The sequence below is a fragment of the Polaromonas sp. genome, assembly GCF_016185115.1.
GTDB lineage: Bacteria > Pseudomonadota > Gammaproteobacteria > Burkholderiales > Burkholderiaceae_C > Polaromonas.
Genome location: NZ_JACPOF010000001.1, coordinates 1 through 54,262, shown reverse-complemented (window position 1 = coordinate 54,262; position 54,262 = coordinate 1). Strand labels below are relative to the sequence as shown.

Annotated in this window: 66 protein-coding genes and 1 tRNA gene (1 of these 67 cut by a window edge); 18 read left to right on the top strand and 49 right to left on the bottom strand. The window is 59.6% G+C overall.

Annotation, left to right across the window (positions count from 1 at the left end; all coding sequences use genetic code 11):
* On the top strand, positions 1-524 hold the 3' end of the coding sequence (locus HYX42_RS00335; protein WP_293398617.1) for an aldehyde dehydrogenase family protein. Its footprint begins 901 nt before the window's first position; only the last 524 of its 1,425 coding nucleotides appear in the window; its start codon lies off the left edge, out of view; the stop codon is at positions 522-524.
* Between the two features lie 26 nt (positions 525-550).
* Here the strand turns inward: HYX42_RS00335 and HYX42_RS00330 are convergent, their stop codons facing one another.
* From HYX42_RS00330 to HYX42_RS00305, 6 genes are all read right to left on the bottom strand, one after another.
* Positions 551-778 (bottom strand): helix-turn-helix transcriptional regulator, encoded by a 228-nt coding sequence (locus HYX42_RS00330; RefSeq protein WP_293398616.1) that lies wholly within the window; start codon positions 776-778, stop codon positions 551-553.
* 249 nt (positions 779-1,027) lie between these two features.
* Positions 1,028-1,507, bottom strand: coding sequence for a DUF4124 domain-containing protein (locus tag HYX42_RS00325; RefSeq protein WP_293398615.1), 480 nt, complete (start codon positions 1,505-1,507; stop codon positions 1,028-1,030).
* 71 nt (positions 1,508-1,578) lie between these two features.
* A complete protein-coding gene (locus tag HYX42_RS00320; protein WP_293398614.1) occupies positions 1,579-2,418 on the bottom strand; it encodes a shikimate dehydrogenase in 840 nt (279 codons plus the stop codon).
* 34 nt (positions 2,419-2,452) lie between these two features.
* On the bottom strand, positions 2,453-3,601 hold the full coding sequence (locus HYX42_RS00315; protein WP_293398613.1) for an ABC transporter substrate-binding protein: 1,149 nt from the start codon (positions 3,599-3,601) through the stop codon (positions 2,453-2,455).
* Positions 3,602-3,705: 104 nt separating this feature from the next.
* A complete protein-coding gene (locus HYX42_RS00310) occupies positions 3,706-4,710 on the bottom strand; it encodes a tripartite tricarboxylate transporter substrate binding protein (RefSeq protein ID WP_293398612.1) in 1,005 nt (334 codons plus the stop codon).
* A gap of 123 nt (positions 4,711-4,833) precedes the next feature.
* Positions 4,834-5,778: a LysR substrate-binding domain-containing protein gene (locus HYX42_RS00305; protein ID WP_293398611.1), complete on the bottom strand. Its 945-nt coding sequence runs from the start codon at positions 5,776-5,778 to the stop codon at positions 4,834-4,836.
* Positions 5,779-6,149: 371 nt separating this feature from the next.
* On the opposite strand from HYX42_RS00305, the gene HYX42_RS00300 reads away from it, so the two are divergent.
* From HYX42_RS00300 to HYX42_RS00255, 10 genes are all read left to right on the top strand, one after another.
* On the top strand, positions 6,150-6,884 hold the full coding sequence (locus tag HYX42_RS00300) for an alpha/beta hydrolase (protein WP_293398610.1): 735 nt from the start codon (positions 6,150-6,152) through the stop codon (positions 6,882-6,884).
* Between the two features lie 20 nt (positions 6,885-6,904).
* Complete coding sequence (locus HYX42_RS00295; RefSeq protein WP_293398609.1) at positions 6,905-7,585, top strand: substrate-binding domain-containing protein; 681 nt, start codon at positions 6,905-6,907, stop codon at positions 7,583-7,585.
* A gap of 46 nt (positions 7,586-7,631) precedes the next feature.
* Positions 7,632-8,660, top strand: a complete 1,029-nt coding sequence (locus tag HYX42_RS00290; RefSeq protein ID WP_293398679.1) for an amidohydrolase family protein — start codon at positions 7,632-7,634, stop codon at positions 8,658-8,660.
* A gap of 33 nt (positions 8,661-8,693) precedes the next feature.
* Positions 8,694-9,377 (top strand): 4-carboxy-4-hydroxy-2-oxoadipate aldolase/oxaloacetate decarboxylase, encoded by a 684-nt coding sequence (gene ligK / locus HYX42_RS00285; protein WP_293398608.1) that lies wholly within the window; start codon positions 8,694-8,696, stop codon positions 9,375-9,377.
* Positions 9,378-9,500: 123 nt separating this feature from the next.
* Positions 9,501-10,436, top strand: a complete 936-nt coding sequence (locus HYX42_RS00280) for an amidohydrolase family protein (RefSeq protein WP_293398607.1) — start codon at positions 9,501-9,503, stop codon at positions 10,434-10,436.
* Between the two features lie 2 nt (positions 10,437-10,438).
* Complete coding sequence (gene ligA / locus HYX42_RS00275; RefSeq protein WP_293398606.1) at positions 10,439-10,894, top strand: protocatechuate 4,5-dioxygenase subunit alpha; 456 nt, start codon at positions 10,439-10,441, stop codon at positions 10,892-10,894.
* Positions 10,895-10,896: 2 nt separating this feature from the next.
* On the top strand, positions 10,897-11,751 hold the full coding sequence (locus HYX42_RS00270) for a class III extradiol dioxygenase subunit beta (RefSeq protein ID WP_293398605.1): 855 nt from the start codon (positions 10,897-10,899) through the stop codon (positions 11,749-11,751).
* A 12-nt stretch (positions 11,752-11,763) separates the two neighbouring features.
* Complete coding sequence (locus HYX42_RS00265) at positions 11,764-12,723, top strand: Gfo/Idh/MocA family oxidoreductase (RefSeq protein WP_293398604.1); 960 nt, start codon at positions 11,764-11,766, stop codon at positions 12,721-12,723.
* A 148-nt stretch (positions 12,724-12,871) separates the two neighbouring features.
* Positions 12,872-13,879, top strand: coding sequence for an aldo/keto reductase (locus HYX42_RS00260; protein WP_293398603.1), 1,008 nt, complete (start codon positions 12,872-12,874; stop codon positions 13,877-13,879).
* Positions 13,880-13,896: 17 nt separating this feature from the next.
* The gene (locus HYX42_RS00255) at positions 13,897-14,652 is read left to right on the top strand and encodes a glutathione S-transferase (RefSeq protein WP_293398602.1); all 756 of its coding nucleotides are present in this window, start codon (positions 13,897-13,899) and stop codon (positions 14,650-14,652) included.
* A gap of 335 nt (positions 14,653-14,987) precedes the next feature.
* Here the strand turns inward: HYX42_RS00255 and HYX42_RS00250 are convergent, their stop codons facing one another.
* Complete coding sequence (locus HYX42_RS00250; RefSeq protein ID WP_293398601.1) at positions 14,988-15,305, bottom strand: hypothetical protein; 318 nt, start codon at positions 15,303-15,305, stop codon at positions 14,988-14,990.
* A complete protein-coding gene (locus HYX42_RS00245; protein ID WP_293398600.1) occupies positions 15,302-15,472 on the bottom strand; it encodes a hypothetical protein in 171 nt (56 codons plus the stop codon). The genes HYX42_RS00250 and HYX42_RS00245 overlap by 4 nt, the downstream gene beginning before the upstream one ends.
* Before the next feature lie 221 nt (positions 15,473-15,693).
* Between HYX42_RS00245 and HYX42_RS00240 the strand changes: the two genes are divergently transcribed.
* Positions 15,694-16,161 (top strand): CHRD domain-containing protein, encoded by a 468-nt coding sequence (locus HYX42_RS00240; RefSeq protein ID WP_293398599.1) that lies wholly within the window; start codon positions 15,694-15,696, stop codon positions 16,159-16,161.
* Between the two features lie 74 nt (positions 16,162-16,235).
* Here the strand turns inward: HYX42_RS00240 and HYX42_RS00235 are convergent, their stop codons facing one another.
* Positions 16,236-16,649: a DUF2784 domain-containing protein gene (locus HYX42_RS00235; protein WP_293398598.1), complete on the bottom strand. Its 414-nt coding sequence runs from the start codon at positions 16,647-16,649 to the stop codon at positions 16,236-16,238.
* Between the two features lie 172 nt (positions 16,650-16,821).
* Here HYX42_RS00235 and HYX42_RS00230 point away from each other — a divergent pair, with 172 nt between their 5' ends.
* A complete protein-coding gene (locus HYX42_RS00230) occupies positions 16,822-19,206 on the top strand; it encodes a YgiQ family radical SAM protein (protein ID WP_293398597.1) in 2,385 nt (794 codons plus the stop codon).
* Between the two features lie 200 nt (positions 19,207-19,406).
* On the opposite strand, the gene HYX42_RS00225 is transcribed toward HYX42_RS00230, so the two are convergent.
* From HYX42_RS00225 to pobA, 3 genes are all read right to left on the bottom strand, one after another.
* On the bottom strand, positions 19,407-19,949 hold the full coding sequence (locus HYX42_RS00225) for a hypothetical protein (protein WP_293398596.1): 543 nt from the start codon (positions 19,947-19,949) through the stop codon (positions 19,407-19,409).
* Positions 19,950-20,046: 97 nt separating this feature from the next.
* Positions 20,047-20,955, bottom strand: a complete 909-nt coding sequence (locus HYX42_RS00220; RefSeq protein ID WP_293398595.1) for a CoA transferase — start codon at positions 20,953-20,955, stop codon at positions 20,047-20,049.
* Positions 20,956-20,996: 41 nt separating this feature from the next.
* Entirely contained in the window at positions 20,997-22,172 is a 1,176-nt protein-coding gene (gene pobA, locus HYX42_RS00215; protein ID WP_293398594.1) for a 4-hydroxybenzoate 3-monooxygenase, read from the bottom strand.
* 128 nt (positions 22,173-22,300) lie between these two features.
* Here pobA and HYX42_RS00210 point away from each other — a divergent pair, with 128 nt between their 5' ends.
* The gene (locus tag HYX42_RS00210; protein WP_293398593.1) at positions 22,301-23,098 is read left to right on the top strand and encodes an IclR family transcriptional regulator C-terminal domain-containing protein; all 798 of its coding nucleotides are present in this window, start codon (positions 22,301-22,303) and stop codon (positions 23,096-23,098) included.
* 20 nt (positions 23,099-23,118) lie between these two features.
* Here the strand turns inward: HYX42_RS00210 and HYX42_RS00205 are convergent, their stop codons facing one another.
* The 8 genes from HYX42_RS00205 to HYX42_RS00170 form a co-directional block, all read right to left on the bottom strand.
* Positions 23,119-26,373, bottom strand: a complete 3,255-nt coding sequence (locus HYX42_RS00205; RefSeq protein WP_293398592.1) for a PAS domain-containing protein — start codon at positions 26,371-26,373, stop codon at positions 23,119-23,121.
* A gap of 123 nt (positions 26,374-26,496) precedes the next feature.
* Positions 26,497-27,210 (bottom strand): ABC transporter ATP-binding protein, encoded by a 714-nt coding sequence (locus HYX42_RS00200; RefSeq protein WP_293398591.1) that lies wholly within the window; start codon positions 27,208-27,210, stop codon positions 26,497-26,499.
* 112 nt (positions 27,211-27,322) lie between these two features.
* Positions 27,323-28,072 carry an ABC transporter ATP-binding protein gene (locus tag HYX42_RS00195; protein WP_293398590.1) on the bottom strand — a complete coding sequence of 250 codons (750 nt, stop codon included), beginning with the start codon at positions 28,070-28,072 and terminating at the stop codon, positions 27,323-27,325.
* Positions 28,065-29,087 (bottom strand): branched-chain amino acid ABC transporter permease, encoded by a 1,023-nt coding sequence (locus HYX42_RS00190; protein ID WP_293398589.1) that lies wholly within the window; start codon positions 29,085-29,087, stop codon positions 28,065-28,067. The genes HYX42_RS00195 and HYX42_RS00190 overlap by 8 nt, the downstream gene beginning before the upstream one ends.
* A gap of 115 nt (positions 29,088-29,202) precedes the next feature.
* Positions 29,203-30,066: a branched-chain amino acid ABC transporter permease gene (locus HYX42_RS00185; protein WP_293398588.1), complete on the bottom strand. Its 864-nt coding sequence runs from the start codon at positions 30,064-30,066 to the stop codon at positions 29,203-29,205.
* 201 nt (positions 30,067-30,267) lie between these two features.
* Positions 30,268-31,455: an ABC transporter substrate-binding protein gene (locus HYX42_RS00180; RefSeq protein ID WP_293398587.1), complete on the bottom strand. Its 1,188-nt coding sequence runs from the start codon at positions 31,453-31,455 to the stop codon at positions 30,268-30,270.
* A 174-nt stretch (positions 31,456-31,629) separates the two neighbouring features.
* Positions 31,630-33,219, bottom strand: a complete 1,590-nt coding sequence (locus tag HYX42_RS00175) for a benzoate-CoA ligase family protein (protein WP_293398586.1) — start codon at positions 33,217-33,219, stop codon at positions 31,630-31,632.
* Between the two features lie 197 nt (positions 33,220-33,416).
* A complete protein-coding gene (locus HYX42_RS00170; protein WP_293398585.1) occupies positions 33,417-33,902 on the bottom strand; it encodes a flavodoxin domain-containing protein in 486 nt (161 codons plus the stop codon).
* 137 nt (positions 33,903-34,039) lie between these two features.
* Between HYX42_RS00170 and HYX42_RS00165 the strand changes: the two genes are divergently transcribed.
* The 3 genes from HYX42_RS00165 (at position 34,040) to boxB (ending at position 38,192) form a co-directional block, all read left to right on the top strand.
* Positions 34,040-34,951 (top strand): helix-turn-helix transcriptional regulator, encoded by a 912-nt coding sequence (locus tag HYX42_RS00165; protein ID WP_293398678.1) that lies wholly within the window; start codon positions 34,040-34,042, stop codon positions 34,949-34,951.
* A 56-nt stretch (positions 34,952-35,007) separates the two neighbouring features.
* Positions 35,008-36,648 (top strand): 2,3-epoxybenzoyl-CoA dihydrolase, encoded by a 1,641-nt coding sequence (gene boxC, locus HYX42_RS00160; RefSeq protein ID WP_293398677.1) that lies wholly within the window; start codon positions 35,008-35,010, stop codon positions 36,646-36,648.
* 119 nt (positions 36,649-36,767) lie between these two features.
* Entirely contained in the window at positions 36,768-38,192 is a 1,425-nt protein-coding gene (gene boxB, locus HYX42_RS00155; protein WP_293398584.1) for a benzoyl-CoA 2,3-epoxidase subunit BoxB, read from the top strand.
* Between the two features lie 266 nt (positions 38,193-38,458).
* On the opposite strand, the gene HYX42_RS00150 is transcribed toward boxB, so the two are convergent.
* From HYX42_RS00150 to uraD, 5 genes are all read right to left on the bottom strand, one after another.
* Positions 38,459-38,845: a DUF488 domain-containing protein gene (locus HYX42_RS00150; RefSeq protein WP_293398583.1), complete on the bottom strand. Its 387-nt coding sequence runs from the start codon at positions 38,843-38,845 to the stop codon at positions 38,459-38,461.
* 12 nt (positions 38,846-38,857) lie between these two features.
* Positions 38,858-40,003, bottom strand: a complete 1,146-nt coding sequence (locus HYX42_RS00145) for an amidohydrolase family protein (protein WP_293398582.1) — start codon at positions 40,001-40,003, stop codon at positions 38,858-38,860.
* A 197-nt stretch (positions 40,004-40,200) separates the two neighbouring features.
* Complete coding sequence (locus HYX42_RS00140; protein ID WP_293398581.1) at positions 40,201-40,512, bottom strand: hypothetical protein; 312 nt, start codon at positions 40,510-40,512, stop codon at positions 40,201-40,203.
* A 245-nt stretch (positions 40,513-40,757) separates the two neighbouring features.
* Positions 40,758-41,735, bottom strand: a complete 978-nt coding sequence (locus HYX42_RS00135) for a tripartite tricarboxylate transporter substrate binding protein (protein WP_293398580.1) — start codon at positions 41,733-41,735, stop codon at positions 40,758-40,760.
* A gap of 33 nt (positions 41,736-41,768) precedes the next feature.
* A complete protein-coding gene (uraD, locus tag HYX42_RS00130; protein ID WP_293398579.1) occupies positions 41,769-42,335 on the bottom strand; it encodes a 2-oxo-4-hydroxy-4-carboxy-5-ureidoimidazoline decarboxylase in 567 nt (188 codons plus the stop codon).
* A 100-nt stretch (positions 42,336-42,435) separates the two neighbouring features.
* On the opposite strand from uraD, the gene HYX42_RS00125 reads away from it, so the two are divergent.
* The gene (locus tag HYX42_RS00125) at positions 42,436-43,377 is read left to right on the top strand and encodes a LysR family transcriptional regulator (protein WP_293398578.1); all 942 of its coding nucleotides are present in this window, start codon (positions 42,436-42,438) and stop codon (positions 43,375-43,377) included.
* Positions 43,378-43,495: 118 nt separating this feature from the next.
* On the opposite strand, the gene HYX42_RS00120 is transcribed toward HYX42_RS00125, so the two are convergent.
* The 24 genes from HYX42_RS00120 to HYX42_RS00005 all read right to left on the bottom strand — a co-directional run.
* Positions 43,496-43,572 (bottom strand) — tRNA-Arg (locus HYX42_RS00120).
* An 80-nt stretch (positions 43,573-43,652) separates the two neighbouring features.
* Positions 43,653-44,690, bottom strand: a complete 1,038-nt coding sequence (locus HYX42_RS00115; RefSeq protein WP_293398577.1) for a tyrosine-type recombinase/integrase — start codon at positions 44,688-44,690, stop codon at positions 43,653-43,655.
* Positions 44,683-44,922, bottom strand: coding sequence for a DUF4224 domain-containing protein (locus tag HYX42_RS00110; protein WP_293398576.1), 240 nt, complete (start codon positions 44,920-44,922; stop codon positions 44,683-44,685). Before HYX42_RS00110 ends, HYX42_RS00115 begins: the two co-directional genes overlap by 8 nt.
* Positions 44,915-45,106 (bottom strand): hypothetical protein, encoded by a 192-nt coding sequence (locus tag HYX42_RS00105; RefSeq protein ID WP_293398575.1) that lies wholly within the window; start codon positions 45,104-45,106, stop codon positions 44,915-44,917. The genes HYX42_RS00110 and HYX42_RS00105 overlap by 8 nt, the downstream gene beginning before the upstream one ends.
* Positions 45,107-45,243: 137 nt before the next feature.
* Positions 45,244-45,657, bottom strand: coding sequence for a hypothetical protein (locus HYX42_RS00100; RefSeq protein WP_293398574.1), 414 nt, complete (start codon positions 45,655-45,657; stop codon positions 45,244-45,246).
* Positions 45,654-45,833 (bottom strand): hypothetical protein, encoded by a 180-nt coding sequence (locus tag HYX42_RS00095; protein WP_293398573.1) that lies wholly within the window; start codon positions 45,831-45,833, stop codon positions 45,654-45,656. Before HYX42_RS00095 ends, HYX42_RS00100 begins: the two co-directional genes overlap by 4 nt.
* Before the next feature lie 158 nt (positions 45,834-45,991).
* The gene (locus HYX42_RS00090; RefSeq protein ID WP_293398572.1) at positions 45,992-46,318 is read right to left on the bottom strand and encodes a hypothetical protein; all 327 of its coding nucleotides are present in this window, start codon (positions 46,316-46,318) and stop codon (positions 45,992-45,994) included.
* A gap of 1 nt (position 46,319) precedes the next feature.
* A complete protein-coding gene (locus tag HYX42_RS00085) occupies positions 46,320-46,583 on the bottom strand; it encodes a hypothetical protein (RefSeq protein WP_293398571.1) in 264 nt (87 codons plus the stop codon).
* Complete coding sequence (locus HYX42_RS00080) at positions 46,580-47,635, bottom strand: hypothetical protein (protein WP_293398570.1); 1,056 nt, start codon at positions 47,633-47,635, stop codon at positions 46,580-46,582. The genes HYX42_RS00085 and HYX42_RS00080 overlap by 4 nt, the downstream gene beginning before the upstream one ends.
* A complete protein-coding gene (locus tag HYX42_RS00075; protein ID WP_293398569.1) occupies positions 47,632-47,979 on the bottom strand; it encodes a hypothetical protein in 348 nt (115 codons plus the stop codon). Before HYX42_RS00075 ends, HYX42_RS00080 begins: the two co-directional genes overlap by 4 nt.
* Positions 47,976-48,176, bottom strand: a complete 201-nt coding sequence (locus HYX42_RS00070) for a hypothetical protein (protein WP_293398567.1) — start codon at positions 48,174-48,176, stop codon at positions 47,976-47,978. The genes HYX42_RS00075 and HYX42_RS00070 overlap by 4 nt, the downstream gene beginning before the upstream one ends.
* Complete coding sequence (locus HYX42_RS00065; protein ID WP_293398565.1) at positions 48,173-48,721, bottom strand: hypothetical protein; 549 nt, start codon at positions 48,719-48,721, stop codon at positions 48,173-48,175. The genes HYX42_RS00070 and HYX42_RS00065 overlap by 4 nt, the downstream gene beginning before the upstream one ends.
* A 46-nt stretch (positions 48,722-48,767) precedes the next feature.
* Positions 48,768-49,001, bottom strand: a complete 234-nt coding sequence (locus HYX42_RS00060; protein WP_293398563.1) for a hypothetical protein — start codon at positions 48,999-49,001, stop codon at positions 48,768-48,770.
* 4 nt (positions 49,002-49,005) lie between these two features.
* Positions 49,006-49,686 (bottom strand): HNH endonuclease, encoded by a 681-nt coding sequence (locus HYX42_RS00055; RefSeq protein ID WP_293398561.1) that lies wholly within the window; start codon positions 49,684-49,686, stop codon positions 49,006-49,008.
* Between the two features lies 1 nt (position 49,687).
* Complete coding sequence (locus HYX42_RS00050; RefSeq protein ID WP_293398559.1) at positions 49,688-50,374, bottom strand: hypothetical protein; 687 nt, start codon at positions 50,372-50,374, stop codon at positions 49,688-49,690.
* Positions 50,375-50,402: 28 nt separating this feature from the next.
* Positions 50,403-50,936, bottom strand: coding sequence for a hypothetical protein (locus tag HYX42_RS00045; protein ID WP_293398557.1), 534 nt, complete (start codon positions 50,934-50,936; stop codon positions 50,403-50,405).
* A 16-nt stretch (positions 50,937-50,952) separates the two neighbouring features.
* Positions 50,953-51,192: a hypothetical protein gene (locus HYX42_RS00040; protein ID WP_293398555.1), complete on the bottom strand. Its 240-nt coding sequence runs from the start codon at positions 51,190-51,192 to the stop codon at positions 50,953-50,955.
* Positions 51,189-51,533 carry a hypothetical protein gene (locus tag HYX42_RS00035; RefSeq protein WP_293398553.1) on the bottom strand — a complete coding sequence of 115 codons (345 nt, stop codon included), beginning with the start codon at positions 51,531-51,533 and terminating at the stop codon, positions 51,189-51,191. The genes HYX42_RS00040 and HYX42_RS00035 overlap by 4 nt, the downstream gene beginning before the upstream one ends.
* 70 nt (positions 51,534-51,603) lie before the next feature.
* On the bottom strand, positions 51,604-51,885 hold the full coding sequence (locus HYX42_RS00030) for a hypothetical protein (protein WP_293398551.1): 282 nt from the start codon (positions 51,883-51,885) through the stop codon (positions 51,604-51,606).
* A complete protein-coding gene (locus HYX42_RS00025) occupies positions 51,882-52,136 on the bottom strand; it encodes a hypothetical protein (protein WP_293398549.1) in 255 nt (84 codons plus the stop codon). Before HYX42_RS00025 ends, HYX42_RS00030 begins: the two co-directional genes overlap by 4 nt.
* The gene (locus tag HYX42_RS00020; RefSeq protein ID WP_293398547.1) at positions 52,133-52,624 is read right to left on the bottom strand and encodes a hypothetical protein; all 492 of its coding nucleotides are present in this window, start codon (positions 52,622-52,624) and stop codon (positions 52,133-52,135) included. Before HYX42_RS00020 ends, HYX42_RS00025 begins: the two co-directional genes overlap by 4 nt.
* Positions 52,621-52,905, bottom strand: a complete 285-nt coding sequence (locus HYX42_RS00015) for a hypothetical protein (RefSeq protein WP_293398545.1) — start codon at positions 52,903-52,905, stop codon at positions 52,621-52,623. The genes HYX42_RS00020 and HYX42_RS00015 overlap by 4 nt, the downstream gene beginning before the upstream one ends.
* A 94-nt stretch (positions 52,906-52,999) precedes the next feature.
* Positions 53,000-53,593, bottom strand: coding sequence for a hypothetical protein (locus HYX42_RS00010; RefSeq protein ID WP_293398543.1), 594 nt, complete (start codon positions 53,591-53,593; stop codon positions 53,000-53,002).
* A gap of 36 nt (positions 53,594-53,629) precedes the next feature.
* Positions 53,630-54,262: pentapeptide repeat-containing protein (locus HYX42_RS00005; protein ID WP_293398541.1), on the bottom strand; the 633-nt coding region annotated here is incomplete at its 5' end.

Sequence of the window (54,262 nt, the reverse complement as noted above, 5' to 3'; positions counted from 1 at the left end):
CGGTGGCAGCCATCCGGCTGGGCGACCCGCTGGACCCGGCATCCACCATGGGGCCGCTGGTCAGCCAGGCACAGTTCGACAAGGTTCAGGGCCTGATACAGGCCGGCGTGGATGAGGGCGCGACGCTGGTGGCAGGCGGCACCGGCAGGCCCGAGCATGTGGGTAGCGGTTACTACGTGCGGCCCACGGTGTTTGGCGATGTCACGCGCGACATGCGCATCGCGCGTGAGGAGGTCTTCGGCCCCGTACTCTCCATCATGAGTTATGACTCGGAAGACGAAGCGATTTCGATTGCAAACGATACGCTCTTCGGCCTGGCCGGTTTTGTGCAGTCCAGGGACCTCAAGCACGCCCGCAAGGTGGCCAACCGCATCAGGGCAGGGCGTGTTTACATCAATGGCGCCACGTTTGACCGCAGCCTGCCTTTCGGCGGCTACAAGCAGTCCGGCAACGGGCGCGAGTTCGGTGTTTTCGGATTCGAGGAATACCTTGAGGTGAAGGCCATCCTGGGCTCGCAGGAGTAGCCCTTGGGGGAGGCGTTGCCGAGGCTTTAAAGCGCGTCGGCTTCGCCGCTACCGTCGATGATGTCCAGTCCCATGCCCAATACGGCCAGCACGGCCAGCAGTTTGCGGGTGCCGAATTCTTCAACATGGCCGCGTTCGAAACGTGAGAGTGTCTGGCTGGCGATGCCGGCCTTGGCGGCGACCTCACCCTGGCGCAAACCCAAAGACCTGCGGTGGAGTGCAACTGCGGTGCCGATTTCCTGGAGTGACTGCATTTTTTTGCCTTTTGCGGTTTACGTTAAAAATTTGCTGTACACATCAAATTATTAACGTAGATGTCAATTTTTGCAAGCAGCCAGGCGGCAGGGCGCCAAAAAAACCGAAAAAGGCTTCAATGAGATCCGAAAATGGCATTTTCAGGCATTAAATCGGCCTGCAGGCCAATGAATACGCACGTGAGCAGCTATGAAATTAATAGTGATCGGCCGTCTTCGTGCCAGCCGATACCGTTTATGCCGGCTGTGTCAACGCACCAGTATGCGGTTGTTGATCGTTGTGTTTGTGCGGTTCGGCTCCTGCATGCCGCAGGTGCCGTACATCATGGATCGTTTTGCCTCAATGATTTCGGGGCTGTTGAATTTGGAACTGGCGGTCACTTCGTAGTCGCGCCTGGCTCTTTCGCAAGCCACTTGATCGATGCGCTCAGCCTGCAGGTCCGCCTGGGTTCGCTGGGGCGCAGACGGCGCCGCCGCTTTTTCACGCTCGTTGAGCTGTTCTTTCAGGCGCTCGTTTTCCTGCCGCAGTATGAGTTCCCGGTTTCCCGAAGAGTCGAGGGAATTTGCCCTTGCCCTGACTTTTCCGTGGGAAAGGTCAGCGCTGCACGGGGTGTCTGAAAACTCAACTTTCCCCGAAGAGTTCTGGCATTTGTAGTGCGTCTGCGCCTGGGCGCCTGAGATGCAGGCAAGGGCAAGCGCCAGAGAGACGGCCATCTGTTGAGAGGTCATTGTCGAGTCCTTTGACGTTGGTACAGCCAGATTTAACACCATCTGGCGTGTACCGGCGGCCGTCCACAGGGTCAGAAGGTGGCGATCAGCGCCTGCTTGAGCTCTTCGGTGATCTCGGGCATGACGCCAAACCATGCATGGAAGGCCGGCCGCGCCTGATTGAGCAACATGCCCAGGCCATTGACGGTGGGGTTGCCGCGTTTTCGGGCGGCTGCCAGAAGCGGCGTCTCCAGCGGTACATAAATCACATCGGAGACCAGCGCGTGTTTTGGCAGCGCATCAAGATTCAGGTCGAGGTCTGGCTGGCCGTGCATGCCCTGGCTGGTGGTGTTGACCAGCAGCGCCACATCGGCCAGAGCCGCGTGGCGTTCTTCCCAGGGCAGGGCTTTGACCGGCACGCCGAATTCGTTCGCCAGGGCCTCTGCCTTGTCGAAGGTGCGATTGAGCAGGCGTATTTCCTTTGCGCCGCGGTCGGCCAGGCTGAGCACCACGGCACGCGCCGCGCCGCCAGCGCCCAGCACGGTGATGGGGCCTGCATCGGCGCGCCAGTCAGGCTGGGCGTCGATGAGGCTCTGGATGTAGCCGAAACCGTCGTTGTTGAAACCCTTCAATGAGCCGTCGGGCTGGACCACGATGGTGTTCATCGCGCCCATGCGTTTGGCCATGATGTCCACCTCGTCGACCAGTTGCATGGCATCGACCTTGTGCGGAATGGTGATGTTGCAACCCCTGAAACCCAGTGCAGCCAGGCCGGGCACAGCCAGCGCCAGCTTGCCGGGGGCTACCGGCAACTGCACATAGGCGCCATTCAGGCCGTACTTCCTGATCCAGTGGTTATGGATGGCGGGTGAGCGTGAATGCGCCACGGGCCAGCCCATGATGCCGGCCAGGCCAAAAGGTAAAGAACTCATTGAAACGGGTTTCCTGTCGAGGTTTGTATTGCGTTTATTTTTTGCCAACAGCTGGCAGGATGGCACTGACCACCTGCCTGCCATTTTCGACCCTGGTCATGTAGCTCTCGCGGTCCAGGTCGCCGTTGGCGTCAAAACTCACATCCAGCAGGATGCCGGGGTGATCCTTGACCTGCAGCGAGATGCCCTTCATGGCAGCGGCAAAAGCCTTTGAGTCGAACCTGCCCAGCTTTTCCGTCACCGCCTTGACGATGTACATGCCGCTGTAGCCTTTCAGGCCATTGTGATCGGACTTGACCTTGTATTCGGCCACAAAGGCATCGCTGAATTTCTTGACCAGCGGTTGCGGCGCGTCTGCCGTCAGGCCGACGTGGGCCACCGCGCCGTTGGCGGCTTCGCCTGCCAGCTCAATGACTTTCTGGCTGGTCAGCACGGTTTCGCCGATCAGGGGCTTGGTATAGCCCTGCTTGCGGAACTCGCGCAGCGCGCGGGCGGATTCTTCTTCATTGCTGTAGACAAATACCGCATCGCTGCCGGACTGTTTCGATTTCAGCACCGCAGCGCTGAAGTCGACCTGGCCGGGTTCGGTCGAGATGCTGTTGGGCACCTTGATGCCGCGCGCTTCGAGCTCTTTTTTGATCAGGTCCAGGCCGCCCTTGCCGAAGTCGTTGTTGACGTAAATCACATCAACGGTTTTGGCCTTGACGGTGTCGCGTATGTAGTTGGCAATCTTGGGCATGGCCGTCGATTGGGTGAACGAGGTGCGGAACACGTAGGGGTTGCCCTGCTGCGTGATGGCGGCTGCCTCGCCGCCCGTGAAGTTGGGGATCTCCGCACGTTTGGTCTCGGCCATGCTGACCATGATGGAGCCGGAAAAAACCGGGCCCATCACCACGTAGGCCCCCTGGTCAATCGCCTTCTGCGCCAGCGCCTTGGCCACGCCGGGGTTGGACTGGGTGTCCATGGAGACATAGTTGACGCGGCGTCCCAGGATGCCGCCGGCAGCGTTGATTTCCTTCACCGCAAGCTTCACGCCGTTGTCAAAGTTGCTGCCGGACGTGGCGCCGGTGCCGCTGAGTTCGACCAGGCCAAAGATGGGCACCGTTTGCTGCGCCGATACAAAGCCTGCGGCGGCGATGGCCAGTCCGCCAATCAATGACTTGATCCTGAAAGATGTCTGCATGTCTTGTCTCCGTTGTTGTATGTGAAATGGAAATGGGCAAGCGACTTTAGTCCCGTTTGCCCTCGCAGCCTCTGATGGTTTGCCCTGTCAGGGCTTGCCCAGATTCAGTCTGCCTTGACGCGGCCTGACTGGATCACCGGCTTCCAGCGCGCGATTTCGCGAACGATGAGCTGGCCAAAGGCTTCCGGTGTTGTTGGCATGGCAATCGCGCCTTCGCTGGTCATGCGGGCCTTGAGTTCGGCGCTGCCCAGCGACTGGTTGATCTGCGCGTTGAGTTTCATGACGATGTCTCGCGGCGTACCGGCCGGCGCGACAACACCGTACCACTGGTCGGCTTCAAAGTCCTTGTAGCCCAGTTCGGCCACGGTCGGCAGGTCGGGCAGGGCATCGAGCCGTTTGGGCGATGACACGGCCAGGGCCCGCAACTGGTTGTTTTTGATCTGGCCCAGCACGGCTGGCGCGCCTGTAAACAGCACCTGGATCTGCCCGCCCATCAAGTCGGTGACGGCGGGCGCCGTGCCCCGGTAGGGAATATGCACGATGGACGCGCCGGTCTGCAGCTTGAAGTATTCGGTGGCCAGGTTGGCTGCGCTGCCGTTGCCGCCCGAGCCGTAGTTCAGCTTGCCCGGATTGGCCTTTGCATAGGCGACGAGTTCTTTCACCGACTTTGCAGGCACAGAGGGGTGCACCACCAGCACATTGGGCACGCGTGCCACCCAGGCCACAGGCGCAAAACTTTTCACCGCGTCGTAAGGCAGGTTGGGGTAGAGCGAGGGGTTCACGCCCAGCGTGCCGATGTGGCCCATCAGCAGCGTGTAGCCGTCAGCCGGCGCCTTGGCCACCTTGTCGGCGCCTACGCTGCCGCCCGCACCGGGTACGTTGTCAACGATGACAGGCTGGCCCCATGCTTTTGTCAGCTCCTGACCGATGGAGCGCGCCAGGATGTCGGTGCTGCCACCGGGTGTGAAGGGCACGACTATGCGGATCGGCCTGGATGGCCAGGTTGCAGGTTGGGCTTGCGCAAAACTACCGGATATGAAACCGGAAACGAAGATACTGGTGAGCAGGACGCCCGCCGCACTCAGGTAGTTTTTCCTGCACAGTCTCATGTTGTTATTCCTTCTGGTGAGCCGCAAAGTGTGCCCGGCGCAGGGCATAAAACGCCAGAGCAGTTTTGCTATATCAGCTATGGGAAATTGCCCGGTTGGCATGGCTGAGGTCGTCTTGCGGGCTCAGGAGTAAGGTTTCATGGCCTCGGCCAGCACGGTCTGCACAACTTCAACCGCCTTCTTTTGTGTCTCGGTGCTGGGCCGGCGCGCAGAGCGCACCAGCATGAGCTGGCTCATGATGCGCGGCGAGTGAATGCTGCGCAGCGTGAACTGGTCGGTGTCGTCATAGTTGCTGAGCGTGTAGCTGGGCAGTACGGCATGGCCCATACCTTCCTTGACCAGGCTCAGGATGGCGTTGAGGCCGTCAACCTCCAGTGAGATCTGCGGCTTGCGGCCAATGACCACCATTTCGCCTTCGATGAGGATGCGAAATGCATTCGGGCGGCTGGGCAATATCAGGGGCAGGGCGGCGACCTGCGCCAGGCTGATGGGTTCGCGCGTGCGCGGGACTTTCCTGCCGGGCGGTTTTTCCGGGCTCGCGGTGGGCGCATCTTCTTTTTTCGAGATCAGCACCAGCTCTTCGGAATGCAGCGTGGTCATCTCTACTTCAGGCGAATGCTCGGGGTTGTAGAGCACGGCCATGTCGAGGTTGCCGACGCGCAGGCCTTCATACATCACGACCGAGAAACCTTCGGTCAGCGTCAGGTGGGCTTGCGGCAATTGCTGGCGGAAAGCGCGCGTCAAAGGCACGGTGATCAGCCGCGACAGGCTGGGCGGCAGGCCTATGGATACCCGGCCCGCCAGCGCGCCACGCACGGCGCCCAGCTCTTCACGCGCCACATCCACCTGGTGCAATATGCCCCGCCCGTGCTTGAGCAGCAGGTTGCCGGCCTCGGTTGGCAGCGCGCCCCGGCCATTGCGGGTCAGCAGGCTTTGCCGCAGTTCCACTTCAAGCAGCCGGATCTGGCGGCTCAGGGCCGGCTGGGCGATGTCCAGCGCAATCGAGGCCCGGGTAAAGCTGCCCAGTTCGGCGACGCGTACGAAGTATTCCAGCTGCTTGAGATCCATTAGCGGGGCCTATGCACACTATTTTCAGGAGTGCGAACGCGGTGAAAACAGCGCCAATCAAGGCGCGCGACGACGGCAAGGCTCTTGCCTTGCCTAGGAGTGCAACGCTGAGTGGCGCTGTTTTCACCCCGTTCCCTGCGGGTTGTGATCAAAAGGGCCGTGCGCGGCGTTGCAAAGCCTTGATGGGGTCTACCCCATCTACGTTTTGCGCCTTGCGCACAGCCCTTTTGACTCACAACGCATCTCCTGAAAATAGTGTGCATAGGCCCCGATTTTATTGCTATAACATTTTGAGCGATATACGCGTTTGTTCTAACTGGTAGCTGCGGCAGCTGCTTTTCATTAGTTGCCTACGCATTCAAAATGGCCTGGTGACAAACAATACATCCGTGCCTGCTGACCGCACCCTGCTTTTGCTTCCCGGTCTGATGTGTGACCACGCCTTCTGGCAGCCCTTACTGGATGCGCCTGCACTTGGTGTGAGCTGCCTTGTGGTCGATTACGGCGATGCCGATACCCTCACTGCCATGGCGCAGGCGGTTCTGGCCGTCGCACCACCCGTTTTCTCGCTGGCCGGTCACTCCATGGGTGGCCGCGTGGCCCTGGAGGTTGTGCGACTGGCACCCGAACGTATAGAGCGCCTGATACTGATGGACACCGGCCACCTGGCCCGCGTGCCTGGCGAAAAAGGTGAGACCGAAAAAGCCGGCCGCATGGCGCTGCTCGCGATTGCAGAAAAAGACGGCGTCCGGGCCATGGCCGCCGAGTGGGTCAAGGGCATGGTGCACCCTGACCGTCTGGGTGACGCTGAACTGATTGAGGCCATCGTCACCATGTTTGAGCGCAAGACGGCCGCACGTTTTGCGCGTCAGCAGAATGCATTGCTGTCGCGGCCTGACGGCAGCCCGGTGCTGGTGGGGCTCAAGGTCCCCTGCATGGTGCTCTGCGGCAGGCAGGACGCCTGGGCCAATGTGGAACAACACCAGGCCATTCAGGCGCTTGCGCCGCATGCCAGCCTGGTTGTGATTGAAGACGCCGGTCATATGGTGCTGATGGAAAAACCTGAACCCACCATCCAGGCCATCAAAGAATTCATGAGCAAATAACGAGATTCCCGGAGACCCTGATGCTGAAATTGATTTCCTCGATGGCCACTCGCCAGGTGCTTGCGGAGCTTGCAGCAGCCTGGCAAAAGTCCTCCGGTGTGGAGGTGAACATCGAATCCGTCGGTGGCGTGGACGCTGCCAAACGTGTGCAGGCCGGTGAAGCGTTTGATGGCGTGGTGCTGGCATCGGATGCCATCGACAAACTCATCGCCAGTGGTCAGGCCGTGGCCGGCAGCCGTGTGGATCTTGTGCGCTCCAGCGTCGCCATTGCCGTCAAGGCCGGCACGCCAAGGCCAGACATCAGCACTGAAGCAGCCCTGCGCAGCGCCATTGAGGCCGCGCCTACGATTGGCTATTCGACCGGCCCCAGCGGAACGGCGCTGGTCAAACTGTTTGAGAAATGGGGCATTCTTGAAGCCCTCAAGCCGCGCATTGTTCAGGCACCGCCAGGCGTACCTGTGGGCACCCTGGTCGCGCGCGGTGAGGTGGCGCTGGGCTTTCAGCAACTGAGCGAGCTCATGCACCTTGAAGGCATTGATGTGATAGGTACCATGCCTGAGCCCGTCAGCATCACCACCATTTTTTCAGCAGCGACATGCGCAGCGTCTTCACAGGGCGGGACATTTGCCCAACTGGCAGCCTTTATGGCGTCAGCGCAGGCCGCCGACGTCAAGCGCAGCCAGGGCATGGACCCCGCTTGAGGCTTCAACCCACAAACACATCACTATTAGAGGAGCACCCATGTCATTGATCATCGATTGTCACGGTCACTACACCACCGCGCCCAAGGCGCTGGAGACCTGGCGCAACCAGCAGATTGCAGGCATCAAGGACCCGGCCACGATGCCAAAGGCCAGCGACCTGAAAATCAGCGATGACGAGTTGCGTGAATCAATCGAGACCAACCAGCTGCGTTTGATGAAAGAGCGCGGCAGCGACATCACGCTGTTCAGCCCCCGCGCCAGCTTCATGGCACACCACATCGGCGATTTCCATGTGTCGTCGACCTGGGCGGCCATCTGCAATGAACTCTGCTACCGCGTCAGCCAGCTGTTCCCCGACAACTTCGTGCCTGTGGCCATGCTGCCGCAATCGCCTGGCGTGGACCCCAAGACCTGCATCCCCGAGCTGGTCAAGTGCGTTGAGCAATACGGCAATGTCGGCATCAACCTGAACCCTGACCCATCCGGCGGCCACTGGACCTCGCCGCCGCTGTCCGACCGCCACTGGTATCCGATCTACGAGAAGATGGTCGAGTACGACATCCCGGCCATGATCCACGTCTCGACGAGCTGCAACCATGCATTTCACACCACAGGCGCGCATTACCTCAATGCCGACACCACGGCTTTCATGCAGTGCCTGACCAGCGATCTCTTCAAGGACTTCCCGACGCTGAAGTTCCTGATTCCCCATGGCGGCGGTGCCGTGCCTTACCACTGGGGCCGTTTCCGTGGCCTCGCGCAGGAGCTGAAAAAGCCGCTGCTCCAGGACCACCTGCTGAACAATATCTTCTTTGACACCTGCGTGTACCACCAGCCTGGCATCGACCTGCTCAATACCGTGATCCCGGTGAAGAACGTGTTGTTTGCTTCTGAAATGATTGGCGCCGTGCGCGGCATAGACCCGGAGACGGGCAACTATTACGACGACACCAAGCGTTATATCGAGGCGTCAAAAATCCTCAGTGCCGATGACCGCCACCAGATTTACGAAGGCAATGTACGTCGCGTCTTCCCGCGCCTCGATGCGCAACTGAAGGCCAAGGGCCGCTGAGTCCCGTATCCAATAAATCGCTGAAAGAAAAAAATGACAGAACTGGGCATCGTCAAACGCAATATCACCCGTGCCGACAAGGCAGCGGTCGACAAACTGGGCCGCTTCGGCTCCGCCACCGTGCATGAAGCCATGGGCCGCGTCGGCCTGATGAAACCTTACATGCGGCCTATCTACGCCGGTGCGCTGGTCTCGGGCACGGCCGTGACGGTGCTGCTGCATCCCGGCGACAACTGGATGATGCATGTCGCAGCAGAGATGATCCAGCCCGGCGACATCGTGGTGGCCGCCATCACTGCTGACAACTGCGACGGCTTTTTCGGCGACCTGCTGGCCACCTCGTTCATGGCGCGCGGCGCAAAGGCGCTGGTGATCGACGCCGGCGTGCGCGACGTGAAGGAACTGACCTCCATGGGCTTTCCGGTCTGGAGCAAGGGCATCAGTGCCAAGGGCACCATCAAGGCGACGCTGGGTTCCGTGAACATCCCTGTGGTGTGTGCAGGCGTCAATGTCAATGCGGGCGATGCCATCGTAGCAGATGACGATGGCGTGGTGGTGGTACCCGCAGAGTGGGCTCAAAAAGTGGCTGATGCCGCAGAGGCCCGTGAGGCCAACGAAGGCGAGAAACGCAAGAAGCTCGCCGCCGGCGTTCTCGGCCTGGACATGTACAACATGCGCGAGCCGCTGGCCAGGGCCGGACTGAAATACATCGACTAAAAACTGGCTACCCCCCGAAGCGCCTGCGGCGCCTCCCCCCAGGGGCAACACCTGTGGCCCGGCAAAGCCGGTTCCACTGTGTTACTGGTAAAGAAATTTGCAATTGAAAGTGATTGCCGAGAAATGACCCAACAAAACGACAAACCCACAAGTGGCGGCTACACAAAAACGCCGGGCTGGCTGGACTGGTACACCGGCCCCAGCAAACCAAAATTCAAATTGCCTGCAGGCGCTGTCGATGCGCATTGCCATGTGTTCGGCCCGGGCGAAGAATTTCCCTACGCGCCCGAGCGCAAGTACACACCGTGCGATGCGTCCAAACAGCAGCTGTTCGCCTTGCGCGATCATCTCGGCTTTGACAGGAATGTGATTGTTCAGGCGACCTGCAACGGCGCCGACAACCGCGCCATGGTCGATGCATTGAACGCCGCCAACGGCAGGGCGCGGGGCATTGCCACCGTCAAACGTTCCGTCAGCGATCAGGAGTTGCAGGACCTGCACGCTGCCGGGGTGCGTGGCGTACGCTTTAATTTCGTCAAGCGCCTGGTCGACTTCACGCCCAAGGACGAGTTGCTGGAGATCGCCAACCGCATCAAGCCGCTGGGCTGGCATGTGGTGATTTATTTTGAGGCAGTGGACCTGCCGGAACTGTGGGACTTCTTCACCGCCCTGCCGACGACAGTGGTGGTGGACCACATGGGCAGGCCTGACGTGACCAAGCCGGTTGACGGGCCGGAGTTCGAGCTTTTCGTGAAGTTCATGCGCCAGCACCCGAATGTCTGGAGCAAGGTGACCTGCCCTGAGCGCCTTACGGTCAGCGGCCCGCCCGCCCTGAATGGCGAGCAGAATGCATACCGGGATGTACTTCCCTTTGCAAAAAAGCTGGTGGAGGAATTCCCCGACCGCGTGCTCTGGGGCACCGACTGGCCGCACCCCAACCTGAAAGACCATATGCCCGATGACGGCTTGCTGGTTGACTTCATTCCGCACATTGCGACCACGCCAGAATTGCAGAAAAAGCTGCTGGTGGATAACCCGACCCGCCTCTATTGGAGCTGAAGATGTCACTGGAAAAACCTTACCTTGATGTGCCCGGCACGACCTTGTTCGACATGGACCAGTCGCGTGCCGGCTATTGGCTCAACCAGTTCTGCATGTCCTTGATGAAACCCGAGAACCGCGAGCGTTTCAAGGCCAACCAGCGCGCCTATGTGGACGAATGGCCGATGAGCGAAGAGCAAAAGCAGGCCGTTCTGGATCAGGACCTGAACAAGGCCATTTCCCTGGGCGGCAACATTTACTTCCTGGCCAAGCTGGGCTCCACGCACGGCAAGAGCTTTCAGCAGATGGCGGGCAGCATGACGGGCATGACCGAAGAGGAATACCGCGACATGATGGTTGCAGGCGGCCGCTCCATTGAGGGTAACCGTGTCATCGGCGAAGACGGGACTGCGCAGCCGCATCGCCAGCCGCAAGGCAAAGCAGGAACTCAAGCAAAAACTGAAGGGAAAGCCTGATCATGGCCAAAATCACTGCAAGCGTTTACACCTCGCACGTCCCCGCCATCGGGGCCGCTGTTGACCTGGGTAAAAGCAATGAGCCTTACTGGCAGCCGGTCTTCAAGGGTTATGAATACTCGAAACAATGGCTCAAGGACAACAAGCCTGACGTCATCATCCTGGTGTTCAACGACCACGCGACGGCTTTCAGTCTCGAAATGATTCCGACTTTTGCCATCGGCTGTGCTGCTGAATACGCAGTCGCTGACGAAGGCTGGGGCCCGCGCCCTGTGCCCAAGGTGATTGGTCATCCCGAACTGGCCTCACACATCGTGCAGTCGGTCATACAGGATGACTTTGACCTGACCATCGTCAACAAGATGGATGTGGACCACGGCCTGACCGTACCGCTGACGCTGATGTGCGGCCAGCCCGATGAGTGGCCATGCCCGGTGATCCCGGTCGCCATCAACGTGGTGCAGTACCCCGTGCCTTCCGGCAAGCGCTGCCTTAACCTGGGCAAGGCCATCCGCAAGGCGGTTGAGTCGTTCGACAAGGACCTCAATGTGCAGATCTGGGGCACCGGCGGCATGAGCCACCAGTTGCAGGGCGCGCGCGCGGGCCTGATCAACAAGGAGTTCGACAGCAAGTTCATGGACCTCCTGATCAAGGATCCCGAAGCGCAGGCTGCCGTGCCCCACATCAACTATGTGCGTGAAGCCGGCAGTGAGGGCATTGAGCTGGTCATGTGGCTGACAGCGCGCGGTGCGATGTCTGACCTCAACGGCGGCCCGCCACCGACGGTGAAGCACCGCTTCTATCATGTCCCCGCTTCCAACACGGCGGTAGGCAACCTGATTCTCGAGAACAACTAAGGCAAGAAAATAATGAGCAAAACCATCAAAGTAGCACTTGCCGGCGCTGGTGCCTTCGGCATCAAGCATCTGGACGGCATCAAAAACATCGACGGCGTTGAAGTGGTGTCGCTGGTCAGCCGCGAGCTTGAAAAGACAAAGGAAGTGGCCGCCAAATACAACATCGGCCATGTCACCACCGACCTCAACGAGAGCCTGGCGCTCAAGGAGGTCGATGCCGTCATCCTGTGCACGCCGACGCAAATGCACGCCGACCAGACCATCGCCTGCCTGAAGGCCGGCAAGCATGTGCAGGTCGAGATTCCTCTGGCCGATACGCTCAAGGGCGCGCAGGCTGTGGTGGACCTGGCCAAAACCAGCGGCCTGGTAGCGATGTGCGGCCACACCCGCCGCTTCAACCCCAGCCACCAGTATGTGCACAAGGAAATCACTGCGGGCAAGTTCAACATCCAGCAACTGGATGTGCAGACCTATTTCTTCCGCCGCACCAACATGAATGCCATGGGCCAGGCACGTTCATGGACGGACCATTTGCTGTGGCACCACGCTGCCCACACGGTTGATTTGTTCGCCTACCAGTGCGGTAGCCCCATCGTGAAGGCCAACGCCATCCAGGGGCCTATCCATCCGGTGCTGGGCATCGCCATGGACATGAGCATCCAGCTCAAGGCTGCGAATGGTGCGATCTGCACCCTGTCACTGAGCTTTAACAACGACGGCCCGCTGGGCACCTTTTTCCGCTACATCGGCGATACCGCCACCTACCTCGCACGTTACGACGATCTGTTCAACGGCAAGGACGAAAAGATCGATGTCAGCAAGGTTGATGTGAGCATGAACGGCATCGAGCTGCAGGACCGCGAGTTTTTTGCAGCCATCAAGGAAGGCCGTGAGCCCAACAGCAGCGTGGCCAAAGTGTTGCCGTGCTACCAGGTGCTGCATGACCTTGAAAAACAGCTGAACGCAGGCTGATCTTCAGGGTTCAGGCCATGGAAAATCACTGACAGAAAATTTCTCCAAAGCCAAGCAAAATAGGGCGGTTACCCAAAGCGCAATGCGATGGGGCCGCCCTTCGTTTTTTGCGGCACGCAACAACAGATTCAGATCATCAAGGATACAAATGAAAACCAGACAACTCGGCCCCTTCAACGTTGGTGAAATCGGCCTCGGCTGCATGAACCTGAGCCATGCCTACGGCGCGCCGGTGTCGGCAGAGCAGGGCGAGCGTGTGCTGCTGGCTGCACTTGACGCGGGCGTGACCCTGTTCGACACCGCCACCCTGTACGGTTTTGGGGCCAACGAGACGCTGGTCGGCCGGGTCATGAAGCCGCATCGCAGCAAGTTCACCCTTGCCAGCAAATGCGGTATGTCCGGCGTCGATATTGCCGGCGACGGCAAGCTTGTGCGGGTGATCGATGGGCGACCCGAAACCATTATCAAGAGTTGCGAGGCCAGCCTGCGGCGCCTGCAGACCGATGTGATTGATCTGTACTACCTTCACCGCTGGGACAAAAAAGTGCCGATTGAAGACAGTGTGGGTGCGCTGGCTGACCTGGTGCAAAAGGGGCATATCCGCAGCATCGGTCTGTCGGAAGTGTCAGCCACGACCCTGCGCAAGGCACATGCGGTGCACCCTATTGCAGCCGTGCAAACCGAGTATTCGCTGTGGACGCGCAACCCTGAAATTGCCGTGCTCGACGCCTGCCGCGAACTGGGTGCCGCCTTTGTGGCCTTCAGCCCTGTGGCGCGCGGTTACCTGTGCGGCGACCCGATTGATGTCAGTGCGCTGGACGCCAAGGACATCCGACGCGCCATGCCGCGTTTTTCTGCCGAGAACTACGCTGCCAATCTCCAGTTGTTGCCGGCTTACCATGCACTGGCCAAAGAGGCGGGTTGCAGCCCGGCTCAATTTGCGCTGGCATGGCTGCTTCAGAAAGCACCGCACATTATTCCCATCCCCGGCACGACCAGCGTTGACCACCTGCTTGATGACCTCGGTGCAGCACATGTCAAGCTTGAGCCGGCGCTGGTCGCCAAAGCCGAAAAACTCATCAACCAGCACACGGTGACCGGCCCGCGTTACAACCCGCAGGGCACCTCTGAGGTTGATACCGAAGTGTTTGCATAAACGCCGGCGGGTATTGCGTGGCAAACAGCACATACCAGTTGCACTACTGGCCGACCATACAGGGGCGTGGTGAGTTTGTGCGTCTGGCGCTGGAGGCTGCCGCTGCGGATTACGTCGATGTGGCGCGTGGCCGTACCAGCCAGGGTGAGGACCTGACAGATGCTGCCGGCATGGCGGCCATGATGCACATCATGAACAGCCCCTCGGTCGAACGCCCGCCGTTTGCACCGCCTTTTCTGGTGCATGGCAAGACGGTGGTGGCGCAGACCTCTGCCATCCTGCTTTACCTTGGCCCACGCCTGGGCCTGGTCGGGAAGAGTGAAACCCAGCGCCTCTGGACGCACCAGTTGCAGTTGACGATTGCCGACGCCGTGACTGAAGCGCACGACACCCATCACCCGGTAGCCACAAGCCTGTACTACGAAGACCAGAAGGCAGAGGCTGCCAAACGGGCCAAAGACTTCCGCACAAAACGCATACCCAAATACCTGCACTGGTTTGAGACCGTGCTGGAGCGCAATTCCGGGGGCAACAGCTTTCTTGTGGGTGGCCGCCTCAGTTATGCCGACCTGTCGCTTTTCCAGCTTGTCGATGGTTTGTTGTATGCGTTCCCGAAGGCGGCTCGCCGCGCCCTGAAAAAGACGCCGCTTGTCTCTGCGTTGCACCAGCATGTGGGTCAGCACCGGCGCCTGGCTGCTTATCTGGGCAGCGACAGGCGCATCGCCTTTAATGAGAGCGGCATCTTCCGGCGCTATCCGGAGCTTGATGCCTGAACGGCCCGAGTTTTCAACTCACGGCGCATTGATTTTGATGTATACGTTAAATTATTGACGTATACATTCAAAACCTCTTAAAAGTTAACGTCCATATTAACTTTTGCCGCTTCGGGGCGTTGGAGACGCTGAAAATGCGCCCCAGAAGACAGAAAAACGGCTATTTTGAGCATCAAATCAGGCTGCAGGCCAATAAATACGTACGTGAGCAGCTATTAAATACATAGCGTTTGATGCCTGCCCCCATCCACCCCGTTCGTTCAGGGCATCCACGCTGACCTGTGCAGCTGTCGCATGGGTACACAACAGGCTGGCTGATGCCTGCGACCGGAAATTCAGTTCCTGAGCCGGCTGTCGCAATCGACCTGTGCATCCAGCTGCATGCCCTGCCTTGAGTAGTCGCTGTCGGTGACCTTGCAGCGTGATGCCTGCTCTATGGCAGAAAGCAAAGCCGCCTTGCCCGGTGTGCTGCCACTGATGACCCGGGGGCTGCCCGCTGCCGTGGCTATCCATGTGCCCGCTGTGAGCTGGGCGATGACGTAAGAGGCCCCTGCAATGGTGACAGTGCTTGAAGTACTCTTTTCAAGGGACGTTGATGAGCAGGCTGCAAGCGCCAGGCACGTCATTGCAGCAAGTACCCGAAATGTCTTCATGCAGCGTTGCCGCCCGCTTTGGTCGCCATTGCATGCGTGGGGGTTTCGACAAGCACGGCAGCCTTGGGTTCAGGAATCTTGGGTGGCGCCTTGGGTATTTTTGTATCCGGGCAACCAGACAGAAGGCCGGATGCGATGACAAACGCTAGCGGCAACAGGGGTTTCATGGTGTCTCCTGAAGTGGTGGGCACTGGGGGGGCAATGTGTTTGTCATCATAGGGGCTCAGGGCAGGGCTTATTATGCAAACAACAAGTTCGCGCCTATCGCCTACAGGAAGGTGCGAAAGCGGCAGATATTCTCTTTTTGTCCAGCGCCGCGCCATCGGGTTTCTCCCGAAGACTTCCTGGCGGCAACGGACTAACAATGATTTTTTAACCGGGAGTTCAAATGCTTTACACACGCCGCCTCGCAACCCGCGCTTCTTTTTCCGCCCTCGCAGTCCTGACGCTTGCCGTCGTCACCGGGTGCGGCTCCATGAGCCCACCACCATCAAACATGGTGGCCCTGACCACCCAACTGCGCGGTGCCAATGAGGTGCCACCCAAACCGTCCAATGCCACCGGTACCGTTGACGCGGTGTTCAACAAGGACAACAACCTTCTGCGCTGGAAGGTCAGCTACACCGGGTTGTCCGGCCCAGCAACGGCAGGCCACTTTCATGGGCCGGCGCCCGTCGGTGCCAATGCGGGTGTGGCACTCGGCTGGCCTGGCGCCATCACCAGCCCCATGGAGGGCAGCGCCACCCTGACGGCTGCGCAGGCCGCCGACCTGCTGGCTGGCGGCTGGTACGCCAACATCCATACTGCTGCAAATCCAGCGGGCGAAATCCGCGGCCAGATGACGGTGCGCAACTAAAGCAAGGATCACAAACGGGCCTTCGTGGCCCTGGCTGACACAAAGGCTGGTGACTTTCAAGGCACCAGCCTTTTTTATGCACGTCTAAATCGGCGCGGTGGTATCCACCACCAGGTCAGCAGCACCAGCGCGCCAAACATGCTGTAAGCCATCACAAAAACCCAGGCAGGTGCGTTGAAGAAGATCAGGCGCGACAGCCAGTGTTCGATAAATGACTCGCCATAGGCGGTCTGGCCTGCCTCGCGCCGCAGCAGCTGTTCCCAGATGGTCAGCGGACAGGTCGCGCCCATCCAGCTTTGAACAATCACGAAGCCCAGCAGCAGAAGGTGGGCCAGCCTGATCCACAGCCTGTGCACCCATGCCCATTGCAGCATGCCGCCCAGTACAAACAGCAGTTGGCCCAACACGACAAACGCGACGATGCCGACGTGCGCAACCAGCACAAGGTCTGCAAGCATGGCGCTGGTTGATGTCGAAAAGGTGATCACAAGGCTTGGATGACCCCTGGCTATCAGGAGTTCACAGGGCAACGCACAGGCCAAGGTTAGTGCACTTAAATCACGCCGGCGGCGCTTTATATGCCCTTTGTAGGGCTTTAAGCCTTGATTTACAAGGGAAAAATCAGGGCAAACCTTACAATAGAAGGTTAACCCCTGAATCATGAACGCCCCCATAGACGTCTCCTTTTTCGCGCGTGCCGCAAAGCCACTGACCAGCTACAGAAAGTACTGGGCGGCGCGTTTCGGCACGGCCAAATTTCTGCCGACCAGCCGTGCGGAGATGGACGCGCTTGGCTGGGACAGCTGCGACGTCATCATCGTCACGGGTGACGCCTATGTAGACCACCCCAGCTTTGGCATGGCCGTGATAGGCCGCATGCTGGAAGCCCAGGGTTTCCGGGTCGGCATCATCGCGCAGCCGGACTGGCAAAGTGCAGATCCCTTCAAGGTGCTGGGCAAGCCCAACCTCTTCTGGGGCGTGACGGCCGGCAACATGGATTCGATGATCAACCGCTACACGGCTGACCACAAGATACGCAGCGACGACGCCTACACCCCCGGCGACATTGGCGGCAAACGCCCGGACCGCGCCGCCATCGTGTATTCACAGCGTTGCCGCGAAGCCTTCAAGGATGTGCCGATTGTGCTGGGCGGCATTGAAGGCTCGCTGCGCCGTATTGCGCACTACGACTACTGGTCTGACAAGGTGCGCCGCTCCATCGTGGTGGACGCCAAATGTGACCTGCTGCTGTATGGCAATGCCGAGCGGGCGATTGTTGAAATCGCGCACCGCCTCGCGGCCCGCGAACCCATTGCGACCATGACGGACATCCGCGGTACTGCGTTTATTCGCCGCAGCGGCGATGAAACCTCCCAAGGCTGGTTCGAAATCGATTCGACCAGCGTGGATGCACCGGGCAGGGTAGAGGCGCACGTCAATCCCTACATGATGATTTCCGACGTGGCGAAAGAGCAGGGCGCGACCTGTGCACGTGAAGACGAGGCTGCGGGTGTGGCCGTGCAGGCCGAGGCTGCCGGATCGCCGGCGATAACGGCAGTCAAGTCCGCCAACCCGGCCATCAAGCCACTGACCTTCGTGCCTAACCCCTCGTTGCCTTCGATGCAGGGCAAGATCCGCGTCCCGCCGCGTGACCGTTCCGTCATCCGCCTGCCGTCCTATGAACAGGTGAAAAGCGATGCGGTGCTGTACGCACACGCCAATCGCGTGCTGCATCTTGAGACCAACCCCGGCAATGCACGTGCCCTGGTTCAGGCGCACGGCGAAGGCGCGACTGCGCGCGATGTGTGGATCACGCCACCGCCCATCCCGCTGACCACGGCCGAGATGGACTACGTGTTTGATTTGCCCTATGCACGTGCACCGCACCCCAGCTATGCCGATGAAAACGGCAGCCACGACCACGCCACCAAAATACCCGCGTGGGAGATGATCCGCTTCAGCGTCAACATCATGCGCGGGTGTTTTGGGGGGTGTACCTTCTGCTCCATCACCGAGCATGAAGGCCGCATCATCCAGAGCCGCTCTGAAGACTCCGTGATCCGCGAGATTGAAGCCATACGCGACACGGTGAAGGGCTTTACCGGCGCGATTTCCGACCTTGGCGGGCCGACGGCCAATATGTACCGCATAGGCTGCAAGTCGCCCGAGATCGAGGCCGCCTGCCGCAAGCCTTCCTGCGTGTACCCGGGCATCTGCTCCAACCTGAACACCGACCACAACCCGCTCATCAAGATGTACCGCCGTGCGCGGGCGCTCAAGGGTGTGAAGAAAATCCTGATCAGCTCGGGCCTGCGTTATGACCTGGCCGTGCAAAGCCCCGAGTATGTGAAAGAGCTGGTCACCCATCACGTTGGCGGCTACCTGAAGATCGCGCCCGAGCATACCGAGCAGGGGCCTCTGACGAAGATGATGAAGCCCGGCATAGGCAGCTATGACAAATTCAAGCAGATGTTCGAGAAGTACACGCTCGAGGCCGGCAAGAAGCAGTTCTTGATTCCATACTTCATCGCGGCCCACCCGGGCACCAGTGATGACGACATGATGAACCTGGCGATCTGGCTGAAGAAAAACGGTTTTCGCGCCGACCAGGTCCAGACCTTTTACCCCAGCCCGATGGCCACCGCCACGGCGATGTACCACACCAACAAAAACCCGCTGCGCAAGATCACGCGCGACAGCGAGTCGGTAGACATCGTGCGCGGTGAGCGCCGCCGCAGGCTGCACAAGGCCTTCCTGCGTTACCACGACCCCAACAACTGGCCGTTGCTGCGCGAAGCCCTGAAGAACATGGGCCGCGCCGACCTGATAGGCAATGGCAAACACCACCTGATCCCGACCTTCCAGCCCATGGTTGACGGGAGTTATCAAAGTGCGCGGCGCAAAAATTCGACCACCGTCTCAAAGACGTCGCCTGCCGCGTCGCCGGTGAAAGGCCGCATCCTCACCCAACACACGGGCTTGCCGCCACGCGACAACGGATCACGCAAACCTGCGGGTAAGGCGGGCATACGCAGGCCGCGCTAGGGACATAGGGCCCCCACGCTTTCCACTTCGTGTGGTTCGCTGCCCCCCGAGGTGGCGCTGCGCCTGCGGCCCGGCGAAGCCGTTTCCGCGGCCCCTGCTTGCGAAGACACCGTTCTTTCCGATGCAACTGCTCAAATGCCGCCCACCCATAAAAAAACGGCCTTGAGGCCGTTTTTTAATTTCAGGATCGGGGCGCTGTCTTATTTTCCCGGTGCCGTAACACCCAGGCGTCGCGCTACAGTCTGGTCCAGTGCATTGATCTTGGGCTCGACCGTGCCCTTGGTATCTGCCAGCAACTTTTCAAGCAGCGCCTTTTGCATGTCGCCACCCAGTTGTTGGTACTTGTTGTAAACCGGTGACTCCAGAAAATCAGCGAGCTGCTTGAGCTCTGCTTCACTGAACTTGTCTTCAAGCACGGCGCCTATGGTGGTAGGGGCGAGTTTGACGGCGCGGTCACGTACAAATGGCACGGTTTCATCAAGGTATTTTTTGACATCGGCCTGTATGGCCTTACCAGTGGCTTCGCGCTTGTCCGCCGCGACGTTGCTGGCAAGCACCTGGTCGGCGCGGTCTATAACAGCCAGGGCAGGGCGCTCGGCCATTGCGCTGGCCATGGCGTCAATGCCGGGTTGTTGCAGTTTCAGTATGCGGGCAACCAGCGGTTTTTTGGCTGCAGAAGGCTGAGCATGCACAGGGAAGAAGGGAAGGCAAAGCGCCAGCGCGATGAGGGTTTTTCTATTCATGCCGCATCTTACCGCCCGCCATCGTCGACCTTGTTACACCTTGTACAGGGGCTGGCGTCTGCCCGGAGAGAGCCGCCGGCCCGATTTGTCATGAATGTCAGGGGGGAAGTGTATGCAGCGGAATGTCTTTTTCAAGAGCCAACTGCTCAAGTTGGGCGCGTGTCCGTCCCAGCGCCCAGGCCGCAATCAAATCACGGGTCTGTTCAGTGGCCATGCTGTCGGCGCTGGTATCGGCCACACCTGCAACTTTACAAAGTCGTAACGCAAAGTGCGGTTCCAGCGCGGCCACGGCGACCCGTCCGTCCCGGCATTTATAGACCTGGTAACCCGCATGACCACCGCCTACTGGTGCGCCAGGCTTAGTAAGGCCCCATGTACGCGGCAGCGCAAGAAATGCTGCAGCCTCCGACAAGGCCACTTCGATGTAGATGCCTTTTTCCCGGAGGCGCCGGTGCATCACCGCCTGCAATACCGCTTCGCTGGCCATCAGCGCGCCGCCCATGTCCGCATACAGCGTGGCGGGCAGCGTGAGACCTGATACCAGGTCCTGCTCAGCCACGTAGGTCAGGTCATGGCCGGCTTCTTCGGCACGTTCCCCGGGCGCTCCGACGATGGCGATCATGCCCAATTCAGGATACTTTTTGTGAAGTGTCTTCCATGCCAGGCCGAGCTTGACCAGCGCTGAAGGCCTGAACGATGTGATGAGCACGTCCGCTTTTTCCAGCTCTCGATGCAGCGCTTTTTGCCCCTGCTCGCTTTTGAGGTCAGCCTTCATGATGCGGACGCCATCGTGCATGGCGGCGTAGGCGGCGGGGTTGTACCGGCCCATGGGGTCACCCGATGCGCGTGGCGGCGCCGGGGGTTCCAGTTTGACGCAGGTCGCGCCCATCTTCCTGCAGCGCATCAATGCGGCGGGGCCGGGCATATTGAGCGCCAGACTCAGGACGCGAACACTTTTGAGGGACTTTTGCTGTGCGGGCGGCAAGGCAGTGTGTTTGTTGACCATCCCCTCTTTATAGCCGCTATCGATGGTGCTACCGGGTCGGTCTACAGCGGCAAGCCCACGTAATTCTCTGCCAGTGCAGTGGATGCTGCCTGTGAGGTCACAAGATAGTCTAGCTCCGCTTCCTGGATTTTCTGGCCAAAGCCACCGGTATCCGGGAAGCGATGCAGGAGGGACGTGAGCCACCACGAGAAGCGTTCGGCGCGCCAGATACGGCGCAGGCAGCGCTCGGAGTAGCTGTCAAGGCCAGCGTCTGTCTTCTCCTTGTAGTGCTCAATGAAAGCGCTGGAGAGGTATTTCACATCGGAGGCTGCCAGGTTCAGGCCCTTGGCGCCGGTGGGCGGCACGATGTGCGCTGCATCGCCTGCAAGAAACAGGCTGCCAAAACGCATGGGCTCAGCCACAAAGCTGCGCAGCGGCGCAATGCTTTTTTCAATGGACGGCCCGGTGATGATGCGGGAGGCGAGGTCGGGGTCCAGCCGGCGGCGGATCTCGTCCCAGAAGACGTCGTCAGTCCACTTCTCGATCTTGTCATCCAGCGGGCACTGTACGTAATAGCGGCTGCGTGTGAGGCTGCGCATGGAGCACAGCGCAAAACCACGCTCGCTGTTGGCGTAGACGATGGCATGCGGCGAAACGGGCGGCACTTCGGCCAGTATGCCCAGCCAGCCGAAGGGGTAGACGCGTTCAAATTCGGTGATGGCGTCTTTTGGCACACTGGCCCGGCATACCCCGTGAAAGCCATCGCAACCGGCGATGAAGTCGCACGCCAGTTCGTGGTGCTGGCCGTCCTTGACGTAACGTACCAACGGCTGTTTGCCGTCAAAGTCATGAATGCTGACTTCGCCAGCTTCGTAGATGGTGGTGAGGCCGGCGGCTTCGCGTGCTTCCATAAGATCGCGTGTGAGTTCGGTCTGGCCGTAGGCCGTCACGACCTTGCCGCCCGTCAGGCCATGCACGTCAATGCTGTGGCGCTGGTTTTTGAAGCCGATGTCAATGCTGTGGTGCACCGTGCCTTCAAGTTTCAGTCGTGCATCAGCACCGGCTTCCTTCAGCAGGTCAACGGTGATCTGCTCCAGGATGCCTGCGCGTATGCGACCCAGGACGTAATCGCCGCTCTGGCGCTCGATGATGATGTTGTCTATGCCTGCCTTGTGCAGCAGTGCTCCTAACAACAGTCCGGAAGGGCCGGCTCCGATGATGGCAACCTGGGTACGCATGTTTGTCTCCGCGATGTTGGGCGACTGTCGAGCGTATCGCCGGGCTCCGTCAATAACCATGCTGAAATCCAATGTCTGTGCGATAAAAGGATCGTTTGCGCGATAATCGCGCAACTGTGGAGTGTTGTATGGATATTGCGAAAGCAGACTTCATTGAGGGCATGGCCAAGGGCATGGCGGTGCTGGAGAGTTTTGACACCGAACGCCAGCGGCTCAATGCCACGCTTGCCGCGCAACGAGCCGGCATTACCCGCGCCGCCGCGCGCCGGCACCTTCTGACGCTCGCGTATCTGGGCTATCTGGAGAGCGAGGACGGCTACTACTGGCTGTCGCCCAAGGTGCTCCGTTTTTCAGGCAGCTACCTGGCCTCGGCGCGCTTGCCGCGCGTGCTGCAACCCACACTGAATCGCCTCGCCGCGCAGACGCAGCAGTCCTTTTCAGGCGTGGTGCTGGATGCCGACCAGGTGGTCATCGTCGCGCGCAGTGTGGGTTCGGGGTCGAGTTACCCGGACAAGCCGCAGCCTGCCGCACCCCGGGTGCTGGCCTACGGACTGCACCTGGGCGCCAGGCTGCCGGCGCATGCCACCTCCACGGGCCGCATGTTGCTGGCATGCCTGCCGCGAAAGGAATTCTCGGACTGGATCAAAACCCGTGCGTTGCCGCGCCTGACCCCCCACACCGTGACGGATGGCAAGACCTTGCGTGCGCTTGTAAGCGAGGCGCGCGCGCAGGACTGGTGCGTGGCGCGGCAGGAGCATGAACTGGGTGTGTTTGCATTGGCCGTGCCCTTGCGCAATATGCGCGGCATGACAGTGGCTGCACTGAATGTGGTCACGGCGGCCGAGCGGCTGGAACCAGCGTCCATGCGGCGTGACCTGCTGCCGCTGCTGCTGGATGCAGCCCGGGAACTGCGGCCCCTGCTGTAGGGGCGTTGTAGCCTCCCGCCCTAGACAACGGATTCAGCAAGGGTAAAGAAAAAGGTCGCGCCCTGATCCGGTGCGGATTCCGCGCGTATGCTGCCACCGTGTCTGGCGATGATGCGCGCCACGGTAGCCAGCCCGATGCCGGTACCCGCGAACTCTGTGGCGTCATGCAGGCGCTGGAAGGTGCCAAACAGTTTGCCAGCGTAGGCCATGTCAAAGCCGGCGCCCTTGTCCCGTACGAAAAACTCGCCGCCCAGTGCCTGCCGGCCTACCGTGATTTCAGTTTGTTCCTTGCGCGCGCTGAATTTCCAGGCATTGCCAAGCAGGTTGTCCATCAAGGCCCGTATGAGGCGGCTGTCTCCGTGCACCTTCAGGCCGGGCTGAACCTGCCAGCTCGCCGGCCGCTCCGGTTGTTTTGACCTGGCTGCTTCCAGAATCTCTTCGGCCATGGCGCTGAGGTCGATCTGCTCATGTCGCATGGGCAGGCGTGAGAGGGTGGCCAGGGACAGCATCCCCTCTATCAGTTGACTCATCTGTTCGATGCCCGAGCGTATGCGGGCCAGGTAAGCCTGGGCGCGTTCATTCGACTGACCCTCCAGCTGCTTGCCCAGGAGGCGGCTGAATCCGTCTATGGTGCCCAGCGGCGAACGCAGGTCATGGGAGACGGAATAGGAAAAAGTTTCAAGTTCCTGATTCGACAGCCGCAGGGCGGCTTCAATCGCCTTGGTCGCGGTGACGTCCACATCAATACCGACCCAGAATGTGACCTGGCCCTGTTCATTGAACACGGGCGACGCCTGGTAAGACATGGTGTGGTAACCGCCATCCTTTCCACGCATGCGCCTGAGTCCGGTGAACAGCCCCAGGGTCTTGCTGGCATGCGCCCAGTTCTGCACGACCCCGGCCCTGTCTTCGGGATGTACCAGTTCCAGCCAGGAAAGTCCGTGCCAGTCCGGTGGCGACCCGCCGGCCATTTGATACCAGGCCCGGCTGAAAAAGGTCACATGGCCGTTGGTGTCTACAGTCCAGATCGGGTGAGGTGCCTGTTCGGCCAGTGTGCGGAAAAGGGCTTCCTGGCGCGACAAGGCCAGCGTGCGCTGCGTTATCTTTTTCTCCAGCCCCGTGTTGAGTTCGCGCACCTCTGCAAGCAGCCTGAGGTTATCGAGTGCCGTTGATGCCAGTTGCGCCAGCGCCGTGACGACGTAAGTGTCTTCCTGGGTGAAGCTGCCGCCGCCTGCCTTGCCCGAAAGGACAAGCGTGCCTATGACGGCGCCATCGCGTGCCGTAAGGTGAACATCAAGGGCGCTGCCGCCATCGACGTTGGCAAGCCCGTCCCGGCTCGACGTCGCGACGATGTCTGTCTGGTCTGCCAGGCCTTCATGGAGGGTTGCCACGGCGCGGGAGGCGCCCACCATGCTTCGCGCCTGGGCCGCCAGCTCATGCAGCATCGCCTCCGGTGTCTGGCATCGGGTGATGACCTGTGCGGCCTGCGTGGCCTGCTGCAGGGTTGCGAGGTAGGCCTGCAGCTTCTGCCCGGTCACCACGCGCGTGGTGATGTCCTGTTGTGCCCCCTGCAGGCGGGTAATGTTGCCGCCTGCATCACGCACCGCCTGGCCGATGGAGCGTACCCATACAGTACGTCCAGACGACGTGAGCATCTTTACTTCGAGGTCAAAAGGCAGGCCGAGGCTTGCACAATCCTGCAGCGCACGCCGGGTCAGTTCACGGAATTCCGGGAAACACATGCTGATGATGGATTCCAGCGAGGGCGAGTTGCCAGGCGGGAGGTCGAGCATCCGGGAAGCCTCATCCGACCAGGTGATTTTTTGTTTGCCGGTGTCGACTATCCAGCCGCCCATCTGTGCAAGCTCCCCCGCCATGCGAAGCAGTTCAGCCTGGGCGGTCAGACTGGCTTGCGCCTGCTTCAGGTCGTCAATGTCGGTGGACGTTCCATACCAGGAGACGATCTTCCCCTGTTTGTTGCGATTGGGCACGGCGCGCAGCAGGCGCCACCGGTAGTTGCCATCTTTCGACCGCAGGCGGTGTTCATGTTCGATCGCCAGGCCCCGGGCCGAAAGCTGCTTCACGGTTTCAACAACATCATCGCGGTCTTCCGGGTGCACAAGCTCCATCCATTCACCTCTGATGGCCTTCTCCCTGGGATGCCCCGTCGTCTTGATCCATTCATCGTTGACGTACCGGATGTTGCCGTGCTCATCACTGATGTACACAATTTGCGGCATGGCATGGGCCAGCTGCCGAAACCGCGATTCGGTGCGCTGGCGACGATGCGCCTGCCGTAAAAGCTGCATGGAGAGCAGGGTGAGCGCGAGCATGGAAAGCGCCCATATTCCTGTCGACAGCTTTGCAAAACGTGTCCATGCCCCGAGCATGTGCGTTTCCAGTGACGCCACAGAAATGACAAGGTCGGGATGGGAGGCCAGCACCCGGTACGCAGCTGTACGTTCGCCGGAATCGAGAGTGCTGACATAGGAAAAAACACCCTGGGGACTTTTTGGCAGTCTTTCGGAAAACAGGGATAGACCTGCGAAGGACTTGCCCATGGCCTTGTCGTCAATGGGACTGCGCATCATCAGCGTGCCGTCTGTTCTGAAAAGAACGATGGAGCCGCCCTCGCCCAGATCCACCGATTGCCAGAGCCTGTCGAAATAGGAGGGCTGCAGGGCTGCCACCATGACGCCCAGCAACTCTCCCTGAGGGGAATACATCGGGCGTGACACGCTGATCAGCCATGTGCCTACAGATCTGCTGCGGACCGGAGCGCTCAGGTGGACCCCGGTGGGCGGGCTTTTTTGCTGGTAAACCCTGAAGTACTCGCGGTCTGACAGGTTGATGCCGATGTTGCCCACATCAGAGTCAAAACGGATGCGCCCGGTTTTGTCAAGTACCCACATGGCGCGAACAAACGGAAGTTCCTTCAACTGCTCGCGCAACATGGCGCGTACAGACTCTTCGTTGAGTTGCTGGCTCATCTCCTGCAACTTCATGCGGCTGATGGCCAGTTCCAGCCGCTGGTCAACAGCCTGGATTGTCCGGCTGGTCTCGTCTTCAATCACGTGGGCCAGCGAGCGGGTGATTTTCTCGCCGGTACGAAAGGCCTCACCGCGCAGGTAAAACAAGGCGGTTGCCAACCCGCAGCCTGATAGCAAAACCAGGCCTGCCACCAGCCAGATAAAGGGCATTTCCCTTCGGGGCGCGGAGGTCGCCGGGAATTGCGATTGGCCGGATTCCCCGTCAAGGTCAGAAAACCAGCGCATGTGGGCTACCTTTCAATTGCTGCAGCGACTTTTTGCCTGTAGAAGGCAAAAACGGGCTTCAGGGAAATTGATGATGCCACGCAGGGCGGGAATTGTCGATTGGCCCTGCCGCGCGGGCTGGGGTCAAACCCCCAGATACTGCTGAAGAAGTTCAGGCCTCGCGTGCAACTCTGGCGAGCTGCCTTCAAACACCACCTCGCCCTTGACCAGGATCACATTGCGGTCGGTGATCTGCGTGACGTGTTTCCAGTTCTTGTCGACGATCACGCTGCTGATGCCGGTCTCGCGTATCAGCGCGCAAATGCGCCAGATGTCCCTGGCGATCAGCGGCGCCAGGCCTTCGGTTGCTTCATCCAGAATCAGCACATCCGGGTTGGTCATCAGCGCCCGGCCAATGGTCAGCATCTGCTGCTCACCACCGCTCAGCTGCTGGCCACCGTGGCCCAGCCTTTCTTTCAGGCGTGGGAAGGTGTCAAGCACGCGGTCATAAGTCCAGTCACGCTGGCCCTTTGTACCGGCCCGTGCCGCCATCTTGAGGTTTTCAACGACGCTGAGATTGCCGAAGATGCCCCGGCCTTCGGGAACGTAAGCCACACCCAGCCGTGCAACCTCATAGGGCGCAGCGCCCATCATCGGTTTACCGGTGATGGTGATGGAGCCCGAGCGCGGCTTGACCAGGCCCATGATGCTTTTGAGCAGGGTGCTCTTGCCCATGCCGTTGCGGCCCATCAGGCCAATTGTTTCGCCGCGTGCTACATGGAAGTCAATGCCGCGCAGGATGTGGCTGGCGCCGTAGTAGGTGTTGACGCCTTTCGCGTCGATCATTAAGTCGTTCATGAACTTCTCTTCGCAAGCAGGGGCCGCGGAACTGGCTTTGCCAGGCCGCAGGCGCAGCGCCCCCCCGGGGGGCAGCGCATTACACGAAGTGAAAAGCGTGGGGGCCTCATTTCTAGTGTTCCTCCCCGAGGTAAGCGGCCTGCACACCCGCATCGGCTCTTATCTCAGCCGGCGTGCCGCTGGCAATTACCTGGCCATTGACCATCACGGTGAGTTTGTCGGCCAGGGTGAAGACCGCATCCATGTCGTGCTCGACCAGCAAAATGCCGTGGTCTTTCTTGATGTTCAGCAGCAGGGTGACCATGCGCTCTGCCTCGGCCACACCCATGCCGGCCAGGGGCTCATCAAGTAACACCACTTGCGGTTCTGTGGCCAGCGTCATGGCGATCTCGAGCTGGCGCTGCTCGCCGTGGCTGATGGTTCCGGCAATGCTGTTCTTGCGTGATGTCAGGCCGGCCAGTTCAAGCGCCTTTTCCGCGCGCTCGTTGATGGATGCAAATTTGCCGGCGCGTTTGAGCCAGTGCGCAGCGAAGGGCTGGCGTGACTGGGCAGCAAGGCGCACGTTTTCCCAGACACTGAAGGGCAGGAAGATATTGGTCTTCTGGTAGCTGCGGCCCAGGCCCTGGCCCGAAATCTTCTCGGGCGTCCAGCCGGTGATGTCGGCGCCACCCAGCGTCACCGAACCGGAGCTCAAGGGCAGGTCGCCCGACAGCAGGTTGGTCAGGGTTGATTTGCCTGCGCCGTTGGGGCCAATGACGGCATGGATGTGATTGCGCAGCAGATCCACCGACACATCGTTGACGGCGGCCAGGCCGCCGAAGCGCTTGACCAGGTTCCTGGCACTGAGGAGGACTTCACTCATGGCCGACCTCCGTCTTGTCTTTGCGTTTCATGAGTTTTTCAGCGATACCCAGGATGCCGCGCGGGGCAAAGGTGACCAGCAAAACAATGAAGAGGCCCATCCACAGCTGCCAGTGTTTGCCGAGGTTGACATTTCCGACTTGCGGCAGGTCCTTGAACACGTGCAGCAAATATTCAAACCCGAAGGCACCCACTATCGCGCCGGCAAAGTTGCCCATACCGCCCAGGATCACCATCATGATGACGTGCGCACTCATGTGAAAGCCCATCAGCTCCGGGTTGATGTAGCCAGTCTGCACGCCCCACAGGTAACCTGCCAGCCCGGCCAGCGCCCCCGCGAGGGTGAAGGCGGTGAGCTTGTAGCCGAAGCTGCCGTAGCCCATGGCGCGCATGCGGTGCTCGTTGACGCGTATGCCCGCCAGCGTGCGGCCGAACGGGCTCCACAGCAGGCGGCGCAGGAATGCGTAGACCAGCAGCAGGGCGGCCAGCGTGAAGTAATAAAGAGTGAGTTTGTTGTCGAGGTCAAACGGTACCCAGCCAAAGATGGCCGCACTGGGCTTGAAGTTGATGTACAGGCCGTCCGAGCCGCCCAGCACCTTGTTGTCAAAGAAAAGGTAGAACACCATTTGCGCAAAGGCCATGGTGACCATGATGAAGTAGATGCTGGTGGTGCGCACCACAAAAAAGCCAATGATGAGCGCAGCCAGACCAGCAGCCAGCACAGCCACAGGCAAGGTCCACCACAGGCTCACCGCCTGGTCTTGCGGCGTCAGGAAGGCCAGCGCATAACCTGCCAGGCCAAAGTAGGCTGCATGGCCCAGCGAGACCAGTCCGGTCACGCCCTGAAGCAGGTCAAGGCTCATGGCAAAGATGGCCATGATCATCATGCGCGTGACCATCTGGGTGTAGAAGTCGGTGCCGACAAAGGGGAAGGCGACGAGTGCGATGAGGCCCAGACCGAGTGCGACCTGCACGCCGCGCGGCAGGATTTCGAGGTTTGACTTGGCTGAACTCATAAGGCTTTGGCCGTTGACTGAATAAGATTTTCCGCCGGGCCGCCCCAAGGAAAATGCGCCCCCTCGGGGGGCAGGGCGCTACACGCAGTGAGCAACCGTGGGGGCTTCATTGCTTTCATTGTTTAAACAAGCCTTCCGGTTTCCACAAAAGCACAGCAGCCATGAGCATGTAGACGAGCATGCCGGCCACTGAAGGCAGCAACACCTTGCCGAAGGTGTCGACCAGGCCGACCAGCAGCGCGGAGATGAGCGCCCCGCGCACCGAGCCAATGCCGCCAATCACCACCACCACAAAACACATGATCAGCACCTGCGAGCCCATGTTGGGGTAGACGCTGGCAATCGGCGAGGCGATCATGCCGGCAATAGCTGCGAGGCCTACGCCGAGTGCAAACACCACGGCATGGATCAGCTTGATGTTGATGCCCAGCGATTCGGCCATATCGCGGTTGAAGGCGCCGGCGCGTATCTTCATGCCGAGGCGGGTTTTGGAGATCAGCAGATACAGCCCTATCGCAAGTGCCACGCACACCGCGGACATGAACAGGCGGTAGACCGGGTAGGACAGGTTGTCTGTCAGGGGAATGGAGGCACCGAGCAGGCTGGGGATGGTGACGCCATGAACATCGTCACCCCATAGGATGGATCGCAGCTCTTCAAAGATGTAGATCAGGCCGAATGTCAGCAGCACCTGGTCGAGGTGGTCACGGTGGTAGAAATGCCGAAACAGCAGCCACTCCAGCGCCAGGCCGAAGATCACTGACAGCACTGCACCGCCAATGATGGCCAGTGTGAGGCTGCCGAAGTAGCTGCTCAGTGACCAGGCGAGGTAGGCACCCAGCATGTAAAAGCTGCCGTGCGCAAGATTGACCACGCCCATGATGCCGAAGATCAGCGTCAGCCCGGCTGCCAGCATGAAGAGCAGCAGGCCGTACTGCACGCTGTTGAGCAACTGGATTAAAAAATTGGCTAAATCCATCGGGGTGCGGGATTGTGGTGGTGGTTAGGTTCCAAAGCACGGTGCGTACCAGCCATGCTGTTTCAAAAAAAGGGAGATCCGAAAACCTCCTGCACGATAGCGCTTTCAGCGATGGGCCTTCACCGAAGCCATGCCTTAGCAAGCAGGCGCAGCTGCCCCCTCGGGGGGCAGGGCGCTACACGCAGTGAGCAACCGTGGGGGCTATGCCATCTTGCAGCCGGCGCCGGAATCGGCCAGTGCTTTTGCGGCCACGCCTATGACCTTGTTTTCCTTGTTTTCGACCACGCGCAGGTAGATGTCCTGCACCGGGTTGTGTGACTTGCTCATGGTCCACTTGCCACGCGGGCTGTCGATGACGGCGCCTTCCATGGCCTTGTAAAGCGCTGGCTTGTTGTTCAGGTCACCCTTGACGGCGTTGGCGCCCTGGATGAGCAGCAGACCTGTGTCGTAGCCCTGAACGGCATACACATCGGGTTGCTGTTTAAAAGCCTTGGCGTAATTCAGGCGGAACTGGCCGTTGCGTTGTGTCGGCAGGGAATCGCTGTAATGCATGGTGGTCACGATGCCATCGGCAGCCGGGCCGGCTGCGTCCAGCACGCCTTCGGTCAGGAAGCCTGAACCGTAGAGCGGGATCTTGCCCTTGAGGCCGGCCGCTGCGTAGTCACGGATGAACTTGGCAGCGCCGCCGCCGGCAAAGAAGCAGGCCACTGCGTCGGGCTTGAGCGCCGCGATTTCGGTCAGCAGCGCCTGGAACTCCACGTTGGGGAAGGGCAGGCCCAGTTCCTTGATGATCTTGCCGCCGGCAGCAAGATAGCCTTCCTTGAAACCTTCAAAGGATTCGTCGCCTGCGGCGTATTTCCAGGTGATCCAGACGGCCGTCTTGGCGCCGCGGTCATACATGGCCTTGCCGAGTGCGCGGGTGGGCTGCGAGTTGCTGAAGGAGGTGCGGAACACATTCGGTGCGCAGAGCCCGCGTGTGGCGGCATGGACACCGGCGTTGGGGATCAGGCTCAGCACGCCGCTGTCGCGTGCAACTTTCTGGATGCCCATCTGCACGCCGGAGTGGACGGTGCCGACCAGTACATCAACCTTGTCGCGCTGTACGAGTTTGGTGGCGTTCTCTATGCCTTTGGATGGCTCGGATTCGTCGTCAACCTTGAAATATTCGATTTCACGGCCGCCCAGCTTGCCGCCCTGTTCATTGATGGCCATGCGAAAACCGTTTTCAATTGCGACGCCCAGTTGCGCGAATGTGCCCGTGTAGGGCAGCATGAAGCCGACGCGCACCTTGCTGGATTGCGCACGCACGATTTCGGGCAGCAAAAGACCTGTGGAAGCGGCACCGATAACGGCAGCACTGCGGGACAGAACGAGGCGGCGAGAGGTCATGAAAACTCCTTGTTGAGACTGAAAACCATGGCCTGGTGGCCCCTGGACGAATGGTAAAGGCCGGCGAGCAAAGAAAACCTAGTGTAAAACCCGAGCTTGAGGGTTGAATTGTTGAGGTCTAAAGCAATTGCTGTGCCTGAAAGCGGTCTGGTGTGGTGCTATGTGCGATGGTTCTCACGCAGACTGCCGGAGTTTAAAGCGCTGTATCTTGCCGGTCGCTGTTTTTGGCAATTCATTCACAAATTCAATCCAGCGCGGGTACTTGTAGGGCGCCAGGTGCTGTTTGACGTGGGCCCTGAGGTCATCAGCCGTGGCCTGCTGGCCAGCCTTGAAGACCACAAAAGCCTTGGGTTTGACCAGTTCGTCCGCGTCCATGGCGCCGATGACCGCGACCTCAAACACGGCGGCATGGGTCATCAGGCAGGCCTCGACTTCAAATGGCGAGACGTAGATGCCGCCGACCTTGAGCATGTCGTCGCTGCGCCCCCCATAGGTGTAGTAACCGTCGGCATCGCGGGTGTACTTGTCGCCGCTGCGGGTCCACTCGCCAGCGAAAGTGCTTTTGGTCTTGCTGCGGTTGTTCCAGTACATCAGTGCGGCGCTGGGTCCGCTGATCTGCAGCTCGCCGATGTCGCCGGTGCCGCACTCCTTGCCGTCATCGCCGACGATGCGCAATTCATAGCCGGGGACTGCCTTGCCTGTGGTGCCGTAACGCACCTCGCCAGGCCGGTTGCTCAGAAAAATATGCAGCATTTCGGTCGACCCAATGCCGTCAAGTATTTCGCAGCCGTACTGCGCCGTCCATTTTTTGCCGATTTCTGCCGGCAGGGCTTCACCAGCGCTGGTGCAGATGCGCAGGTTGATGTCCGTTCGTGCGGGTTTGGCGGCGTCTGCCAGCAAAGCGGCGTACAGCGTGGGCACGCCGTAAAAAATCGTCGGCTGGTAGTTCTTCAGAATGCCGAATACATCAGCGGGTGTGGGGCGTGCCGGGAAAAGCAGGGTGGTGGCGCCGACGCTCATGGGGAAGGTGAGGGCATTGCCCAGGCCATAGGCGAAAAAAAGCTTGGCGGCGGAATAGACGATGTCGGATTCGGTGATGCCCAGCACGCCGCGCCCATACAGCTCTGCGGTCTGTATCAGGTGGCTGTGCAGGTGTACGGTGCCTTTGGGCGTGCCTGTGGAACCGCTGGAATACAGCCAGAAACACGCCTCGTCGGCGCAGGTGTCCGCCACGCTGGGGGGCGCAGCCTGTGCGGCTATCAACTCTGTCAGCGACAGCCTTGAACCGGAGGTCGCGTTGTCCTTGTCTGCACCAGAGACGATGACGGTTTTCAGGGTGCCGGGTTTGTCCAGCAGGGGGGCAAATGCCGGGAGCAGGGCGCTGGAGACGACCAGGCCCTGCGCGCGGGAGTCGCTCAGCATGAATTCAAAGTCGGGGGTGGTCAGCAGCGTGTTGGCTGCAACGGGAACGACGCCAGCCAGGATGCAGCCCAGAAACACAACAGGCCAGTCGGGGGTGTCCAGCATCGCCATCAGGATGCGGGTCTCGGGCGCAAAGCCCTGGGCGCGAAGTGCGTTGGCAAAACGGTGTGATTGCTGTTCCAGTTCACCGTAAGTCATTTGCCTGCCGCTGGCCACGTCGATGAATGCGGCTTTTTCGGGGCGCCCGGCATGACGCGCCAGCAGGTCGTGCGCGGCGTTGTAGTTACGCGGGATATTGACCCGCGGCGGGCTTGCCGAGTTGTCGGCGGTACTCAGTTGCATGCTTGTCTCCGTATCCCGTTCTTCTCGTTATGTTCTATTTGCTACTATTTTTGTAGCTGCTCACGTGCATATCTATTGGCCTGCGGCCATATTTGATGCCTCAAAAAGGCTTTTTTCGGGTCTTTTTCATGTTCTCAGGATTCCTGGCAATGACTGGAATTGCTCAAAAACAGCTGTAATAGCTAATTTAGCTGTTTTCAGGCGCTTGCAGCAGGGGCGGTTTGCAGCGCCTCGGCCAGCCATTGACGGCACCATTGCGCGCCCTCTGTCTCTGGCATGGTGCCGCTGCTGGCATCGTGGCACCAGACTTCGCCCACACGCTGTGCGCCCAGGTCCTGCAGGCGTTCGTCGAACTTCTTGCCGCCAAAGCAGAAGGTCTGCATATAGGTGCGGTCACCGAGCGCAATCACGCCGTAGCGCACATGACCAAGAAACTGCGGCTGTGCACTCATGGACTCGTAAAGCGCACGGGCGTTGTCCGGAACATCGCCGGAGCCATAGGTGGAGGTGCAGATGAGATATATCGCATCTTTTGCCTGTTCTTCAGAAAACACGCCGATGTCCAGGTTGTCCATCATGGTGATCTCGACATCACTGACCAGATCGGCGCAATCCATCTGAATCGCCTGCGCCACATAGTCTGCAGTGCTGGTCATGGTACCGACAAGGATCTTGAGCTTCATCAAAAAATCTCCGGATAAAAGATGCAATAAACTGCTTGACATCAAATTAAGCGGAAGTATACTGCAATTCGAGCCAAACGCAAAGAACAAAAACGAGCGGCCGAGCTTTTAAACCCCGGAGGTACTTTTTGGAAACCATGTCAGGTCAGGAATCGAAAGCGACGCTCAGTGAACTGGGTTCCCGTGTGCGTGCGTGGCGTGCGCGGCGCGGCATGACGCGCAAGGCGCTGGCTTCCGACTCAGGCCTGAGCGAGCGCTTTCTGGCCGACGTGGAATCCGGCAAGGGCAATGTCTCCATCAATTCCCTGGAAGCCGCTGCCCGCGCCCTGAATATCTCCATTCTTGAACTGCTGCAGGATGCCCCGCGCCCGGCGCTGGCACGCGCACAGGGTTTGCTGGCACGGCTGGACGACACGCAGCTCGACCAGGCGTATGGCCTGCTCGGCAGCACTTTCGGGCTGGATGATTCGCTGGGCCGCGACAGGCGTGTGGCCCTGATCGGCCTGCGTGGGGCGGGCAAATCAACACTCGGCTCCCAACTGGCCGCAGAGCGCGGTGTTCCCTTCATTGAGCTGGACCGCGAGATCGAACGCGAAGCCGGCACCAGCATGAACGAGATTTTGCTGCTGCACGGGCAGGCGGGTTATCGCCGTTATGAACGCCGCGCACTGTTCCGCATTGCTGAAGAGCACCCCGATGGCGTGGTGATGACCACGGGCGGCAGCATCGTCAGCGAGCGCGAAACCTTTGACCTGCTGCAGAGCCGTTTTTACTGCGTCTGGCTCAAGGCCAGCCCTGAAGAGCACATGTCCCGCGTCGTGGCGCAGGGCGACATGCGCCCCTTCACCACCACCAAGGGCGCGACCAGCGAAGCGATGGAAGACCTGCGCCGCATTCTTGCCAGCCGCGAGTCGCTGTATGCACGCGCTGATGCCGTGGTTGATACAGCCGCCCGTACCCTGAAACAAAGCCTGACCGACCTCAAACGTGCGGTGCCGGCCGTTCCCGATTCTTCAAATACTTCCCCACATACCAAGGAGACAACATGAACGCCATGACTGAACCGCTTTTGTTCAAACAGGTCATAGAGGGCCAGGAGCGCGAGATGGTGAGCTTTGCCACGCATCCGGCCAAATACCAGCACTGGAGTTTGAGTGTGGAAGGCGATGTTGCAAAACTCAAGCTCGACATCAATGAAGACGGCGGCATCAAGCCCGGCTACAAACTCAAGCTCAACAGCTATGACCTCGGTGTCGACATCGAGCTGCATGACGCCATCAACCGCATCCGCTTTGAACACCCATCCGTGAAGGTGGTGGTGTTTGAATCGGGCAAGGAAAAAATCTGGTGCTCGGGCGCCAACATCTACATGCTGGGCCTGTCCACCCACGGCTGGAAGGTCAACTTCTGCAAGTTCACCAACGAAACCCGCAACGGGCTTGAAGACTCGTCGCGCAATGACGGCCTGAAGGCCATTGCATCTGTCACCGGCGCCTGTGCAGGTGGCGGTTATGAGCTGGCGCTGGCCTGCGACCGCATCATCATGGTCGATGACCGATCTTCAACCGTGAGCCTTCCTGAGGTGCCACTGCTCGGCGTCTTGCCCGGAACCGGCGGCCTGACCCGCGTGACCGACAAACGCAAGGTGCGTCGCGACCTGGCCGACATCTTCTGCACCACCTCTGAAGGCGTGCGTGCCGACCGCGCTAAAGACTGGAAGCTCATCGACGCGCATGCCAAGCCGCAGCAGTTCGGCGCCTTGCTGGCCACCGAGATTGACGCGCTGCGTGCGCAGTCCACGCGCAAGGCAGCCAAAGGCATCGAACTCACCGCCTTGACGCCGCTGATCGACGACGCTGGCTACCACTACAGCACCGTCGACGCACAGGTGGACCGCGCCAGCCGCATCGCCACCATCACCGTCAAGGCACCTGCAGCTGCCATCGAGTCAACGCCGCAAGCCATCGAAGCCGCTGGCGCCAACTGGTACCCGCTCAAGCTGCAGCGTGAACTCGACGACGCCATCCTCAACCTGCGCACCAACGAACTTGAAGTCGGCACCTGGGTCATCAAGACACGGGGCGATGCGGGCCAGGTGGTGCGCATGGATGGTGTGCTTGAAAGCCTGAAGGACCACTGGCTGGTCAAGGAAACAAAGGGCGCATTGCGCCGTACGCTGGCCCGCCTGGATGTCACCAGCCGCTCGCTGATCGCCTTGGTCGATTCGGGTTCATGCTTTGCCGGCACGTTTTATGAACTGGCTTTGGCCTGCGACCGCATCTACATGCTGGATTTGCCCGATTCACCCGACGCCGCACCGGCCCTGCAACTGACGGCCGCCAACTTCGGCTGGTACCCGGCCGTCAACAGCCTGACGCGCCTGCAGACCCGTTTCTGCGAAGACGACGCCACTATCACGCAACTGCAAAAGCTTGGTGACAGCCCGCTGCGCGCAGACCAGGCGCTGGCCCTCGGTCTGGTGACCCTCACGCCCGATGACATCGACTGGGATGACGAGATCCGCATCATGCTGGAAGAGCGTGCATCGCTGTCACCTGATGCCATGACCGGCATGGAGGCTTCGCTGCGCTTTCCCGGCAAGGAGACGATGGAAACACGTGTATTCGGTCGCCTGTCTGCCTGGCAGAACTGGATTTTCATCCGCCCGAATGCGGTGGGTGAAGACGGCGCCTTGAAACTTTTCGGCACCGGAAAAAAAGCGAAATTCGACTGGAAACGTATCTAAAGAAATCTGTCATGCCGGACTCGATCCGGCATCCATGTCCAAACGCCAACAGCGGGTTAAACATGGATTGCGGGTCGAGCCCGCAATGACAAATACAAAACGCATTCAAGGAAAATACCATGAGCACCATCGACCTCCAAGCCCTCATCCCCAACAACGTCCAACTCGGCGAAAACCGCCAGCTGCAGCGCGCACTCGAGCACTGGCAACCAGCCTTCCTGAACTGGTGGGACGAGATGGGGCCCAGCGACTTCAAGGCCAAAGAGGTCTACCTGCGCACCGCCGTCGGCGTTGATGCTTCCGGCTGGGCCAGCTACGGCTACACGCCCATGCCCGACTACCGTTGGGGCATCTTCCTGGCCGACCAGGAGCAGGGCCGCAAGATCGGTTTCGGCGACCACATGGGCCAGGATGTCTGGCAGGAAGTGCCGGGCGAATACCGCTCGACCTTCCGCCGCCTCATCGTCACCCAGGGCGACACCGAGCCCGCGTCCGTCGAGCAGCAGCGCCTCTTGGGCCACACCGCGCCCTCGCTGTACGACCTGCGCAACCTGTTTCAGGTCAATGTCGAGGAAGGCCGCCACCTCTGGGCCATGGTCTACCTGCTGCACGCCCACTTTGGCCGTGACGGCCGTGAAGAAGCTGAAGAACTGCTGATGCGCCACAGCGGCGACGCCGACAAGCCGCGCATCCTGGGAACCTTCAACGAGCCGATGGACAACTGGCTGAGCTTTTTCATGTTCACCTACTTCACCGACCGCGACGGCAAGTTCCAGCTCAAGTCTTTTGCCGAAAGCGCGTTCGACCCGCTGGCGCGCACCACACGCTTCATGCTGACTGAAGAGGCGCACCACATGTTTGTGGGCGAGACCGGCATAGGCCGCGTCATCAAGCGCACGCTGGAAGTGATGAAAGAGCTGGACACCCAGGACCCGGCCACGCTGCGCAACGCAGGCGTGATCGACTTGCCGACCATCCAGAAATTCATGAACTTCTGGTTCACCTCGTCGCTGGACCTGTTCGGCTCCGAAGCCTCGAGCAATGCCGCCAACTACTTCGCCAACGGCATCAAGGGCAGGCCGGATGAAGCCAGGTTTGCCGACCACGTCGAACTCGACAGCGAGATGAGCATCCAGGTGCCGGACGGCAAGGGCGGTTTGAAGACCGAGACGATCTCCACCCGCAACGGCATGAACGAAATCACCCGTACCGAATACGTCAAGGACTGCAACGTCGGCCTGACCCGCTGGAACATGGGCATCAAGCGCGCCGGTGTTGATTTTGAATTCGCCCTGCCATCAACGCGTTTCCGCCGCCAGGTGGGCGCATGGTCGGGCGCGCATACAGACCCGCAAGGCAACCCCATCAGCGCGGCCGAATTCGAGGCGAAGAAGGACCAGTGGCTGCCAACCCCTGAAGACATCACCTTTGTGAAGAGCCTGATGCAGCGCGTGACCGAGCCCGGCAAGATGGCCGCCTGGATAGCACCGCCGGATCGCGGCATCAACGCCAACCCGGTCGAATACGAGTACGTCAAGCTTTAGCCCCATGGTCGCTCACTGCGTGTAGCTCCCTGCCCCCGAGGGGGCCGCCCCGCCTGCGGCCTGGCGAAGCCAGTTCCGCGGCTCCTGCTTGCACTGCTCCGATTTGCTATCTAATTCGTAGCTGCTCACGCACGTATCTATTAGGCTTGAACCCGATTTGGCCCTCAAAAATGAGCTTTTTGGGCCTTGAAGCTGCCAAAAAATGGCTCTGAAGCCTGCCGCGCGGCCAAAATGTAAAGTCTGCTTTACATATGGCGCGGGCGACGCTAGCCGATCTCCGCGCCGCGTTCCTTGAGCAGATCCCGCAGCAAGGAACGGTGGCAGCGGTTTTCGTTCTCGCAATAACAGCCGACGGCAAAGCTGGCCTGCTTTGACAGGGCAGCCAGCAGGTCCAGCGTGCGGCTGGGCTCCGGCTGATTCATCTCGGCCTTGTACTTTTTGCTGAAGGCCACCCAGTCCTTGTCTGTGTCAGCCGCCTGGCCCTGCTGCATCAGTTCTGCACTGGGTGCCAGGTTGGGGTACCAGACGTCGTACCAGTCGCCCGATGCAAATTCGGTCTTGGGTACGCCGCGCGGCGGCCGGCGCACGGTGCCTATGCGCAAGCCTTCACCTTGCCCGCGGGGTGTTCCCAGCCTGACGATGCGGATGCCCATGCCGACCTCCGCTCAGTTGGGCAGCCGCGGCAGCAAGGCACGCGCGTTGCCGCTTTCAATCGCCCTGACCGTGGCCTCGTCCAGGCCCAGTTGCCGCAACGCGGTGATCTGGGTGTCCATGGGCACATAGGGGTAGTCGGAGCCGTAGACCACCTGCGAGGCCGGCACCAGCTTGAGCAGCGCTGCCATCGGTGAGGGGTCGGTCGCATTAGCCGTGTCGTAGTACAGGCGTCGGAACTCGGCGGCAAAACCATCCGGGGCAAGAGTCTTTGCGTCGGGCCGGTTGTTGAAGAAGTAGGCCATGCGCCCGGCCATCATGGGCAGGTTGCCGCCGGCGTGGCTGAAGAGCCACCTGATGTCGCGGTTACGCACGAAGGCGCCCGAGAGCAGCAGGCTGGTGATGGCGCGTGTGGTGTCGTGCGGCACCTCGATGACGGCCGGGAAGGTGCCCACACTCAGGCGGTCGCAGCAGGACGCCACCAGCGGGTGAAAGTACACCAGCGCCTTGCGGCGGTTGAGCTCCTGCCACACCGGGTTGAACTGCGGGTTGCCGGGCCAGACTGCGCCGTAGTTGGTCTGCAGGCCCACGCCGTCGGCCTTGAGCACGTCGAACACATAGGCGATTTCCTGCAGCGTGGCGGCCACGTCCGTCATGGGCAGCGTGGCCAGCAGGCCGAAGCGGCCCGGGTAATCGCGGACCATTTTTGCGCCGTACTCGTTGCAGCTTCGCGCAATCGCGGCCGCCGCGGCCGGGCCCTTGTCGAACCACACGCCGGGCGTCGACGCCAGCGACAGCATGGCGGTTTTCACGCCCGCCTTGTCCATGTCGGCCACGGCCTTTTCAACAGACCAGCCCACCTGCTGCGGGAAGTGCGGAATCTTGCGTTCATCCTCCCAGTCCAGCCAGGCTTTCTGATATTCAGGCGGGTAGAAGTGGTGGTGGGTGTCGATGATGCCCGGCGCGGCCACACCGGCGGCGGTGGTGCAGCCCGTGAGGCCCGCACCCAGCGCCCCCAGACCGGCGGCAGCGCCCAGCATCTGCACAAAACTTCGGCGCGAGCCCCAGGCGCCACCAGCAGGGGCGCAATCGCAGGACAAAAGGGCATCGTCGGGCAGCGTGCTGCAGTGATGGACGACCGGGCTGTTCAGGGTCTTCATGTGTGTTGTCTCCGTTGTTGTTTGAAGTCAGGGCTCAGGGGCCCTGCCGGAGCATGCTACTCCGCAACGGGGAAACGTGCCATGGGAGAGGGAAGGGCAAGTACGGTACTGCTGCCTGGCCATGCCGCTATCACTAAAAGCGTAAAGCGCGGTGAGCCGCGATGTTGATCAGCCGTGCCAACCGACGGCGCTCTGCATCATTGGTTCAATAAGGCATTGCGGCCGTGGAGTCGCTGTACGCGCATGGCTTCTTCAATCGCATCCAGGGCGCAGCGTGCCTTGTGGATCAGAACAAGATCGGGGAACAGCGCACCCACCAGCTCACGGTACTCGCGGCGCAGGCGCACATAGTGCTCGCACTGGCTTTCGCCGGCATCCGATGACGCCGATCTGGAGGGAACTGCTTCGGCAACGTTCAATGCCTTCAGCAAGGGCCCCCGCACGCCGTTAAAGGGAGCCTCGTTTGACACACCGTGACCTGCAGAACGAAATCGCTGGCTTGTTTGCATGGTGACCTCTCCTGTGTAATGAGGTCAAGATAGGTCAGGCCGCGGCACCTGGTTGTAGGCGCAACGCGTCTTGCGTTGCGCGAAAGTCGACGCTGGTCAGCCAGAATTTGGCTTGAGACAGAAGGTCTGCGATCAGGGCATTGGGATGGCCTGAAACTGGTCAAACCGGCGTCAGCAGGCGCAGCGTCGCAAGCCGGCCGACGTCAGTGCACTGCTGCGACAGAACCGGATTCTCTGAAAAATCCTTATTGCGGCACAAGCCCCGAAGCCTTGACCAGTTCGGCGTGCAGCGCGATCTCCTCTGCGATGGTTTGCTTGAACTGCTCGGGCGTGGTGGGGGCGGAGTCCATGCCGATCTCGTGCAGATGTTTGCTCACTTCGTCGCTTTGCAGGATCGCGCGCACCTGGCGGTTGAGCTGGTCCACGAGAGGTCGCGGCGTGTTTGCCGGTGCCAGCAGGCCGATCCAGGTCTGCATGACCATGTTCGGTATGCCTGCTTCGCGCATGGTGGGCACGTCGGCGATGAGTGCCGAGCGCTTGTCGCTCATCAGCGCCAATGCGGTCAGTTTGCCGGACTTGAGGTAGGGCAGGGCTTCAGGCAAGGGTGCGAACAGCAGGTCCACGCTGCCAGCCATCAGGTCGGTGATGGCCAGTGCGCCGCCCTTGTAAGGCACATGGGTCATCTTCACCTGCGCGCGTGTCTCGAAAACCAGCGCGGCCAGATGTTGCGGGCTGCCATCGCCAGAGCTCGCGTAGTTCAGCGCACCTGGTTTGGCCTTGGCCGTGGCGAGCAGGGCTGCAGCGCTGGAGAACTTCTGCTTGTCCTTGACCACCAGCACCATGGACTGGTTGGCCAGTTTGGTGATGGGTGCGAAGTCAGCCAGCGGGTCGTAGGGCAGCTCCTTGAAGATGCTCTTGTTGGTGGTCAGGAACGAAGCGGGTGAAGCCATGAGTGTGTAGCCATCTGGCGCGGCCTTTGCCACCACAGGCAGGCCGATGCGGCCTGAAGCGCCGGCTTTGTTGTCAACAACAAAGGGCTGGCCGGTGAGGGCAGCGAGCTTCTGGCCGACCAGGCGCGCGATGATGTCCACCCCGCCGCCTGCGGGCAGCGCCACGATGAGTTTCACAGGATGGTCGGGGTAAGTGCCCTGGGCGCTGGCAGGCATGGCGGCCAGCAGGCCCAGCGTGCAGGCCAGGAGGGAAATTTTGCGTCGATTGTTCATGGGGAGCTCCGGTAGGTAGATCAAAAGGCACTGTCAGGAAGGAATGGGTTCGCCATGGCTGGCCGCGTGGGAAACATCGGACGCATCGGACACAAGACGGTCCAGGCGCAGGCGGGTGATGGCGGCAATTTCGTCAAGGGTGATCGACAGCTCAGTGTCCCGGTCATGCGCCAGGCGCTGGTTGAACGCTTGCAGCGCTGACTGCCGCGTGTGGCGACGGATGCAGAGGATGAAGGGGAAGCCGAAGCGCGCACGGTAGGCCCGGTTGAGGTCGCTCCAGCGTTCGGCTTCTTGTGTATCCAGCTGTGCCAGCGACAGCGTGCCCTGCTCAGCAATAGATGCATCGGTCATCGTGCCGCGGCGGGCATCTTCACCGGCAAGCTCCGGGTGTCCGGCATAGAAGGCGAGGCGCGCGGGTTCGTCCAGTCCGGCCACCACCGCCACCATCGCCTTGTGCAAGGCTTCAACGGTCGCGAAAGGGCGCTGGCCGACGATGCCGTTGGCCACCCAGGGCGCATATTCCCAGATGTCAGCCAGGGCGCTGCAAAAGACCTCGGGTGTGCAGGTGTTGAGGTTTTCCAGGCTGGATCGTGTTGTCATGGAGCGAATCGTAGGGACACAAATCATTGCCGTCCATCACCATTTTTGCACCGATGCGTACGCAAAATCAGTACACTCTAGCTGCACCTTTACCCGAACCATGCGCCATTCGCTTGTTCCCGCCGCCCTTCGCTACGCCGACCAGGTTGCGCGCTCGGGCTCCATCCAGAAGGCCGCGCGCGAACTTCACGTCGCGGCTTCGGCCATCAACCGGCAGATCCTGCAACTGGAGGACGAACTCGGCGTGCCTCTGTTCGAGCGGCTACCGCGCGGGATGCGGTTGACGGCCTCCGGAGATGCCCTCATCACCCTGGCGCGCCACTGGCTGCAGGACGAGCGTGGGGTGGTCGGCGAGATCCGGCGCCTCCAGGGCGTCAACCAGGGCCATGTGTCGCTGGTGGCCATGGACAGCCATGCCACCAGCGTCATGCCCGCCCTGGTGCGGGATCTGGGTGCGCAGCATCCGCTGGTCAGCCTGTCTATCACGCTGGCCACCCCTGACGATGCCGAGGCTGCACTGCTGACCGGCGAGGCCGACCTGGCAGCCATCTTCAATCTGAAACCACGCCGGGAACTGCTGGTGCTCTGGAAGAGCGCGCTGCCGCTGGGCTGCGTGGTGGTGCCGGGGCACCCGCTGGCGCAGCGCGAGACGGTGAGTTTCCAGGAGGCCGTGGCCCACCCGGTTGCGCTGCAGAGCAAGGCCCTGACGATACGGCGTTATCTCGATGCGCACTACAACTGGCTGTTCAAGCAGCCGCGCCGCTATACCGAGAGCAACTCGCTGCAACTGGTCAAGCAGCTTGCGTTGGGTGGCAACCATGTGGTGTTCACGTCCGAGCTGGACGCGGCGGCGGAGCTGGCCAGCGGACAGCTGGTCTTCATCCCCATCCGGGACAAGGGGGCTGAACCACAGGAGATCAGCGTGGCCGTGGATGCAACCAAGCCGCCCGGAGCTATCGTCAAGCTGGTGTCCGAGCGCCTCATCACAGCGCTGCAGGACTGTCTTGCTGCGGCACGTGGACAAGGTGCACGCACGGTCTGAAAACAATGTTTTACGGGCGACGGAATCGAACGGGGATTCGGTGTAAGTCGGGCGAGCACAAGCATGCCGGGCAGTACGGTCATGGTTCCATGGCCGCGTGCGGGAAACGCTGAAATAGTGGTCTGCCCGGAGGGGATCGAACCCCCGACCCACAGCTTAGAAGGCTGTTGCTCTATCCAACTGAGCTACGGGCAGCAAGGCTTATCTTGATAGTGCTGACTAACAATTTGCGGAGCGCTCCGCATTTTCAAAACCGTCTTTCATATTATCGCAGGCTATTTGGATGGCTTGACGATCTTCCCGCGGCGCAGGTAGTGCCTCTTGGTCGTGCTCACGCTCGAGTGTCCCAGTAGGTCTGCCGCGGCCTGCTCACCCCTCTCCTCCGCAGTGTCATCGGCGGCTTTGGCTCTCAAATCGTAGAACCACATCACCCGAATCTCCGCGGCTAGTTCCTTATTCCCCTCCTTGTCGGCCTTCGCCGCGGCAGCTGCTCGAGCGGCAGAAAATGATGTCCGCAGAACTTGCTTTGTCAGCGGCAGGCCGCGGGTGTTCACGGCCAGGCTGGACGACCAAACTTTATAGCCGCGCTTGCGCTCCTTGATGCGATCAATCGCCGCGGCCAACCGGCCTTCAATCACGATGCGGCGTTTCTTTTTGCCTTTGCCTTGAGTCACCCACAAAAGCCCATCCTTGATGTGCTGCTCGGTCATCTTGAGGGTGTCGCCCGGACGCTGGCCCGTGGCTTCTGCCAAATCCATTGCATCCCGAGCGGGGGCATCCGCGGCATTCCAGACGGCCTGAAAAACGGCATCGCTGATGTCCACCTCTCGCGTGTCGAGTTCCCATCCTTTGATCCCGGTACAGGGGTTTTCCTTGTCGGTGAAGCCTTCGCCGCGGGCGTAGTTGAACAGCGTGCTGGTCAGCCTCTTAAGCCTGTTTGCTGTGGTCGGCTGGTCGCGCTTCCATTTCAAGAGCTTCCTGATATGGCTGGGCCGAATTCCATCTACCGGGGCAGGGGAGGGCTTGCCGAAGAACTCTCGCAAGTGCTTCATGTCATAGGTGTAGGTGGCTTGCGTAGATTTCGCCAGCTTGGGCAGTTCCTCGGCCTCATATTTCACGATCACGTCGATGAAGGATGCAACAGGCAGCATTGCAACTGGTGCGTTCATAAGTTCGCCCCACTTTTTCACCGCTTTGATGTAGTCGCTTCCCAGCGGGATCTCCTTCCGCGGCTTTCCACCGGCATCAAAGTAGTAATAAACCTTGCCGGACTTTTGCGCTCGAGCCCGGAAATTCGCCATCGCGTTAACCATGCAACACCACCCCCGGCTCCCATGATGGCACGCTTTCGCGCGCGGACTGCTGAGGCCCCTCGACCGCGGCCCTGGCAACAACCGGACGCCCCGCGGCATTTACGAAGAACGGCACCTTTTGCCGACGCAAAACGGCAATCTGGCGCTGCTCTCGAGTCTGCCCGCGGTAGCCACCTTTGACGCCGGTCAGGGTGACAATTTCCCGCGGATCAAGAAACAGCGCCTCACTCACCACCGCCTCCCTTCTGGCCCGAATTTCGAGCTTGTCGTTCGCGCCATGCCTGCATTAGATTTATGCCCTCTGGATGTTTTCCGCGCATCCATCCGTTCGGCGTTTCGTGGATGTTTCCTGCGGACTCCTCGCCCCGCAGCAAGCCTTCAAAATGAAAGATTTTCCCGATTTCCCGTTCGGTCATACCCCGTCGTTCGTTGTCCAAAATTCTAAGGATTCGGCCTTCATGCGAAAAACATTGACGACAGCGGACACCATTGCATTCTTTCCCGCAAGATCGGCACAGTCGGGGAAGCCGCATCAAACGGTCAAATTCGTCCATCACTCCCCTCCCATCTTCTCGCCAGACTCGCCAAGAGTGGCTGCGGCAGGATCATCGGGTGGTGAATATTCAACTTTAGCCAACAGTTCAACAACTTGCCTTGGCATAGGGTTTGCCACCACCTCGGCTCGCGCACGCACCCAACCAGCGCACATGCGGCCATCTTGAGGTGCATGGCACAAGAACGGCTGGCCCTCTACGACCGCCTTCAAAAAGTCCATTTGTGTTTGCAAGCAGCCATTTGGCACCGTTCCGGCGCGACAGGCGCACGTCTTGCACATTTCATCGCGGAGCATGGGTAGATTCAAGTCCGCCAGGCCCTCGGCTTGAAGGCGCGTCATGCCGTGTTCAGCCAATCGCGCAGCCGTCTTGCCCATCGCTTGCCCTTGCGGCGTCACTCTGCTGTGTGTCATCGCCCTTTCTCCTTCATGCCGCCAGTGCTGGCAACTTTGCGCTCAATCTCCGCATCCCCCAACCCCCGCGCCTCCTGAATGATTGGGGCAGCATTCAAAATTGCATCGATCAACGACAGCGCTTTGATGCTCGCCCCGCTGTGAACTGGCAGAAGTGCCGTGTGGGCGAACTGCAATGCCCGGTACATAGGCGCTGTATCAACAACATTGGAAGCCGGAACAAGCCGCACTCCTTCTGGTTGTGGGGGTGGGGCGTCAGACCACTTACACTGCTTTACAGAAAGTCGGCAAGCGTTAGGGTGATCGCAGGTGTGGCATGGAATTGCTGCCATAGTTATTTCCTCATGTTGTGAAGCATTTCGTCCCGGCAATCATTCCAGCCATCCCTGTACCCCATCGACGCAGAGTCGCCATACGAATACTGGCGCTGGCAATCTTCAAGATGCTTGATCTCATCGGGCACTGTCACTTTGCGCTGAGCGTCTATGTTTGGCGCACCCTGCACGGCGGAACTGGCTGTGCGGGATGCTTGCCAGACAACCCACCAATCACGCGCTGCGCCGTGGACGTAATCACCATCAGCGCGGCAAGCGGTAGAAATTCGGCGACGATTCAAGAATTCCTCGAACTGCGCTCTTTCATCATCCTTTGGTGAGGTCATTTCAGTCCCTTGGTTGTTTCGTGTAGGCCTGCTCAATCAGTCTGGCTTCCAATGTGGGATGAAGATGCTTCACTACGGCAGGATTGGTGTTGCATTGCGGCGCGCTGTGGCCCCTCGATTCATAGAACAGCACGCATTCGTCCGGGGTGACAGCCCAATAGGAAGGCGCTTTGCAGACATATCCGGGCCGAAACTGCTGGATGTCGGCAACTGGCACTTTTCGCCATGGTGCGCGCTCGTAGTCTTTGTGAAATTCAGTTTTCATTCCACCCCTCCCGCACCCATAGCTGCGCGGACGACGCTAGGATCAAATCCTTGAACTGCGGGGTAGATTTCTTCCTGTTTTTCGTTGTCAAACATAAAGATGTCACCAGAGCAACACATGCTTACCAACTGAGGGAAGGTCTTGCGCTCAATAAGTTGACCCTCTGGCGTCTCGCTTCGGTAGTATTCAAACTCGGCGCGTTTCACTTCACATGGTCCGCATCCACCAGCGTTACAGCACCATTGAAAGCGAGGCACCCCACCAAGACTGCCAAGACTGCCACTCACACTCGGGGCGGTGACGGAAAACACCTGAATCATGGTAGCGGCGCGCTGCATGTTGTGGGCGCGCTCGTCTTCTTCGTTCTCGTTGAGCATTGCCGCTGCGTCGTCGTCAAGGCAGCAGATCACCGCTTCGATTTCTTCGGCAGTCCATTGCACATCCCCCTGCACACCATCGGCAGGCTGAGCGAGAAGGGCGGAGCCGAATTCGGTGAGCAAGTGATGCCCGGCTGGATTTATGCGCCGCAGCACACCGATTTCGCACAGCCGGGCCATCATCGACTTTGATACATCGTGGCCATCGCCATCCTCCGCGCATTCAGCGAACCGTTGCAGCGCCCCCATTTCATCGACTGACAACACAGGAAAGCGCGCATCCGTCACCACTGCTGGCTGTGCTGGTGGGGGTGCGGCGCAGAGTTTCGTTCCCGCAGGCACGGCTTTGTGAAACGTGGCGTGATGGACCACATGACCGCGCGGCACAAGAGCCTCCATCGTGTAAACCGTCGCCACCGGCCCTGCTACCGCTGCTGGGGCTGTGGAGGGGCGGAGTGCGGCAAGAGCATCAACAACCTGCTCCCGGCTGAAAAGCGGGACGGTGTGCTCATCTGGATTGCCGGCGCGCACAGAGCAGACCTTTACGCTGCATTCGCTGGTCTGACATTTTTCAAGGTCGCTCGGGAAAATATGGGCCGCAGCTTCATCGCTCAGTCCATCAAGATACGCGAGTACTGCATTGCGCTCAGCATCCATCCCATCAGTGTTGCTCATGATTGTTCCTTGGTGGTTGATTCAATGGCGGCGTCGATGGCTTGACGAATGTTGGTGTCAACTGCGCTGTGCAGGCCGCCAATTTGGAACATGAGTCTGTACCCATCGGCATCTAGGCGGCGAACGATGGAAACCGTCGCGCCGCGCTGCTGCAAATAATCCAGCCGTTCCGCATCCTTACCCGATAGCTCTGAACGGAGGGCGGCTTCGAGTGATTGCGTAGCTTTTTCCAACTCACTTTTGTATTTTTCGGTAGCGATAAAGTTTCTAATGCTTGCCGTACTAAAGGCGCCCGCAATTTCCATCAACCGCTGTACTCGCGCCTCAGTGCTTGTGTCGCTCATTTGGTGGAATCCTCAACGGCCTTGTCGTAAGCAATGAGGTGCTTACGCATTTCAGCCTTGCAAATCGCAATAATCTTTTGAGCAGCCGGTCCGCTGGCACCACCGTAAAGATGTCCGCCCTCCAAGATTGATTGCACGACGCCGAACAGGTTGAGGTTTGTATGCGCTTCGGCTGCGCGAGTAATTGGTGATTTCACGATGTCACTCCTTGGGGTTTTGATAGAGCGGCGCGGAGCTTAGAGATTGCTTCACTGTCAACCATTGATGCCGCAGGCGACCAGTAACCAGTTGGCAGTAGATCGTCAGTCTTGAACTCCTCGACGGTGAAAGATCGTTCGTCGCGGCTTTTGATAACAACTTCAGCAGCCTCCCGCAGCTTCGCGTTCTGCTCTTCCAGGGAGGCGGCATAAGCTAGAGCATCAATGGCCGCGTTTTGTATCCACTCGGCAGGGGTGGAGCCGCGAAGATGTTCGTAATAGCCCTCGCCCACGTCGTTTTCCCATTGGTCGGTGTGGTGATAAGCCTTACCAGCGCAGGCGACGGCGGAAAGAACGCGGTCAATGGGCGCAAGGCCAGTTGGCTCAAAACCGTAGTAATAGCCGCTCATTCGCCACTTCGGCACTTGATACCAAGGGCCATTGTTCGGGCAGTCTTTCCCATCGCACGCCTCACGGCCACAACACTGAAAAACCATAGGGGTTGCCGCCTGTATCCGGCTTATCTGTTCTTTGGGGGTGGTCATGATTTGTCCTTATTCACACTCATTGCTCATTGCTCTGTGGTGGAGGTCAGGCGGTACGATGGCGCGTAATGCTGGTGATACCGTTTGGCAGACCTTCGGTGATGTACTTCTGGTCTGGCGGCAACTCCAGAAAGGTTGAACTTTCCTGATTTGTGGCAACCAGGTAATCGACCTCCACCTTTGCGGTGTTCACGGCGACTTGTGCGAGTTCGCTGATGCCTTTGGCACGCTCCAGTTCGACCTTGACGGCCTCGGGCGTTGCGCTGCGAAGTGCTGCCATTTGGTCAAGCAGATGCTGGCGTACTGTGCTGATGTGGTTCATTGGTGGCTTTCTGGTGTTTGTTGATCTGGCGATTCAGTGCGCCGCGTAGCTGGTACATGAGCGCGATTTCTTTGGGGTAGCGGTGGTAAGAGTTCCGGCGCATCAGGTCGGCACGACTCAGGCATTCCATGTTTTTCGGGTCCATCGCGGCTTTGTCGGAAGTCTTGAATCCGGCCTTGAAAACCACAATGCAGCCTTTGGGAATTGGGCCATTGGCCTCTGCCCAGATCAGCGAGTGAACCGTTTTCCAGTCGTCATAGCGATAGCCTGTGTCCGACACTTTGCGCATCAGGACGCCATCCTTATCGAGTCGTTCCGCGCCCACTGGCCGTGTGCGGGTCGATTTATGGCCGGGTTGGAATCGGGTGTGTTCGCTGCCTGCGGGTGCCCAGCCCTTCATCCCGGCGTTCCATGTCTTGTGTCCGGGCTTGAACTGGTTGATCTTCTGGCTGCTGCTGTGCATGCGCTTGCAGGCGTCGCTTTTCAGGAATTCCGGTGTCTTGAACAGGCGCAGATCAAACACCGTATTCCGCACACTGGACATGCTCCGGTCAAGCCATGCCGCCATATCTTCTGTGTGAACGTGCGGGTACATATCGCGGAGCAGGGCGATTTCTACTGGGGACCAGGGGATGCGCTTCATATCAATAGGTGTGTTCAATTGCGATTTGCTTGACCATCAAGTCCATGTAAGCGCTTGCAAGCTCTACGCGGTTCTTGATGCGTTCTTCAAGGGCTAGATCGCGGCTGTACTGGACGCGAGTAACGCGAAGCTCTGGCGTGATATGGTCAACAAAGTGGATCTTTTCGTCCTCGTAGCCAATCAGGTCAGCCGGGGTATTGACCATGCAGTAGGCAATCTCAAACTCTGGGACACCCCAAAGCATCATGTAAGCGCGGCCTTGCCACTCGTAGCCCTTGTCCCGGCCTGTTGCGCTGGTTGCGGGGAAAGTTTGCAAAGACCATGCGTTTTTGATGTCGATGATCTTTTTACCGGGCACGTAAATGTCGCACTCGCCCGTAACCCAGTCATTGGTCAGGCGCACTGTGTTTTTGGTGTGGTTGGTGAAAAACACCGAGTTATAAAGCTCGATTGCATCGTCCTCGCACCTGATGCCTTTTTCAAGAAACTTGCTGGACACCTCATCGTCATAGCCATAGACAAACTGCTTTGCCAGCGATTCGACATAGGTTTTTGCACCGACTGACAAACTTTTTTCCCATAGTGGAGCAAGGATGGCTTTGTCCTCGTCGGTCTTTTTGGTCTTGCGGCAGATCGCAGCGGTTTCATCCGTCAAAAGCGCTGGGTCGATACTTTGCGGGTCGGCCATGATGTTGCTGAGAGAGGAGGCGCGAAATTTATGCATGGACTTCCTCCATCGCGCCACCAGCCATTGCTACCAGAGCCGTATCCAGCGTTGATTGCTGCGCCACGGTGAGGCTGTAGCGACCTTCCAGTTGCACAGCGGTATAGGTGCCGCCCTTGATGGCTTCAATGGCCTGCTTCAGGCGCTCGTCAGTGATTGGTTTGAGTTGACGCTTTGGAGACTCTGACCGGATGCGTAAGCCTTCCACGGTGTCTTTGCCAAACCTGACGTTCTTGTCTACAAAGACAGTGATTGGCACGTTCACCCAGTCGTCAATAAAGGCGGAGCCGGTCAGGTGCTTCATAGTCTTGCTGTTCGAGGCGTTCAAAATCATTGGTTTGAGCTTTTCGCCGGGGCGCAATTCCTTCTCGACAAAATGCGCCGTGTTGAACAGGTCTTTGGTCTTTTTGGTCTTGTCCGATTCCAGGCTAACCCGCTGCACCGTCAAGATCGTCGGCTCCACAATGTCAGCGCTCGACAGATAGGGGGAGTCGAACGCTTTGCGGTAGTGTGTTTTCTCAGTCATGCTGTTCTTTCAGTAGTTAACGAGTAGCGAACCAGGCGATGGCGCTGAAAATCGATACGACGGCAACTGCGCCAATAACAGCGCCGCCAACGACATAGGCCAGTACATGGGCCACACCTCCTGCCGTCTGCCACCAAGCAAGCGGATCAGCCTCGCTGCCATCGCTGTTAGATTGCTCAAGCGGATAACCAAAGCAGCCGTTACAGCACCTCATAGGAGTGCCGCATTCTGTTTTGAAGGTGGGGCAAAGTTTCATAGCTGAGCCTCGATTGCGTCGGCGATTTCTTTGAATGTGCGAGGCGTAGTATTCAAACCATCGTTGTGGTCAGTCAGCCAAGTCTTGTTCTTGCCGACCACGATTTCTATGGAGCCGCCCCGGACAAGGCCCGACCAATCACAAACAAGCTGAGGAACGTGTGTTTTGTCATCCAAATACGCGCCATCTTCTGACCATTTGTTCCCGGTTTCTTTGGCGTGCAAATCGCATAAAACACCGAGACAGCAAAAGCCGTCTGGAGTACGCAAATACTTTTTGGCCTGCTCGTATTCACCGCTCCGCAGAGCCTTAACCCACTTAGCTTTGATTTCAGGTTTCATCTTTCATCTCCCATAAACACCGCAGCCTCAGAAGCAATGCGGACTTTCTCTCCATCGGTGACGATGTATTTCATAGTGCGGCTTTCTTGTATTCATTACGAACCCTGCAAACCAGCGAACCGTCAGACAGCCAGCATGCTTCGCTGTTCGGGCCGCGCTCCTGGTTGCACAGCTTTTGCGCGCCGATCTGCCGGCGCTCGGTTTGTGCTTCGGTCTTGCGAAGTTCCTGCAAGGCGCTGGACTTGTCCCACTCACTTTCGTAGTCGGGTGCATCAAGGTTGTGGGCCAGCATCGGGGCAATGCCGAATGCAATCAGCAGCACGGCGAAGATTGAAAGGGCGGCGGTTTTCATGACTCCCTCGCTTCAATCATGGCGTCGGCCATCGCATATGCACGCCGTGCAATTTCAGCTCTGTCATTGCTATCAGGCCAGTGCCCGTCAAGCATTCCTTGCATTGCGGCTTCGGCTAACCTGTCGCGAGCGTCTGCATTTCCGCGAAGGGCAAGCAAGAATCCCAAATTTGTTGTGACGATTGAATCGCGGTTGCCTGTTTTTTCAGCGATACGCAGGTCGCCATAACTAAGAATTTTTAGGTCGCTCACACAACCTCCGGCAGTTTTGTCTTTGCGGCTGTTGGGGCGGCGAGATGTGCTGAAACCCAGGCGCGCATTGCGGACCAGCGTTTTTCCTCGATGGCCTTGATGGATGGGTGAGGGTGGTTGTAATAACCGCCTCCCAGCCAGTAACTGTCGCCCACGCCTTCATCGTTCTCAAACATGATTTCCCGCGCCATCGCGTCAGCGATGCCGAGCATGGATGCAATGGAATCTGTGTCCGCCTCCTCCATCAAGTGGTTCAGGCGGTCCATGTCCAGACCACGTACTGACGCAACCACGGCCAAGGTGCACATGCAACCATCCACGGAGCCAGCGTGCGAAATCAGGCGCTTGTCTGGCATGGCGTCCATTGCATCGGCCAACTCTTGAAGAAAGGCTTGACCGCGCTTTCCACGAATTGCCGAGGCCACCGCCCCGCGCCAAACGTTGAGGCGCGAGCTGTCCACGTCATCGCTGTAATTTGCCCTGCTCATACCACCCTCCCAGCCGCATCCTGGCGGCGCATCCATGATTGATCGCGGGTCATGTCCTCGCCCCCGCAGAAACGTGCCTTGTTGACCTTGTCGGCCATTTCCTCAAAGCTCATTTCCATCCACAGGTAGAGCGGGTCATCTTTGAATTCGTCGTGCAGCTGGTGCAGTGCTTCCTCTGCCGACTTCCACGACATAGCGCGGCGCACAGGCGAAGCACTCACGGGCATGGGCCAGTTCGCCGTCTCCACGGCTCCGAACTCGTCTTTTGTGGTGGTGTTCATTTGGCATTCCTTGCGCGAGTAATCCGCACAAATTCATATTTTTTAGTCATTGCTGCACCTTATGGGTTGGGTTGGGTTGAGTTGGTGAGGCGGGTTAAACCGTTCCCAACTCGCGGCAGATCGCCAGCAAGTCATCACGCATAGTTTTGTATTCATCCGACCACGCTGCCAACCTCGCTGCCGACTCCGCTGCCGACTCCGCTGCCGACCACGCTGCCGACCACGCTGCCGACCACGCTGCCGACTCCGCTGCCGACTCCGCTGCCTCCTCTTTTTCGAGAAAGCTGATAACTCCACGGATGGCGTCGCGCACGGCTGGCGCTTCGGGATTTGTGTTTGCTTCCATCCGTGCCAGATTCCGGCGCTGGACGGTCAACAGAAATCTGGCGCGAACCGGCTCAAGGTCAACACCCACAGGCACGGCTTCCAAAAGGTCTGTGCCGAACTGTGCGGCCTCGACTTTAGGCACGCCCTCGAAGATCGAGTCCGCAAGATGTGCAAGCCACTGAGGCCATCCCAACTCAATCGGGAAGCGTTCATGCTCATACGCATCCAGCGTGCAGCCGACAAAACAGCCGCGCCCGTTATCGAAGCCGGTCCCCTGAATCACTTCATCAGCCTTTCGATGGGCTGCAAAGCGCTGTGTGTACTTGACCTTGACTTCTGGATCATTGAGATAGGAAAGCATGGTTTCTCCAAATGGTTGCTAAATAAAAGGGGCGGGTTAGACGGCAGGGCTTTGCGCACCTTCGCGTCGTGCCTTGAGTTCATCGCCACGCTTTTCATATGCCTCGGTTTCGGCAACGTACTTGCGATCCCGCAGCCACTCCAGCGCCTCGACATTTCCGCGATAGAACATCTTTGAGGCGATGGGCGCAGCAAGCGCACCAGCCAGTTGCGCAGAGACTTTTTTTAGTGCCGGCTCAGTCGTGCAAACCTGCAGCCATCCAGCCATGCAATGCGTCGTGCCGCAAAGCGTTTCTTCTGCGCAGGTGCGGTTGCGCCACTCGTTGTCGCCGTGCCAGTGGTCCATATCAAGCCGATCTTCGTTGTCCAGAACGATTTCGCGAACCTTGTCCAGGTTTTCAATGGCCTGCTCTGGCGTAGCCCGTGGGAGTTGTTTTCCATCGGCATCGCTCAGGACGGCACCGCTCAGGACGGCATCGCTCAGGACGGCACCGCTCAGGACGGCACCGCGCAGGTCGGCACCGTTCAGGACGGCACCGCTCAGGACGGCACCGCTCAGGACGGCACCGCGCAGGTCGGCATCGCGCAGGTCGGCACCGCTCAGGACGGCACCGCGCAGGTCGGCATCGCTCAGGACGGCATCGCGCAGGACGGCACCGCTCAGGACGGC

Coding starts and splice junctions, on each gene's coding strand:
- HYX42_RS00330 (WP_293398616.1), bottom strand. CDS start 778: ATGCAGTCACTCCAGGAAATCGGCACCGCAGTTGCACTCCACCGCAGG.
- HYX42_RS00325 (WP_293398615.1), bottom strand. CDS start 1,507: ATGACCTCTCAACAGATGGCCGTCTCTCTGGCGCTTGCCCTTGCCTGC.
- HYX42_RS00320 (WP_293398614.1), bottom strand. CDS start 2,418: ATGAGTTCTTTACCTTTTGGCCTGGCCGGCATCATGGGCTGGCCCGTG.
- HYX42_RS00315 (WP_293398613.1), bottom strand. CDS start 3,601: ATGCAGACATCTTTCAGGATCAAGTCATTGATTGGCGGACTGGCCATC.
- HYX42_RS00310 (WP_293398612.1), bottom strand. CDS start 4,710: ATGAGACTGTGCAGGAAAAACTACCTGAGTGCGGCGGGCGTCCTGCTC.
- HYX42_RS00305 (WP_293398611.1), bottom strand. CDS start 5,778: ATGGATCTCAAGCAGCTGGAATACTTCGTACGCGTCGCCGAACTGGGC.
- HYX42_RS00295 (WP_293398609.1), top strand. CDS start 6,905: ATGCTGAAATTGATTTCCTCGATGGCCACTCGCCAGGTGCTTGCGGAG.
- ligK (WP_293398608.1), top strand. CDS start 8,694: ATGACAGAACTGGGCATCGTCAAACGCAATATCACCCGTGCCGACAAG.
- HYX42_RS00280 (WP_293398607.1), top strand. CDS start 9,501: ATGACCCAACAAAACGACAAACCCACAAGTGGCGGCTACACAAAAACG.
- ligA (WP_293398606.1), top strand. CDS start 10,439: ATGTCACTGGAAAAACCTTACCTTGATGTGCCCGGCACGACCTTGTTC.
- HYX42_RS00270 (WP_293398605.1), top strand. CDS start 10,897: ATGGCCAAAATCACTGCAAGCGTTTACACCTCGCACGTCCCCGCCATC.
- HYX42_RS00265 (WP_293398604.1), top strand. CDS start 11,764: ATGAGCAAAACCATCAAAGTAGCACTTGCCGGCGCTGGTGCCTTCGGC.
- HYX42_RS00260 (WP_293398603.1), top strand. CDS start 12,872: ATGAAAACCAGACAACTCGGCCCCTTCAACGTTGGTGAAATCGGCCTC.
- HYX42_RS00250 (WP_293398601.1), bottom strand. CDS start 15,305: ATGAAGACATTTCGGGTACTTGCTGCAATGACGTGCCTGGCGCTTGCA.
- HYX42_RS00245 (WP_293398600.1), bottom strand. CDS start 15,472: ATGAAACCCCTGTTGCCGCTAGCGTTTGTCATCGCATCCGGCCTTCTG.
- HYX42_RS00240 (WP_293398599.1), top strand. CDS start 15,694: ATGCTTTACACACGCCGCCTCGCAACCCGCGCTTCTTTTTCCGCCCTC.
- HYX42_RS00230 (WP_293398597.1), top strand. CDS start 16,822: ATGAACGCCCCCATAGACGTCTCCTTTTTCGCGCGTGCCGCAAAGCCA.
- HYX42_RS00225 (WP_293398596.1), bottom strand. CDS start 19,949: ATGAATAGAAAAACCCTCATCGCGCTGGCGCTTTGCCTTCCCTTCTTC.
- HYX42_RS00220 (WP_293398595.1), bottom strand. CDS start 20,955: ATGGTCAACAAACACACTGCCTTGCCGCCCGCACAGCAAAAGTCCCTC.
- pobA (WP_293398594.1), bottom strand. CDS start 22,172: ATGCGTACCCAGGTTGCCATCATCGGAGCCGGCCCTTCCGGACTGTTG.
- HYX42_RS00210 (WP_293398593.1), top strand. CDS start 22,301: ATGGATATTGCGAAAGCAGACTTCATTGAGGGCATGGCCAAGGGCATG.
- HYX42_RS00205 (WP_293398592.1), bottom strand. CDS start 26,373: ATGCGCTGGTTTTCTGACCTTGACGGGGAATCCGGCCAATCGCAATTC.
- HYX42_RS00200 (WP_293398591.1), bottom strand. CDS start 27,210: ATGAACGACTTAATGATCGACGCGAAAGGCGTCAACACCTACTACGGC.
- HYX42_RS00195 (WP_293398590.1), bottom strand. CDS start 28,072: ATGAGTGAAGTCCTCCTCAGTGCCAGGAACCTGGTCAAGCGCTTCGGC.
- HYX42_RS00190 (WP_293398589.1), bottom strand. CDS start 29,087: ATGAGTTCAGCCAAGTCAAACCTCGAAATCCTGCCGCGCGGCGTGCAG.
- HYX42_RS00185 (WP_293398588.1), bottom strand. CDS start 30,066: ATGGATTTAGCCAATTTTTTAATCCAGTTGCTCAACAGCGTGCAGTAC.
- HYX42_RS00180 (WP_293398587.1), bottom strand. CDS start 31,455: ATGACCTCTCGCCGCCTCGTTCTGTCCCGCAGTGCTGCCGTTATCGGT.
- HYX42_RS00175 (WP_293398586.1), bottom strand. CDS start 33,219: ATGCAACTGAGTACCGCCGACAACTCGGCAAGCCCGCCGCGGGTCAAT.
- HYX42_RS00170 (WP_293398585.1), bottom strand. CDS start 33,902: ATGAAGCTCAAGATCCTTGTCGGTACCATGACCAGCACTGCAGACTAT.
- HYX42_RS00165 (WP_293398678.1), top strand. CDS start 34,040: ATGTCAGGTCAGGAATCGAAAGCGACGCTCAGTGAACTGGGTTCCCGT.
- boxC (WP_293398677.1), top strand. CDS start 35,008: ATGGTGAGCTTTGCCACGCATCCGGCCAAATACCAGCACTGGAGTTTG.
- boxB (WP_293398584.1), top strand. CDS start 36,768: ATGAGCACCATCGACCTCCAAGCCCTCATCCCCAACAACGTCCAACTC.
- HYX42_RS00150 (WP_293398583.1), bottom strand. CDS start 38,845: ATGGGCATCCGCATCGTCAGGCTGGGAACACCCCGCGGGCAAGGTGAA.
- HYX42_RS00145 (WP_293398582.1), bottom strand. CDS start 40,003: ATGAAGACCCTGAACAGCCCGGTCGTCCATCACTGCAGCACGCTGCCC.
- HYX42_RS00140 (WP_293398581.1), bottom strand. CDS start 40,512: ATGCAAACAAGCCAGCGATTTCGTTCTGCAGGTCACGGTGTGTCAAAC.
- HYX42_RS00135 (WP_293398580.1), bottom strand. CDS start 41,735: ATGAACAATCGACGCAAAATTTCCCTCCTGGCCTGCACGCTGGGCCTG.
- uraD (WP_293398579.1), bottom strand. CDS start 42,335: ATGACAACACGATCCAGCCTGGAAAACCTCAACACCTGCACACCCGAG.
- HYX42_RS00125 (WP_293398578.1), top strand. CDS start 42,436: ATGCGCCATTCGCTTGTTCCCGCCGCCCTTCGCTACGCCGACCAGGTT.
- HYX42_RS00115 (WP_293398577.1), bottom strand. CDS start 44,690: ATGGTTAACGCGATGGCGAATTTCCGGGCTCGAGCGCAAAAGTCCGGC.
- HYX42_RS00105 (WP_293398575.1), bottom strand. CDS start 45,106: ATGACCGAACGGGAAATCGGGAAAATCTTTCATTTTGAAGGCTTGCTG.
- HYX42_RS00100 (WP_293398574.1), bottom strand. CDS start 45,657: ATGACACACAGCAGAGTGACGCCGCAAGGGCAAGCGATGGGCAAGACG.
- HYX42_RS00090 (WP_293398572.1), bottom strand. CDS start 46,318: ATGACCTCACCAAAGGATGATGAAAGAGCGCAGTTCGAGGAATTCTTG.
- HYX42_RS00085 (WP_293398571.1), bottom strand. CDS start 46,583: ATGAAAACTGAATTTCACAAAGACTACGAGCGCGCACCATGGCGAAAA.
- HYX42_RS00080 (WP_293398570.1), bottom strand. CDS start 47,635: ATGAGCAACACTGATGGGATGGATGCTGAGCGCAATGCAGTACTCGCG.
- HYX42_RS00075 (WP_293398569.1), bottom strand. CDS start 47,979: ATGAGCGACACAAGCACTGAGGCGCGAGTACAGCGGTTGATGGAAATT.
- HYX42_RS00065 (WP_293398565.1), bottom strand. CDS start 48,721: ATGACCACCCCCAAAGAACAGATAAGCCGGATACAGGCGGCAACCCCT.
- HYX42_RS00060 (WP_293398563.1), bottom strand. CDS start 49,001: ATGGCAGCACTTCGCAGCGCAACGCCCGAGGCCGTCAAGGTCGAACTG.
- HYX42_RS00055 (WP_293398561.1), bottom strand. CDS start 49,686: ATGAAGCGCATCCCCTGGTCCCCAGTAGAAATCGCCCTGCTCCGCGAT.
- HYX42_RS00050 (WP_293398559.1), bottom strand. CDS start 50,374: ATGGCCGACCCGCAAAGTATCGACCCAGCGCTTTTGACGGATGAAACC.
- HYX42_RS00045 (WP_293398557.1), bottom strand. CDS start 50,936: ATGACTGAGAAAACACACTACCGCAAAGCGTTCGACTCCCCCTATCTG.
- HYX42_RS00040 (WP_293398555.1), bottom strand. CDS start 51,192: ATGAAACTTTGCCCCACCTTCAAAACAGAATGCGGCACTCCTATGAGG.
- HYX42_RS00035 (WP_293398553.1), bottom strand. CDS start 51,533: ATGAAACCTGAAATCAAAGCTAAGTGGGTTAAGGCTCTGCGGAGCGGT.
- HYX42_RS00030 (WP_293398551.1), bottom strand. CDS start 51,885: ATGAAAACCGCCGCCCTTTCAATCTTCGCCGTGCTGCTGATTGCATTC.
- HYX42_RS00020 (WP_293398547.1), bottom strand. CDS start 52,624: ATGAGCAGGGCAAATTACAGCGATGACGTGGACAGCTCGCGCCTCAAC.
- HYX42_RS00015 (WP_293398545.1), bottom strand. CDS start 52,905: ATGAACACCACCACAAAAGACGAGTTCGGAGCCGTGGAGACGGCGAAC.
- HYX42_RS00010 (WP_293398543.1), bottom strand. CDS start 53,593: ATGCTTTCCTATCTCAATGATCCAGAAGTCAAGGTCAAGTACACACAG.